Genomic DNA, 57,671 nt, shown 5'->3' on the forward strand with positions numbered 1-57,671 from the left:
GCTCCAGCGTCAACGGGGTTTCCACCAAATAAGTAGCCGTTACCCGATTCGTTTCCAATTCCCAACACCTCGCCGTAGCATATCGATTAACTCAAAGATTCCAATGCCCGCTTCACGGCCATGACGCCCGAACGCGGACTCGACAATACCGGCTTGCCGGTTTTCTCCCGGAGCGCGGCTTCCATCCTTGCCATCGAGCCTTGCGCGAGCACGATCGCGTCCACCGAGCCGGCAAGGCCGGCCGCCGCGTTCGCGATCAGCGCGTCATGCTCTTCCGGCTTGCCGGCAACCAGGGCATCATATGCTCCCGCCGCCAGTCCGTCCGCCAATGCGACTTTTTGGCCGATCGCCTCCGCTTGGGAGAGCAGCAAGGCCTTGGTCGGCTGCAGCGTCGTCGGCAAAGTCGCGATGACGCCGATGCGGGCATAGCGGCTTACCGCTTCCAGAGCCATTTCCTGATCGATCTTCACGATGGGCACGGATACGAACGGTCTCGCCCGGTCGACCGCTTCGCCGACCGAGGAGCAGGTATTCAGAATGACGTCGGCTCCAAGCTCCTCTGCGTTCCGATAGTAAGTCAGCAGCCGCTTCGACACTAGCGGCGTAATCTCTCCCGCGCGAACGACGTCATGGATCAAACCGTCGTCGATCAGATTGACGAGCCGGCAGTCCGGCAGCAGCTCATCGAATATTTTCTTCAGCGGATCCGCGAGCCCTTGGCCCGTATATACCGCGGCAACCGTCCATTTCATGGATTCCCCTCCGTCTTTCATCATTGCGCTTCATGGCGCTACCAGACGAAATCGCGATCCGGTCTGCGATAATCGCCCTCCCGCATAGGCGCGCGGTCGTAGACGGCGCGTCCGCTGTACAGCGGCTTTTGCCGTCCCTTCGGACTGATCTCGACGACGTCATCGCCTCGCCACTGCGCCGCGAACGATTGGCCGACCGCATTCTCCTGCGTGGTTCGGTAGCTTAACGGAAACGTGATCGTGATCGTCTCGCCCTCGCGGGCCGCCCCGAGCAGCAGGAAGCATTTATTGATCCAACTGCTCGGAGCTTTTCCGTTGCTTTCCGCCGTCTCGCCGCCGAGCTCGCGGAGCACGTTTATTTTGGTAAAGCCCGCCCATTCCGGAATGCGAACGGCCAGCCGCCGCAAATCCCGGCGAACGTGAAGCACGACTTTGCCTTCATGCGGCAAATAACTGTCGACGTCCAGCCATTTCGAGCCTCGGTTCAGCAGGAAGTTGACGCTGATCATGCCGTCCCGCTCGGTAATGGCGTTGCTCCAGCCCATGAACAACCCCCGGGTTCCGGAGCCTAAGCAGCAAAGCTGCAAATCGTTCGTATGGCCGCGACCCTCGTTCACGTCGCAGCAGAAATCGTTGGGAGCGGAATAGCCGGCGAAAGCGCCGCGCGAACGGTCCGCGACCTTGTAATAGGAGCGGTCCGCGCGAATGTCGCGGGACTTGTCGTCCAACTGCTCGACCCAATTCAAGTCCAGCAATTGCGATTCCGCAAGATGGTTCCGGATGAACCGCTCCACGGTTCCCCAATACTCCACGTAGCCGTTCCTGGCGAGCGTGATCCCGGTCGCGATCAAGTCCACGAGCGAACAGGTTTCGTGCTCGTAAGCCTGCTCGTGCAGATCGCCTGGGGTCCAGCCGAACGACGTGCACTTCGTCAGCGCCCAATCGTAGCTCTTCTTCACCCAGGCAATCAATGCGGCGTTGCCCGTGAATTCGCCGAAACGGGCGATCGCGTCGAGCGTGCCGAGGCGGGTATGGAAATGTCCGCTCCGGTAGGCAGGCGCGTCGTTGAAGCTTCCGTCCTCCAGGAAGACACGGCTTCGTTCCGTAATAAGCGCCGTGAAATATTGGCAGAGCTCGAGGGCGTCCGGATTTCCCGTTAATTCGTGGTACTTCAGGAGCGGCATGATCAGCCTGCCGCAGAAGGAAGCCGGATCCGGGGCAAGCCGGAGCTGCACGGCGTTCGCGGATGGCCAGCCGGATTCCTTGTATTCGGATGCCGGGTAATACCAAATGTCGCGCTCCTTGACCGCGATCCGCTTCAACGCGGCCACGTGACGATCTGCCGCTTCCTTCGCCTTCTCGTCCCCCGTTTCCATGTACCATGTCGTCAGCGACAAGATGACCGCGCGCTGATCGATCAGATTGGCGTTCGTCTCCCAGCGGTATACCGGATTCAATTGGCGATAGCTCATGCCGTCTTCCTTGAAGAAGGAGAGCAAGTTGGCCCGGTAGCGCTCCTCCACCTCGCGTCCGAACGTGGCGCCGGACATATGGCGGGCAAGGATCATGCCGTCGATCATGCGTCCGTGTGAGGAGCCGTAATCCCAATCCCCATGCGTCACGAACGCGGGCTTTGCCATTAAATTAGCCGCGAAAAACGGGATATGGCCAAAATCCTCGTCCGCCATGCCCACCATGGCGTTCAATGCATGGGCCGCCCGTTCTTCCAGCATCAACGTGTCCGGAATTTGACGCGTTGCCATGCGAATTCCCCCTCTCGTTATTCGGATCGCCGTCCGCCGGGCGTCAGCTCGATCGCTTGGCGGATCGCTTCCTTCATGCTTTGCTCGTCGGCAATGCCTTTGCCAGCGATATCGAACGCCGTTCCGTGGTCGACGCTCGTCCGGATAATCGGCAGACCGACGGTAATGTTGACTCCGGCTTCCAGTCAGATGCCTGCATACGGCCTTCGCCGTGTCTCCCCCGGTCAGAATGACGCCTTGCAGCTCCGTCGTATCCATGCATTCGGAAGCCGCTAAACCGAGCAGCGACGCGATCCGGTTCGACACTTCCGCCGCCGCCTGCAATCCTCTCGCGGCGCCCGCCACTTGGGCCGACCGGACTTGTCCGGGCGAGCAGCCGGCGTACAAGGAAACGTCAAAGCCTGCCGCAAGCGCCGTCCGGACGGCCGAGCTGCACCGCTCGAGCTCCCGGTCGCAGCCTTCGTCGGAAGTCATGGCCGCGATGGCGTCGAGCCCCACGGCCTTTGTTCGCGGGCATTGATTGAACGCGGCAACCTGGCTCCGGGTAATCTTGGAGATGCTGCCCGCAACCAATAGCACGGGTTTCCCCCTTTCGGGGACGACGCGCGACAGGTGCTCGTGTGCTCTGCGGCCTCTCGCCAACGCGAGCGAATCCGGCAGGCATTCCGCGAGACCGGACGAGCCTGCCCATAGCATTCGTCCCACGCCTGCCGCCGCGACGTCGGCGATTCGCCGCAAGTCCTCGTCCGAGACGGCGTCGCATACGATGATTTCGTTGCCGCTCCGAAGCAGCTCCCCGATTCGCATGCTAGCGGCTTCCGCGCCCGCTCGCAGTGCTTCAAGCGGCAGCAGTCCCGCTTGCCGTTGCGATTGGGAGGCCAGCAGCTTGACGAGATCGGCTTCGGCGACGGGAGATTTGGGATCCTTAGCGGTTTCCGTCCGATCGATCCGTACATCGTTCACATAATGAATGCCGTTTCGGGTCGTCCTTCCGATCTTCGGATAGGCGGGTGCAACGATGATGCAATCCACGGGAATGGCATCCGCGACGGCGTCGATTTCCGCGCCGAGATTGCCCCTCAGCGTGGAATCCAGCTTTTTGTACACGTGCTTGAAGCCCATCCGCGCGACTTGGAGCGCGGCGAGCCTGGTCCGCTCGTAGGCCTCGCCTGCGGCAACCGCCCTGCTGTCCGTATCCAGCAGATAATTTCGGAATTCCTTTCGATCGCCGAAACCTCTTCCGCATGCAAGACGACCCGCGTATCGAAGCCTCTCCGCGCGAACTGCACGCCCGAGTCGGTGGCTCCCGTCAAGTCGTCCGCGATAATCGCAAGCTCGTTCATGGCAGACGCATCTCACCGCGGCTCATGGTCTCGTCCCGCAAGAGCTTCCGCAGATGCGCCAGCCCGTTCTCGCGGAGCAACTCATCCACGCGGACCGGCCTGCCGCCTTCCCGCATGGTTCGCTCCATCGCCGCCATCAAGGCGAGCGTCACCACCGCTTCCTCCGCGTCCGGCAGCGGCTTCGCGCCATTGTCCAGACATTCCGCGAAATAGTCGATGTAGTTCTGATATTCCCCCGCGTGATGGCTGTTGCCCTCGAATCGGAAGTAATAATCGCGCTTATTCTCGAAGGAATACGTCTTGCGGCCTTCGCCCTCGAATCGCGTATGATACAGCAGATTGGAGTACTCCGCCCGCGAGGAGCCCTTCGTCCCCCGAATGACGCAGCCGATTCCCGGCTCGACCTCCGAGCCTAACGCCGGCAAAGTATAGCTGCCCGATATTTGGCCGATCCTGCCTTCTTCGTCCCGAACGAGGAGCCGCATGGAATCCCACGTCTCGAGGCCGTATTGGCGGCTGTTCCCGCTGACGTTGCCGTATCCGGTCACCTCCAAGGCGCCCGGCAAATACCAGCGGACCAGATCGACGGCGTGTATCATGAAATTGTACATCCAGCTGAAGCCCTTCTGCCGGCTCCACGGCTTGTTCAAGAACCAGCGGCTGTCCGTGATATAATGAGCTTCAACCGTCTGGATGCTTCCGTGGCGACCCCGCTCGTAATCTGCGCGCTGGCTGATCATCGGTTCGAAGAAACGGGAGCTTTGCCCGACGAATACATGCTTGCCGGATCTCCCCGCCAGCTCCAGCAGCTCGTTCGCCCCCTCAAGCGAGGTCAACATCGGTTTCGTGCAGATGACGTGCTTGCCTGCCTGCAGCGCCTGAATCATGTGGGGGAGGTGCAGCGGGTCGGGCGAATAAATGGCGATGACGTCGATGGCCGGATTGCTTAACAGCTCCCCGTAATCCGTCGTCCACTGATCGAAGCCGAACTCCTCGGCCCGAAGCTTGCATACCGACGGATTAATATCGCATACTTGGACAAGCTCCCATCTCGTGCTGCTTAACGCCGCGGACATAATGCTCCGGCCTTCCCCCAGTCCAACGACGCCAAGCTTGTAGGTGTTCATGTATCGGCTTCCTCCTCACCTTTTCCTAATTTCGAAATCCAGCATGAACCCGCGCTCGTCCGCCTTGTACATCCTTACCTCCGCGTCCGCGAACCGCTGCATCCAACAGTCGGAACCTCCGAGATGCGGCCCGGCTTCTTCCTTCACCCGATCATCCGACAGGAAATCGCCGGTTACCAGCCATTTGCCTTCGCCCGTTCGGCCGCTGGCCTTCCACGGCTCGGGGACGAGCCAGTCCGCGATTATGACCGTCGCTCCCGCTTCCGCTCTTCGACGGACCGCCTTCAGTGTCTCCGCGGAAAGGCGAGTGCCGGCAACCAGAATCATTTTCGGATTTCCGAGCTGCTCTTCACGCACCGTTTCGTCGAAGACGAGAACGTTGTTCGTCGGATAATAGAGCGGATGAACCCGCTCCTCTATGTCATGAGGCCTGCCCTGCAGCAATGGAAATTCGTCCCTCGGAACCTCCGCTTTCAAGCGATGACGCGGAAAGTCGAAGCCGGGAATATGCATGCAGCTGCCATGCGCGGGAATGGTGCCGTGGCTGAGCAGATGCCACGCGCGGAACACGCTTTGCGCAGCGTCGGGGACGGCAAGCCCCCGGTTGCCGAACAACCTTGCGTTCTGCCCGTAATTGCTGTCGTCCGAATGGATGAACGCGATGTCGGGGTCGGCTTCCGCGTGCGACCAGGTCAAGGGTTGCGCCGGAATAAAGGCCCGCACGAACTCCTCCCACACCTCTCCGAACTCCGTACGGCGGAAGCTGCCGTTCCCGTACTGCAGCAAAGCGTCGATATTTTCCGTGAACAGATGGGTCGGTCCCATAAAGTAGCCCATCTTGAGCGCCGAAGCGTACTCCTCCGGCGAGTGCCCGGGGAATCCCGGTGTCCGGATGAACCAGGGCCCGACGTCCGGTCCCCACAAATCCGCGCAAATCCACAGCCCTCGGCCGTATTGCTTCGCCGCACCGAGCGCCGTGGAAAGCTGAAGCGACTGGAACGACTCTTTCATGATTTTGGGACAAACGATCATTCCGCCCCTAGCTTTCGTGTGGAAGAGGGTGGGGAACACAAACTCGCCTACCAAGGGCACGCCCTCCGGATCGATTCCGGCATTCGCCAAGACGCCGCGCACGTGCGCCGTCCTCTCCGCCACCGCGCGAACAACCGAATCTTGCGATTGCCGCAGCGTGTTTTCTTCCGTGGTCCCCCAATGCGGAAGGAAGGCATCCTTGCGATATTGCGAGGCGTTGATTTGGAGATGCTCGGGCTCGTCGTACAGCAGGCCGATCAGCTTGCCGCTTGCAGCGGCTTCCAGCAGCGCCTCGTCGGGCACGTCGTACCGGTTCGTCCCTTCCGCGTAAGGTCCGTTAATATTTCCGTATTCGTTGCCCAAGCACAGGTCCATGCCGTGCTCGGCCATATCGCGCACCATAGCCGATTGCCCGGCCCCGTTCGGGAACATGTGGTGCACGTAGAAATCGCAGCCAAGCTCCTTCAGCGCCTGAAGGAACAAATCGGGAGCCGGGAGCGCCTCCTGGGAAGGATAGACGCTACCCGTGCCCGTTCGCATGATTTCGTCGGACGCTGCCCCCGCCCATGAATCCTGCCAGGCGATAACGGGCCCCTGCATGCCCAGCTTTGGTCTGGCCATTTTTTCGTTCCCCTTTCCGAATCTCTCGTTCTCTCATTCTGTGACTATAATTATAGGTGCAGAATAACCAGAGTTCTCTATCTGATATTGCTCGAAAGTTTAAGGATCTTGCTCTTCGGGGGACTAAATGGCAAGGGTCAGCGATGATTCCTTTCATGATGATTCTGGGCTTCATTTCCACTCATGCTGCCTCTTGGACGTCCCGGCAAGCAATGAAGCAACAGCCGTTTGCCAGCCTGACAAGCGTCTGTTCCGTTCAGACGACTCCATCAACGGTTCATATCGTGATCCTTCATGCGTGCAATTTGGCAGGCTATCCGGCGAGTTCCAAAGGCCAATGGCAAGACCACCCATATAGACGGAGCCCATCGCTGATCGTTCGGCTATGCCTGTGCGAGTGACCGGCTTCCGCAGCAGGTCCGCCTGGAATTGCATCAAGATCGCATTAACCGTGGCCCCTCCGTCGGCGCGCAGCTCCTCTAGAATGACGCAGGATTCGCTTTGCAGAAGCTCCACTGCGTCATGCACCTGATAGGCGATACTTTCGATCGCGGCACGGACAATATGCGATTTGTCTGTCGCGCGGTTCATTCCCGTAATAGCCGCTCTTGCGTCCGGCTGCCAGTAGGGCGCGCCTAGACCGACAAAAGCAGGTACGAGGTAGACGCCTCCATGATCCGGTGCACGCTCAAGCAATTGCTCCATTTCCTGATAGGTCGCGAACAGTCCCAAGTTGTCGCGTAGCCAATTCAGGCTGTCTCCGCTAGAGCGAATGACAGCTTCAAGCGCATACGTTACCCTTCCGCCGCAGCCCCAGGCGACGGTCGAAACGAGTCCTCCGCCGGCATGGGGAGCAGCGGCTCCGACGTTCATCAGCACCGAAGATCCTGTGCCGTAGGTCGCCTTTGCCATTCCTTCCTTCAGGCACAGGTTTCCGAACAGCGCCGCCTGCGAATCGCCGATTATGCCGGTCACCGGGACGGAAGCCCCGAGCCAGCCTTCGCTTTCCGTATAGCCGAATACTTCGTCGGAATTCCTTACTTCCGGCAGAATGCCGCGCGGAATACCGAACAATTCGCACAGCTCCTCATCCCAAGCAAGCGTATAGATATTAAACAGAGAGGTGCGGCTCGCATTCGTGTAGTCGGTTGCATGCGTCTTGCCGCCCGTCAGCTTCCAGACCAGCCAACTGTCGATCGTTCCCGCAAGCAGTCTTCCCTCATCGAGCTTCTCGCGCGCGCCCTCCACATTGTCCAGAATCCAGCGCCACTTCGTTGCCGAGAAGTACGGGTCTAGCGTCAAGCCAGTCTTCGCGGTGACCGTCCCCTCATGTCCCTGCTCCTTCAATCCCGCGCATGCTTCCGCCGTACGCTGGCATTGCCACACGACTGCGCGGCCAACCGGCTCACCCGTCATCCGGTCCCATAGGACGGCCGTTTCCCGCTGATTCGTAATCGTAACCGCCACAAGCTGCGCGGGAGATACATGCGCCTCACGCATGGCATTGAGCGCCGCAAGCTTGACATTGTCATAAATTTCTTGCGCGTCGTGCTCCACCCAGCCGGAGTTTGGGTAATACTGGCGATGATCGCGGCTGCTTCGGCTCCTCACCGTCCCGCTGGCGTTCACGATAAGCGCTTTCGTACCTGAGGTGCTTTGATCAATAGCCAATATAAATTTATCACTTGCCGACATAACAGACCTCCCTATTGCCCTAACAGTTCCTGCGCGAGACTACTGATATGTTCGACGCTGATGCCATAATGCCGGAACACTTCCGCCGTCTTGCCCGCGATAGCAGGTTCATCCGGAATGCCAACAATCCGCATAGGCACGGGATGATGCTGCACCACGACCTCGGCAACGGCCGCGCCCAAACCGCCGTGTATGCTGTGCTCTTCAATCGTAATGATTCGTCCGGTTTCGAGCGCCGCCTTCAGAATGGCTTCCTCGTCCAGCGGTTTGATCGTATGCATATTGATGACGCGCGCGGAAATGCCGGCTTCCGCAAGGGCGGCTGCCGCGTCAGCCGCAACCTTCACGGTCTCTCCTGCCGCAATGAGAGTAAGATCTCCTCCGTCTCTTAGCGTGACGGCCTTGCCGATCTGGAATTCGTAATCATCCGATTCGTAGACGTCCTCAACTGGATTCCGCCCGATTCGAATATAGGCTCCGCCTTCATATGCAACCAAAGCTTCCGTCATCTTTTTCGTCTCATGCCGGTCGGCCGGCAAAAGTACGGCAATGCCCGGGATCGCGCGCATGACCGCCAAATCCTGTACGGAATGATGAGACATGCCAAGCGCTCCGTAGCTGACGCCGCCGCTTATGCCGACCAGCTTCACATTTGTTGCGGAATAGGCCACGTCGACTTTAATCTGCTCGATGCTGCGCATGCTCAGGAAGCAAGCCGGCGATGTGACGAACGGTTTTTTGCCGCTGTGCGCGAGACCGGCGGATATGCCGACAATGTTTTGCTCCGCGATGCCTACTTCCACGAACTGGTCTGGATACGCGCTCGCGAAAGGCGCCATCGCCGCCGAACCGCGCGAATCGCTCGCAAGGACCATAATGCTGCCATCCTCTTGAGCCAGCTCCAGCAGCGTGTCGCAAATCACTTGTCTGTTGGCTATTTTGTTCGCCATTCCTTACACGGCCCCTTCCCGTTGATACGTATCCAATACAGCTTCCAGCTCCGCGATCGCCCGCTTTAGTTCGTCGTCGCTCGGAACGTGATGATGCCAATGAGGAATGTTTTCCGCAAAAGACACTCCTTTTCCCTTCACTGTATTGGCCATCACCAGGGTAGGTTTGCCAGGTTGTGCCGGGGCTGCCTCGAATGCTTCCACAAGGGAGTCCATGTCGTTGCCGTCAACGGTTACGACATGCCAACCGAATGCCCGCCACTTATCCTCCAGCGGCTCCAGCCCCATGACTTCCTCCGTCGATCCGCTAATTTGCAGCCGGTTGCGATCGATAATGCCAATGAGATTGTCGAGCTTGTAATGCGGGCCAGCCATCGCCGCTTCCCAGACGGAGCCTTCCGCCTGCTCGCCGTCGCCCATCAGGCAGAACACGCGATAATCGCCGCCGTCCCGCTTCGCGGCAAGCGCCATGCCGACCGAGATGGCAAGACCGTGGCCGAGCGCCCCCGTATTCATCTCGATGCCGGCCACCTTGTTGTTTGGATGGCCGATCAGCCTTGTTCCGAAAGCGCTGAACGTCTTCAGCTCCTCCTTCGGGAAGAAGCCAAGATCGGCGAGAATGCACCATAATGATTCCACCGAATGGCCTTTGCTGGCAATAAAGCGGTCCCGTTGCTCCCATTTCGGCTGTTTGGGATCTACTCTCATGACACGATAATAAAGTGCGGTAAGGATGTCCGTATTACTTAATGATCCACCTGTATGTCCGGTCTTGGCAGCGTGAATCATGCTCAGCAGATCGATTCGAATTTGCGCTGCTTTCGCTTTCAATTCCCGTACTTCCATTTGCCCGTCCTCCTCCGTCTGCTTCTATAAGCCGCTGCCGCGAAGCCATGCTTGAATTTCGCGTTCTGTCGGATCGACCGGGTCCGGCGTCAATCCCGGAATATAGCTGCAAGCCTCATATAACGCCGGGATAACATTGGCATGAATGCCGACGGAATGATGCACATAAGGCCCCTTAACGAGCTTCTCTTCCCATAGCGGCCAGTCGTTGACCTCCACCCACACATAAGAACCGCGGGTATATGGGCCTTTGATACCGCGCGCTTTGCCAAGGAACAGCTGGTAATCGCCATGATCGCCGTCGAAGCGCGCCAAAGTCATATCGCCGCCTTTCACTTCGCCTTCATGCGTGCCCGGCGAATGATCGTCGAACAGAAAGTGCTTACGGAGCCTCGGCTTATCCTCCACCGACATGGATACCGGGAAGTTGCCGCAATGGAATAGCAGCTCGCCGTTCGCGTTCTCGGGATGTCGGACCGTCAGATCGGCGAAGAAGGTCGGATGCTGGTTCATCGTTGCCGCCTGAACCATGATGGATGTAATTGCACCGTGAATATCCGTTTCGCAGGTAACCGGAATTTGCTCATCGGTCAATATCGCGTTCGCCAGACAAGGCATGATGCCCATCGCATCCTGCAGTGAAGACCAGCATTGAATCGCGATCGCGGAGCTTCCCGTCCGGACGGCGAACGATTTCATGGCCGCCTTCAGAGCCGCGATGCGGATGACGTCCGCTTCGGCCACCTCCGACCAGTCCAGCTTGCGTTTAATATAATCGACGGCTTCGGCTAGCTCCGGGCTTCCGTTTTTCTCGATGCGCTTTGTTTCCCTTTGAATATCGACAAGCGTAATGGGATGGATCTCAATGCCGAACCTCTCCAGCAATTCGCCTTCGTTGCACATCATCGTCCAGAACGACGAAGGACGCGGCCCGATTTGCAAAATGCGTAAGGTGCGGAAGCTTCTGACCACATTGGCTGCCGCGACGAAATTGGTAAAACCCCGCTCAAACACCGGATCGTCAATACGGCTATTGGTCACATAAGTGAAAGGAACATTAAAACGTCTCAGCACCTTGCCTGTCGCGAACAGGCCGCATTGCGTATCGCGCAGCCGCATGCCGTCCTCCAGCGGAGATTCGTCGCGAGGCCCCCATAGCAGCACCGGCTTGCCAAGCGCCTTGCCCACACGCGCCACCGTATCCTCCGTCCCGAAATTGCAATGAGGGAAGAAGACGGCATCCACTCCCTCCTTCTTGAATCGATCCACTAATGAATCCGCATTGATATTGTCGTCATAGAGCAGCCCTTCTTCGTTAATGCCTTCCAAATCGACGATGTCGATATCCATACCGAAGCTTTCGATTTTCTCCTTGATCAGCACCTTGTACTTGAATGCGTCCTCCGCGCTGAAAACAAACCGTCTTGTTGGTGCATATCCCAATTTAAATTTTTTCAAGCATGCGCTCCTCCTTGTTTTAACTAAACAAACTTAACTAAACAATCGTATTTTCAAATAAACAGTTCACAAAAACCAAGTCAATTAAACTTATGACACCTTTAAATTAACACCGTATTTTTGTTTAGTCAATAAGTTTATATAAACAAAAGCAAATAGTTTAGTTAATAGACATAAACGTTAATATAAACTCACAGCGTGATGTTGCTTATTATTCATGGGGATAGTAAACTAAACGTACTAAACTTCGATATTTGGAAGAAATGAAATGAGGCTGAAGTGGATTGAAAATGGAGGATATCGCGAAGCTGGCGGGCGTGTCCAAAGCCGCCGTCTCGCTTGCATTAAACGGAAAGCAAGGAATCAGCGTTGAAACGCGCGAAAAAATTATTCAAATTGCGGAGAAAAACGGCTATACCCACAAATCGAGATCGTCATCGGACGAGCCGTCTATCAAATCGCTGACGTTTCTCGCGATCGCCAATTCCGGCATTGTTCTGGAGCAATACTACCAGCAGCCGTTCTTTCGCGAACTGATCCATCATATCGAGGAGAGATGCCGTTTCTACGGCTATTCGCTTATGTTCACTTCGGTATCGCCAGATCAGTTTGCGGAGCAGCTTAAGCTGATTTCGGAGGAAAAGAGAAGCGATGGCGTCATTTTGTTAGGTACCAACCTTGGCCGCGAGCAAATTTCCGACATCGCGGGAGCGATTACGATGCCTCTTGTCGTATTGGACAACTGCTTTGAAACGCTCCCCGTTCATTTTGTATCCATCAATAATGTGCTGGGAGCCTATCAGGCAGGGATACACATTTGCGACAGCGGGCATTCATCCATCGGATATCTGGCATCTAATGTAAGAATTAAAAACTTCGACGATCGCCGGATAGGCTTCGAGTCAGCGCTTCGGGAGCGAGGGCTCGATCCAGGCGATGTGTGCGTCTTCTCGGTCGCGCCGACGATCCTTTCCTCTCAGGAAAACCTGTCGCGGCAGCTTACGGATTATTTGGCTGACAAGAAGCCGATGCCTACGGCTTTTTTCTGCGAGTGCGATTATATCGCGATCAGCGCTGTCAGAACGCTGCAAGAGCTTGGTCTTCGCGTGCCGGAGGATATATCTGTCGTCGGCTTTGACGATATTTCGGAAGCTAGAATCGTCACTCCCGAACTGACCACGGTTCAAGTAGCCAAGGAACGAATGGCCCATCTGGCTGTTGATCTGGTCATACAGTCGGCGACATCAGGCGAGACCGCCGCTTCCAAAGTCATGATCGATACGACGCTCGTACAAAGGAAGTCATCGGCATCTTCCCTAATTGCAAACGGCGAGAGCTGAAGCCAGCAACTCACATAGCCGCGGAAATCGAGTAGGCCTATGCGCATGCGCATAGGCCTCTCACAGATCCGGACGTGCGGGTCAACGCATCAGGCTCCTCCATGCATGCTGTCATACGCATCTGTGGCATTTCTTCGCATTTCCCGGTGGAGCTTTCTCACTTTTCGCCAGCTCCGCAATTGTATCGAACGGAGTCGCCTTCGGATCCAAGCATCCAAGTCTTGAAATCGTTTCAGAACATCACCTGATCTTCTGAAGCGCCTTATGTGTAGCTTGAATGGTCATAGACTCCTCCCGGGCTTTGAGCGCATCAACTTGATTTGACCCATAATGCCATAGGGAAACGTGATATAATCCGGCGTATGCTCCTTGCCTTCGGTCCGAAACGAGCCCCAGCTCGTCACTCGCGATTTGCCTCTCGCCACGTGAAAGGGTCCGAACACATTGCGCGGACTGCCCATCACTTCGATCTCCAGCCGATTGTCGCCTTCCGCCAAAAAGCCGGTTATATCGAGACCGTCCGCCGCCCTCCACGGGATGTAGCCGGCCGTTACGCCGTTCACCCTCACTTCCGCAACGACCGCCGATACCTCGCCGAGCTTCAGAATCGCACGATAATCGGGTTCATGACAATGCTTATAATCCAAATGATAGATTATGCTGCCGCAATAATGATAATAACCTTGCAGGCACCAATCGCCCGCGTGCAGCAGGGTCGGCTCAGCAATGATGCTGCGTTGCGGGCTAATCCCGAAATTGCCGATCACATAGATGTCTTCCATTTCCATATCGTTCGTGTATTCGCAGTCGAGAATCAGCTCATTGATTCCCTTGCGTAAGCCGCTTAGTTTCACGCATGAGATCGAACGATCCATATACCAGCCTTCCGCCGTTGAAGCAAGCTCTTCGCCGTTGCAGCGAATGCGGAATCGTTCCGCCCCCTCGAGCGCGAGGGAAATTTCGCTCTCTGGCACCTCATCGATATGTAACTCGAACCGGAATAGAACCTCCGTCCCATCGTTCGGATGCTTTTCCCCGATCCATTTGTACCGCTGCGTGATGCCATTGTAAAATACTTGCCTCATCCCGAGCGTATCGCGAATATGGCGCTGCGCTTGCCACACCTCCATCCGCTCGGACCAGCTTCCGCCCTGCATCTGGTAACGGCATTGATCGAGAGTCAGCACGTTGGGCATCGACCGGGTGAACCGGAACCTCGGCCCGAACGCCGCATACAAGTCGTTGTCGTTAAACGCTACCGGCACCGGGGCCGGTGCTTGTGCGGCAGGAGCCGCTGTTTCATTAATCATGTACAGCTTCGAGCCGGCCGGTTCGAATGACGCCCGAAACCGCAGCTTGCCTTCGCAGAGCCACGACTCAACTTGATGAACCTCGCCAGTCAGCGCATCCCATTCCTCTACGGTACCGATAACGGCCGTTTCGATCCGCGCGTCATGGCCGCGATTGCGGTCATTGTTAACGATGAACAGCGAGCTGCAGCCTTCAGACTTCCTAAGCATATACAACAAGCCGTCTTCTTCGGTCCCTTGCTGCCCGCGAATGGATACTTGGCGCGATAGGCCCGAGCCATGATCGAGCCAATCCATAACCCCAGCCGTATCCGCAACCGCCGTGAAGTGCGGATGATTCGTCAGCTTCGCTAGATCTTCCGACGTTCGGCCTTCCAACATCATTGGCAATGGCTGCATGGCAACGACGCGGCCGCCCGCCTCCAGAAAAAGCAGCAGCAGCTCATAGGTGGTGCGCAGCATGGTGGAGATGCTTGGCATGACCACCGCCTTGTAGGCCGCCTGTCCGATGATCAGCTTGCCGGGCTTCACTTCGCCGATCTCGCTCATAATCGTCTCGTCTCCAAGGTCGCAATCGTGATGCGCGCCGAGCAGCGCCCTGAGCAAACGATTGAACTCGTCTCCGTACCGATTAATGTCGGGGATATCGCGATCCCTGCCCCGGTTCGGCATGCCGTATGGATTGGAGCCAAGCAGCGACCAAGCCGTCGAAGCCGGATGCAGCACGAGGATGTCCCTAACCGCGCGCCCTTCGGTCAACACCGCGCCGAGCCGTGCAAAATAATCCTCGACAACGTGATTGTATTTCCACCAGCTTGTATTGTAATTAAACACCGGCGGATAATCCCGCTTACGGCAGCCTTTAATGGAATATAGCGCCAAATGTTGCGAACGGAAGTTGACCCCGAGCGCATATTGCCAGTCGCCGATCCACTTCTGACCCTCGAACGTAAACTCCCATCCAGCGCAGCCATACGTTTCCGTCATCACGCGCTTACGGCCGTATTGATTTGCTACGCTCGTGCACTGCTTCACCGTCATATGCTCATCGGTCGATTCCGTCAACATGTCGATGCCGGGTATATGTTGATACCGATAATGCGGCATGATGGCGCCGCCGACCCGGGTGCCCAGACCGAGCTTATCCTCCTGCAAATAATGCCCTGTAAACGACAGGCCGTTATTGTCGCACCAATCGTAAATCTGCTTCGAGAACGCGTCGGTGAATTTCTCCGATACGGTGCGCCAATAATCATGGCGAGCCCAGGAAGAGTGGTCGCTGTCAAAGAACAGATGAGGGACTTCCTCCAACAGATCGTAACCGCGCCGGCTCTTGAAGTAATCGGGGAATGAATACGTCCACGGCACCCAGCCGCGTCCTTCCGTAAACCTGCAATGCCGGTCATTGACGCTTGGTTCGTCGGTGAACACGCCTTTGATCGTTTGGCCGAACCGGTCGCCGACCTTAGCCTTGTATACCTCGTACGTCTCGTCGATGAACCGGCGAACGGCCTCTGGATTCATGCTGTCCGGCGGCGCCTGGTCATTAAACCATTCGGAAGGTGCTGACACCTCGACCCGAAACACGAGAAGCCCCTCGGCCGCTTCAAGCGTCTTAACCGGCTCCGCAAGCGGCAGGCGCTCACAGCGGTACAACTTCATCTGGTCGATACGCGCCTTGAAGAGCGCCACTGTCCGATCATCGGCTAGGTATGGAGCAGAGGCCGTTCCGCATCTGCCGTCTTGAAGCACCTCTACCGTCAGTCCCTTGGAGCGATACTCGTCGCCGATCGCCGGCACTTTGCCGCCCGCCGTGCCGGAAGGCCAACGATCCTCGTCGTACAGCCATGCCTCCATGCCGAGCTGCTCTGCCTTCATCACCGAAGCTTCGACCGCCTCCATCCATTCCTCTCCCAGATACTCGGTTTCCAGTCCGTCCCTCGCATGCATAAAGAAGCCGCCGATTCCTTGCTCCTTCATCCCTTCGATTTGCCGCATCAATTCATCAACATCCAGCTTGTCGTTCCATGCCCAGAAGGGCGCGGACCTCGCTTCTACAGGCGGTTCCGCAAACTGCTTGCGCAGCATAGCCAAGTCGCTCATCTTGCCAACTCCTCCCCATCAAGCAACGTAGGATTACTTCGAAGCAGCTCGGGAACGGCCTCCGCATTCCCCCCGACACAGGCTGTAAGCATGCGCCATACGTCGTTGCCCGCGCCGCCGCTGAACGGGACTTCCCTATCTGTTTTCAGTGTGTCCGGTTGTACAAGCTTCCTCATCGATTCATCCGCCTCCTTAATCAGCTTAATAGGTTCAACACTTCGAGCAGTCTTGTTGATTTGTGCGCGTGAACAAAAATCAGCAGCCAGCCTTGCGGCCTAGCTGCTGTGTTTGTTGCAAGGTGAGTAGGACCCTGAATTAATTAGGCTTCAATAGCGCTTGTTCCTGAACCGCCTCCATCAGCGCGACAGCGCTCCCTTCTTGTTGGCGCCGTCATATAGCCAATCCAGCGTTCGGGAGCTTTCGCTGAACGGCGATACGTCCCGCTCCTTCAGCTCCTGATCGGCGGCGATGACGCCGAGCACCGCGTAGGCTCCTATGCCCAGGTTCAGCATATGGCTTCCGGCCTCGTACAGAAAAGCGTGAACGTTAACGCTCGGGTAGAAGGAGGTCTTGATTCCTTTGCGCAATACGGGAGATAAGCCTCCCCGTTCATCCGCATGCGTATTCTCGTCCAGGGTCGGAACCTGAAGCCATTGCGGGTCGGAGGAATTGAAATAGCCGACTAGCACGCGAACCGGCGCGTCCGTCTCGAACTCGACGGCCATTCCGCCCTTCGCCGCTTCCGCGCGGCTGAACCGGACGCCGGTCAAGCCTTCGAGCTCCTCGGCGCAGTTCTGCACGTATACCTCGCCGTCGGTGAAGAGCAAGCTGTCCTTCGACAGCGTATACGTCTCCATGCCGGTGGATTTCAGCCTGAAGGCGGCTTCCCGGTACGGCTCGATCTTCACTTCTCCGCTTACCCGCGATGGCAGCTTTCCGGCCTTCAAGTCATTCACGCTGGCTCTAAAGCCTGCGAGCTCTTCCTCGTAAATCGGGAGGCAGTCCGTCCAATGCTTAAATTTCCGGCCGTCGGGCACCGGAATTTTACGGTGCGCCGTCAGCATGCTGTTCGCGTACAGGTACGTGTTCTTAGTCAGCTCCGTCAGCTTGCGGTACCAATCCACGCTCTCCTGCAAATAAGGAACGGCTTCCTCCAACAGATTTGTATGTTCCAGGTAGTTGCCGTTCACCGTGTGTTTGTACGTCAGCACTTGGACGGCGGCCCGCACCTTGGCGCCGTAGAAGCGCACCATGTACAGAATCGCTTCCACGTCGCTCGCGATTCGGTCAAATTCTTCCCTATTGTCTGTAACATGAGAGCTTGCGCGCTGTATCGCCGTCCAGGCTTGCTCCGCAAACAGCTCGGCCGATTCGATAACGTCGATCGGCGTCTCCCCGATGTGCGGTTCATCCGCCAGCTCTCGCTGGACATACAATTCGAGCCGCTCGCCTTGCGGCGCGTGATCCTCCCACAGCGCTCGATATGGGGAATAACGGTCCGGATTGGTCAATTGGCTCATCGTCATCCCAAGCGACAGCGTCTGCCGGTTGCCCTCCGTAATGCCGAAGCGGCGAAGAAGCCGCGGCGCACACTCGCCAAAAGCGTCATAGGCTTCCAACAGCGCAGCGCCCGCTTCCCTTGACCCGAACAGCGAAGCCAACTCCTCTATCCAATAGTGGCGTTCCGTCTCCGGATCGCGGTCAGGGTTCCATGCATAACGCGCCCATGCGGCATACCACATCCAATCCCGCTCCGCCTGCTTCAGCCTTGGCGTCGTCTTGTCGCCGCTGTATGGCCAATCCCAGAAGAAAAGTGGGTAAAGGTGCAGCCCGTTCGCCTTCTGCCGATCCTTTGCCGCTTGCATGCTTTTCTGAATGAAGGCGGGCGAGCCGTAGCGGAATGGCTCCAGATTCGCGAGCACGTGGACGTTGACGATATGAACCGACTGCATCCCGCTCAGATTGTTATGGGTATGCTTCCAGCCGCCTCGCGGCGTCCAGGTCGTGAGCGACTCGCCGTTATACTTGGCTTCGGTGAATAAATTCGGGTAATGCGAAATCGCCTTCTCGATAATCGGCTCCGCCTTAACCGCGTGCGCGCGGAGGATGATCGGCGGACGTTCCTTCACCTGCAGATCCCGGAGGCCTTCGTTAACGCCTGCCAGAATCGTGTCCGTGAACCATTCGGCGCCGTACACGTCTCCCTGCATCGCCTCGCCCAGGCACAGCATGAGCCCGACGCTCGGGTAGGACCTGACGAATTCCGCGATCGATTTGCGGGTGTAATCGGCGGTGATCGGAAGCGGTTTCGGCTGATGAAGCTCCAAGCCGTGTTTTTCCGCGAACGGCAGCGGGATATGAATGTTGTAGAAATTCAGCACGACCCAGATGCCTCGTTTGTCCGCTTCTACCGTCAGCCAGCCGAACGTCTCGACGTTGAGGTTGTACTCCTCTTCCGTCACTTCCAGCGCCTCCGGATAATCCTTAAGCTTCAACAAGGAGGAGAACGGATGGGCCGACCAGATGTATACGATATTGCTCCGCTGCGCGCAGAGCATGTCCAGGTATTCCGTCCACAACGCCTTGTCGTAGAACCAAGGGAAGCGATCCGGCGTAATCGGGTACTCGTATGTGCGGCGCGGAGGCTCGATTTCCGTCTTTTGCAGGCCGAGCACCGGGCCGCGGATCACAAACTTCGGCGTTTCGCCATGCGCAAGCAAATCAGGAACCCGTCCCTCGCGACGAATCCGTCCGGCCAGCTCCTGAGCTCCGTACAAGGCGCCGGTATCGTTGCCGCCCGAAACCACGATCAGATTCCCCGGCAGCGTGGCGATGTAGAAGCCTTCCTTGCCCGGCTCCTCCGAATGATAAAGAAGGACCTCCTGATTCTCAAGCGTTCGGATAAATTCCGATTCTTCCCGGTTGCCGACGTAAATTTTGAGCTCCGGCGATTTCCGGTAGGTCAAGGAGCTCCACTCCCCGTCCGCAGTCTCCGTCTCGAAGCCGCATGCTTCCAAAGCACCCTTAAGCAGCTTCAAGCCGTAAACCATCCGAGGCGATGCTTGGTCCTGAATCCCTAATCTGATTTTATTCATGTCGATCCTCCGCTTTCCATTTATTCTCTAACGATTGCCAAGTCGATTGTAGCCAATGATAGATATTCCGTCCGCTAACCTCGTGGACGCCGGGGAAAATATCGGATTGCAGCCTATGCTCCGCCCCTTCGTCTCGGTAGATGTTCCGCAGAATCTCGACGGCTTCGCGAACGGAGCCGGCAGGGAAGATCGGGTCGTTCTCGCCTGATTCGACGAACAGCGGACGCGGCGCAATGAGCCCGATCCAATCTGGCAGCTCGGCATAATCAAGCACGCCAGAAATGTAATTGTCGATGCAGTGATTAATCGACAAAATGCTTCCTTTATAAGTGCTGGTGAATCCACAAAGGACAGCGGCGTTGATCCGCTCGTCGATTGCGGCCGCGTAAGCCGCGAGCAAGCCTCCACCCGAGAAACCCATGCAGCCGATTGCCCGAGGATCGGCCTCCGCCCGCATCGCAAGGTAATCGAGCGTCCTGATTGCTTCATAGACGCGCAAGCCAGCAAGGGACATGCCGTGCATGAGCAATTGTCCCGTTAAGGAATTGCAAGAGCTGCGTTCTTTGCCGGGAACGGTATCGCGGAGCAGCCTGCGGTCGCCAAAGCCGATCATTTCCGGCGCAGCGACGATATGGCCCTGCCGTGCAAGCTCCAAGGCGAATCGGTTATGTCCGCCTTTCTTCACGCTCATCGTCCCGTCAGGCGCAAACCCCGCAACCTCCCGGCTTCCGTATCCGTGTCCATGCAGCGCCAGCATGCCGGGAAGCTTGCCGGAAGAATTCCCGGGCAGCTCCCAAGTCCGACTGCTTTCTTTAGGAATGAGAACGTAGACAGGCATGCGAAGACCGGTCACCGTTCCGATCTCGACGCGCTCCCGGACATAATCGTCATACTCCGTTCGTTCCAGGAGAATCGGATCGAGCGGCGCGCGCATTTCCTCGAACGGAACAAGTGCTGCTCGCAGATGTTCCTTCTGAAGCGCTTTCCGCTCTTCGCGGCCAAGTTCGGATTGCTTCTTTCTTGCCGCTGCGGACCGTTCATATAAAGTTTCCATAAATTTGTCAGGATTCCACATGTCGTAAACTCCTTTCCCAAATAGGCGCTATCGCAGGACGTACGAACGTAATGCCCTATTGAATCGAGTCAAGCACCGTCATACGCTTGTAACGTAACAGCTTCACCCATGGGGTAAGTTCAAAGCAGCTGTTAAATAGATCTGGAGGTGTCTTTTTTTATGACGTATTCTGTAGAAGCAAAAGAGTTTATTTTTGAAGAAGATCGCCCCTTCGCGAGCTGTCATGCGTCCACGCTGGTCGTCCTGCCGGACGGCGACGTGCTGGCCGCATGGTTCGGGGGCTCACGCGAGGGCGCTCCCGACGTGGCGATCTGGACGGCGCGCAGAACGGACGGCGGGTGGTCCGCTCCGGTCAAAGTCGCGGACGAGGAAGGCCTTCCGCATTGGAATCCCGTTCTATATCTCAGACCTGACGGCAAGCTGCTGCTCTTCTACAAGGTTGGCCCCCGCGTTGCCGAATGGCACACCCGCATTATCCATTCCGACGATAACGGCTTTTCCTGGTCCGAGCCCAAGGAGCTCGTGCCCGGCGACATCGGCGGACGGGGACCTGTCAAGAACAAGCCGATCATGCTCCGGAACGGCACGCTGCTCGCGCCGAATTCGCTTGAGCCCGCATGGGACGCTTTTATCGATATTTCCTCCGATCATGGCGATACGTGGACGCAAATGGCGATCGTTCCGCTCGATCACGGAAAGCTGAAGCTCAAAGGCATCATCCAACCGACGCTGTGGGAGTCGGAGGACGGCTCCGTCCACCTGCTGGCACGGAGCACCGAAGGCGCTATGTACCGCAGCGATTCACAGGACGGCGGCTTCACTTGGTGCGAAGCTTATCCGACCGATATGCCGAACAACAACAGCGGCTTCGATCTTGCGCGGTTATCGGACGGAACGCTTGCCATGGCGTACAACCCGACTGTGCCGCGCGAGGACGATCCGAAGGGAAAAGGTCCCCGCACTCCGCTCGTGCTTCGGTTATCCCGCGACGATGCGCGACTTGGGGCGAAGAGCTTCCGCTCGATTCGGGCATCAGTCAATATTCGTACCCCGCGGTCGTCGCCCATGGCAACAACATTTATATTAGCTACACATGGAGAAGGGAGCGAATCGCTTTCTACCATATCGTCTTGAAACAATAGTCAGCGATTGCTCCCGAAATCAACCCTTTATATAACGGCCGCGCGCACCTCTTCGGGATTCCAGCCGTCGCGGCCTTCCAGTACGCTTCGTACCGTCAATGCCGACGCCTCTTCTTCTGTCAAATATCTGGCCCACTCTACCCGGGCCGCAGACTCCGCTCCCGGTCCCACGCTTCCGTATTCCGCATACCTCGCCGTTTTTTCCTTCGCTGGATCGCGCCAGTTGTCCCAGCCTTCCGGACGGATATGGCTTCCCATCCACGTATGAACGAAAATCACGCTTCCGTGCGGCCTCCAAGGCCTGCCGAGACTGACGGTCGCGGGAGGCGCGGCTCCGGTTAGTCTGCAGTTCATAAAGACGTAGCCGTAAGGCTGCGATTCTTCCGTGGAAGCCGCCGTCACAAAGCCGTTATGACGATCGAGACTATGAAGCTCGCAATCCTTGAACACGGCTGTCGCAGATCCGAATATGAAGTCGACGTGTCCCTCGATATAGCAGCGATCGTACAATTGTCTGCCGTTGCCCGGCGTATACAGCGTATCCTGATGGCCGAGTATCGCTACGTTCCGGAAGATTGCGCGATCTCCCTCCACATGCAGCGCAAGCGCTTGTCCCCGCTTCTCCAGCCTGCTGGCCGAATTAGCGAAGGTCATATTTTCAGCATAAAAATCTTTTGCCAATATCGTGAAGGATGGCGTGTCGTACGTCGTCATTTTCTCGCCGTTCGGCTTCAGGGTTGACACTGAATCGTCATAGAAGATGACGGCTCCGTCCCGGCTTTCACCCATCATGCACAAATTGGTTTTACTTGCGGGAACCGTTACCTTCTCCTTGTAATGCCCGTTTTTCACGACGATCAGCGTGCGTTCGACGGCATGATCCGGCGCTGCCGCGATCGCTTCCGCAACCGTTCGGAAATCGCCGTTTCCGGATTGATCAACGACCAATGTTCGCATGCGAGTTCCCCTCCTTCAGCAGGCCAGCCGCGCGCAGCGTGGCCGCAATGGTATTTCGCGCATCTGCGCCGACGGGCTGCACCGGCAGACGCGGCGAGCCGACTTCGATTCCCAGCTGGCTCAGAATCTCCTTGAGCCCTGACGGCACCGTTCCGAACTGCATCAGCTTGCGGACGACCGCGATGTCGGCTTGCGATTTCGCGGCTTCCTCCAGCCGCCCTTCCTGCCAGTGTTTATAAATCGAGACGACCGTTTCAGGAGCGACGTTGGCGGAGGCCGCAATCGCTCCGGCGCCACCTGCAAGCAAGGTCGACAAAATGAACGAATCCGTGCCGGCCAAAACTGCAAAGTCGGGACCCGATTGTTGAATCAGCTGAAGCACATGCTCGTAATTGCCGCTTGAATCCTTTACGCCGACGATATTGGCAATGCCGGACAACGATGCCACGGTTGCCGCTTCCAGCATAATGCCCGTGCGCGCAGGTATGTTATAGAGAACGATCGGCAAATTCGTCGAGCCTGCCGCCGCTTCGAAGTGGCTGCGAAGCTCCGATTGGTTCAATGGAACGAAGTGAGGCGTAATAACGGATAAAATATCGGCGCCCGCTTCCTCCAATTTGCGCGACAATCGAAGCGTCTCTGCTGTCGTAATCGCGCCGGATCCCGCATAGAGCGGAACGGCTCCGCCGATCTCGTCGGCCGCGATTCGGACAAGCTCAATCTTCTCGTCTTCCGTTAGTGCAAAAAATTCGCCGTTCGTCCCGAGCACGAATATGCCGTGCGCCCCCGCTTGAAGCAGACGCCGAATCATCGAGCGGACGACGGGCTCGTTAAGGCGCCCCTCCTGGTCGAATGGCGTCACCATTGCGGGTATAATTCCGTGCGGTCTAATCATATACGATGAACTCCTTTGCCCTGTTTTTGGTTTTCGCCACTAGTGGCCGCTTCGCGGAAGCGAAGCGCATGATGCAGTACTTCCGAAATAACCCAAGAGGGATTCCAGGTATTGGATCTGCCTCTTCCTTGGAAGTTGGACTGGAAGAACCCTTCCGCTTGTTCCCCGACGACGGTGAAGCCCCACTCGCCCGGCTTGGTGCAAATGCCTTGGCCGAGTGCGCCAAAGATCGTGCGCGCCAAGCGCACGTACGTCTCGTTGTCGGTCATGAGGCCGAACTGCCACAGCTCGAAGGTAGGGAAAAAGACGTCGAGATGATGGTTCTGCACGCTCACCCCGGGCCAGCCGACAGCCTGGAAGCCGCTTTCCCTGAACGCCGTGCCGCGATCGTAAGCCGGGTTCCACATATACACGTAGGTAAGCTGCCAATCCGCGGCGATCTCCGCCCAATTGCGGAAATGAGGTTCCCCGGTCAGACGGAAGAGCTCGAAGGCCGCGATGAAGAAAAACATGCCCGCTTCCTTGTCCTCGCATCTTGCGTCAAGCGTAGATCTGGCGAACGGCCGTTCAAAGGTTTCGGCATGCAGCGCGTAATAGCGCTCCATGCTGGCGCTGGCGGCGTCAAGATACGTCCGCGCGCCCGTCACCTGCCAGGCTTTGATTAACGCGATCAGGCATGGAATGCCGGCGGCCGTAATCTCCGTGTCCGCGGCGCTGCCGTCCGGCTTAAAGGCGGAAGGGAATATGCCTGCAGGCAATATGGCCCCAAGTATAAAATCCGCGGATTGCTCGAGCGCGGCCGTCCAAGCGGAAGGAACCCGCTCCCCCCGGCTGCGGAACAGCATGATGATATCGGCGAGGTCGCTGACGGTTTCGCCGAAGGCGCGGCTCGAGATGACGGGCTCCTGCTGCCAGCGGAAATTTTCCCACCGGCCATCCGACAAATGATACGCGCCGTTCCTGAGTCCGGGCACCGAAGTGCCGCTCTCGCGGAGATAAAAGTCGACGGCTTTCCTGCATCGCTCGATACGCTCGGGCGATTGACCGTCGAAGCCCAAAGACGCGTCGCACCAAGCCAGCTTCAAACATTGTCCGGTCCAGCCGTACATGTAGTGAAGCCCGTGCTTCTTCGACACGAGCCCGAACGAATTCCGGTCGTTGAACTTCACGTAGCCGGCTGACCGGTCCGTCTCCCGCCACCGGTCATCCATGGCCGCCGTCTTGAGCCGAATCAGTTCATCCAGCGATAGCGGATCGGCGCCCTGCGGATCGTACAGCCGAACGGCGCGGTGAACGGCCTTCGAGAAAGCCTGGCCGGGCTTCTCCTGCGGACCCCATTCCAAAGCATAGCTCTTCTCGAGCGCAAAGCCCGGGGCAAAATCGGTATAGCCGCAGGAGTACGGCTCGATTTGGCTCTTGCTCACGTATACGATGTCCTTCTCGCCATTGAACATCAGAACGCCGCTCATCGCCGCAACGGCTATGCTTCCATCACGCTGATAAGCGCCAAGCGAGCCATAATGGACGAGGCCGTCCGAATCCTCGGTATAGGACGGAAGCGAGAACATCGAAAAATATCGCTCGCCGGAGTTTTCCTCGTTCCACTCGACGTTCACGCATGGGATCGGGAGCCGATGCTCCTCGCAAATAAAGCCCTTGCCCTCGCCGATGCCGAGATGCGGCACAAGCCTGGAGGGATCCGCCGACGGGTTGTTGTTGTAGATCATATGGGGGATCGTCACGTTTTCCTTGCCGCGGGAGGCGAGCTCCCATTCGAGCCCGACCGCGGCGTCGCATAACGTGCGATCGGAACGATTCTCCCATATGGCGCAAACCCGTAGCAGCCCTTCCGCATCGAACTTCAGTTCCAATGCGAGGAACAGCTCGCCGCCGTCCGCCTCGATCCGCAGCGTGCCGCCACGCTGCTCGATTCGCGCGGCATGTAGCCGAAGCCGCTCTTCACGCCATGGACGTCCCTCCGAGTAAACCGCCATAAGTCCTAGCTTATTGCTGAAATAAGGCTCGGAGTCGCCTTCGCGGGACAATTGGATATAAACATCGTTGTCCGACTGCCATACATCCACGCTTCGGCGCTCGGCCGGACTCGTTATACGATAAGCGTTCATTTCCAGCGCTCTCCTTCCGATTTCCGTTCTGCCGCCCGGTTGGACGGTGAAGTCTTCGCCTTCTACGCCGACGCTTGCTCCTTCTCCGGTTCGTCCTGCTCCGCGCCTTCGCCGATTTTGCGCAAACGGAGCGCGTAGTAGAGCTCTCCGGGCAGCTTGATCTGGAACCGTTGCTGATACGTTTGGTCCAGCCGTTCGATCGTCATATTCCATGTATCGATAATATCCACCGCGAATTCGCCTGTCTGCATCCCGAAGTCGCGCGACGAGAACCGGTGCGGTCCGAAATATTGCAAATAATATTCGCCCCGCTTCTCGAGGGTCGAGGCATCGTGTCGCTGCCTGCTGTATGTCAGATAGCCTGGCGCATCCTCTAGCAGACCGCGCAGGAAGGCGATCCGCTCCACGCTCTCGCCGAGCAGCTCGCCGCCGTGAACCGACCAGCTTGTTCCGTCCGGCCTGCGAAGCGATTCCCCATGGGCCGCGAAGCCGCCACGGGACAAGCCTTCCCAAATTCTGTACGCCATGTCTTCCGGCGTCAACGCGTCCCAAGGCTCCGCTCCAATACCCTCGCGTCCGCAATCGTCAATGACGATCGGCTTCTCGTATTGCAGCGTGAAGTCGGAGGCAAGCATCACGTCCTCCTGACGGAGGCTGACATGCGTCAGCCAGGGAACGCCCCAATCGAAAGCGGAAGGCGTGCCATGGATCGAGCACAGATGATGTCCGTAATCGCATTCGCGAAGCGTCTGTAAATAAGCGCGCCAATCGACTTCCCGCCTCCGCGTTCCGTCGCCCAGGTCTGCCATCGTCCACCATACGTTGCGATAAGCGGCCAACCGGGAAACCGCATAACGGATATAACGCTCTTCCTGCTCCGGGGTCAACCGAATGGAGCCTTCAAGGTCCATGGAGGCCGGGAATAGGATCAGCTCCGCTTCCACGCCAATGCGGGACAAACTCTCCACGCAGGCCTCCAGCTTCGCGAAATAAGCCGGCTCGAAGCAATCACCGTCCGGCTGGCCGTCCTGGCGAATGGCAAACGGAGATATAACCGTCTCGCCGTTCCCCGCATGACCCGCCTGCGGGACAACGCTCATCCGAGCTTTGTTGAAGGGCGATGCCGTCAGCGTCCGGATCGTCCGGTCGCGGCTCGATTCGTCCTGCACATGCCAGGCCTCAAGCAGCGTTCCGAACGGCGTATACGGCTTGCCGTCCGCATAAGCGAACAGCGTCGCGTTCGATACGCTCACCGGTCCGTGATTATCGGCCCCCGCCGGCAGGCAATGGAATTGTCCGGCGTATCCTCCGGCTGGGGCGGACGCGCCTTCGATGCGAAACGACCATTCCCCCTCCTCGTCCGGCATGAACCGGATCAATAGTCTGCCTTCGCCGTCGTAGAAACCTTCTGCCACGAAATGACGATCCTCTTTGCTGAATTCAGCCCACAGACCGGAGTCCGCGAACAGCCCGTCGTCCTCGCGCCCCTTCTGTTGCAGCTCGAATATGCCAAATCGCTCTACTTCTTTTTTATATTGAATCACGCCGTTCCCTCCTCTCAAACTGCTTGCGCGCGCAAGGCGGTATAAGGTCTAGCCGGCAATGCCAAGTCGCTCTGCCCCGTGAAAGTGCCGTCAAGCGGCGTTATCGTCATCTTCCAAATATCGATGAGCTCGATCCGGTATTCCCGATCTTGGGACAGCGGGAGCTTATAGGACGAAAGCCGGTATTTGCCCAAGTACAGAAGCGCATAGCCGCCTTCCTCGCGAGCCTGCATCCAATCCTCCGGACCTTCCTCCATCACTTGGCGCAGGAATCGGATCCGCTCCGGACTTTCACCGTACATTTTGCCGCCGCTCGATATCCAGGCTCTTGTCGGCTTGTTCTCGAAGCATTCGCCATGGGCGACGAAGCCGCCTTTGGTCAGCCCCTCCCAATAGCGGTGGATCAACTCGAGCCCCGTAATGTTCCCCCATCGCTTGGCGACGTTGCCCTCGTAGGAAATTTCGTCGACGACGATCGGCTTGCGAACGGCTTCCCGCCATTCGGTGGTCGGACTAGTATCCCAATGCTGGATGCTCTGGTGCGTGAGCCACGACTTGGAGAAATCGTACAGGGACGATTGTTCGTACATTTTGGTGCCGTTATGAATCGACCGGAGCCGCTGGTACGGATCCTTCCGCTGCACGTATTGCAGCAGCCGGTCCCAATCCTCGATCGTCTTCATCTTGTTGAAATCGTATTCGTTCGACAGCGACCACCAGACATTGCGGTACGCACCAAGACGGGCGATGACGTATCGCAGATAGTAGAAATCCTGTTCGCGCGACATGCTGTTGAAGCCCCAGCCGCCTTGCTTGTCGTAGGGATGGAACAGAATCAGGTCGGCTTCCACTCCGAGCTTCATCAAGTCGCCGATCCGCTCCTCCAGATGGGCGAAGAACGCCGGATTGAACCGGGTCGTATCCGCATCCTCCGGGCATGTTCCCGCGAAGGCGACCATCTCCGGACGCATATCCCGCGTAGGGAGCAGGCACATCCTGACTTTATTAAACGGGGACTGCCCGAGCTCTTCCAGCGTTTGCAGCTCATGCTCTTTGCTCCCCGTATGCGTCCAGTGATAACAGGTCGTGCCGAACGGCATATATGGCGTGCCGTCCTCGAATGCAAACAAATAACCGTCCTTGACTCTTACCGGCCCGTGATTTCCTTTCGACGGCGATGTGCAGAGGAAGCTTCCCGTCGCGCCGTCCAGCTCAGACGTGCCGCTCTTCGTGACGTATCGCCACGTTCCTTCCCGATCCGGCATGAACCGGACCCGATAGATCCCGTCCCCGTCATAGAATCCTTCCACCTCGACCCGATCGTTGCGGTATTCGAAGGTCGCCGACACGGCGACCTCCTCGAACGGATTGCCTGCCGAAGGACCGGATAAAGCAACCTCGAATATTCCCCAGCGTTCCACTTCCTGCATTCCCATTAGCGCACTGGCACTCCCTTCCATTCGTTGTTATTCCACAAGGCCGGTCCGCTCGACGCCTTCGGTGAACCAGCGCTGCGTAAAGAGGTACAGCAATAGCGGCGGCATGACCGCGAGAAACGACTTCGCCATGTCGAGCGACTGGGCGAACAACTGCCCTTCCTCCGTCGAGATGTCTCCCGTCGCCTTCACCAGCGCGATGGAGAGCGGAACGTCCTGCATCTTGAACAGGAACATCATTGGAAAATAACTGTCGTTCCAGCTCCAGACGAAAGAGAACAGGAATACGACGACAATCGCCGGCGTTGCGATCGGAAGCATAACCTTGAAGAAGACTCTGTACAGGCTTGCGCCGTCGATCTTCGCCGCTTCCTCCAGCTCCTTCGGCAGAATGGAGAAAAATTGGCGGTAAATGATGACGTATAGCGCGCCCTTCAGGCCGTGCCCGAACAAGGCCGGGATCAGCATCGGGAAGTACGTATCGATCCAGCCGACTTCCCGGTACATAATAATCAGCGGCAGCACCGTGACCTGCGGCGGGATGACGAAGGCGAAGATCAAGCACACGAACCAGAAGCGCTTGAACGGAAACTTTACCCTGGCGAACGCGTATCCGGCCATCGCGCAGGCGACGAGCTGAAAGAGCGTCGCCCCGATCGACAGTCCAAAGCTGATGCCAAACGAAGTCGGGTAGTTCAGCAGCCTCCACGCCTCTTTCAGATGCCCCCAAAAAATCTCCTTCGGTATCCAGTTCACGGTTGGATCGAGCAAATCGCCGAGGCCTTTCACCATGGTGGATACCATATATAAAATAGGATTGAGATACAGATAAGCCGTTTCAATCAGCACGATGTAAATAAATACGCGAAACAGCAATCCCTTATCGGCTTCCCGCCCGAGCAGCAGCAATCGAAGACGCTCGAGCAATCCAACCTGGCTGAACCGCTGCTGCCGCTGCCTTAGGACATTCCAAACTTTCTCCATCCTTCTCTCCTCCTACCTCGTTTGCGTCGTGTTGCGGACCGCTCTTCCGAGCAGCAGCACCACCAGTCCCAAGAACAACAGGATGATGATGAAATAGACCCAGATCAATGCGCTGGTCGGACCGTATTGCGTCGGATTGACGCTCGCAATGACGGGATTGCCGGGGAAAGTAAACAAATCCACAACGGTATAAATCGTATTCAGCAGGACGAACGGCATCATACCCGGCAGGGTGATTTTCCAGAACATCTCCCACGGATTCGCACCGTCGATGCGCGCCGCCTCGTAAACGGACGCCGAAATCGTCTGGCGGCCCGCAAGGAACAGTAGAATCTGCACACCGGAATACCACAAGATAAGGACGAACGAGTTCAAGACGCTTACGATCGGCGTCGCCCAGGAGCCCGGCAAATATTGCGTGAGCGTCGTCGAAATGGAGAACTGCTCCAGGAATCCGAGCTGCCCTCTCCCTTGACTCAAGAAGCGTTCAATGATATTGCCGGAGGAGAAAATAACCGGCAGGAAGAACACCGCCCTGAACAAGCCCCTTCCCAGAAACTTCTGGTTCAGCATGATAGAAATCATAAAGGAGAAGATGACGATGATCGGAATCATGAACAGAATCTGCCTTAGAAACGGCAGCAGCTGGTCGTAGAAGACGCCGCCGTCCTCGAACAAAAGATTATAGTAATATTTGATGCCCACATATTCATGCAGGATGCCCGTCCCGGTAATGCGAACGTTATGAAAGCTCATATAGAGCGAATAGAAGAGAGGGAACGATACGAACAAGAGAAACCCGATAATCCAGGGCAAAATAAGGAAGATGCCTTCGTATCGTTGCGACAATCGGTTTTTTAATCGTAACAATCCGTTCACTTCGCCTCTCCCCCTTTCACCACGACAAAGTCTTGCGCTGGAATCTTTATTCCCAAGACGGTTACCTCGGTATCGTTGTAGTTCACGATAATTTTCTTCCCGCCGGAGTAAACGGACTCCTTCACCTTAGGAGCGAGCGTGCGGTTGTACGTCATGAATTGGCCCTGAACATCTCCGAGCGCTTCGTTAAAGCGCTTGTACTCCTCGATGATCGCGGCTTCCCAATCGTCGTAATTCAAGCTGTAATACCAGATCGTGTACGCCCTCTTCATCTTCTCCGTCTCTGCTTTCATGACGCCGAATGTCGGCGCCGCTCCGTATTCGATGCTCCGCAGGAAATCCTTGCGGTATTCGTCCCTCGCATTGCCCCAGTTCATCGTATACGGCACTAGGCCGTGCAGCGACATTTGGGCGAAAGGAACCGCTTCGTCGAAGAACAGGTCGTACGAATAATCGCCAGCCAGCTGCCTAACGGCATCCGTGCTCTGCAGCGAGTAAGCATTGCCGCCCGCGACCGTTACCGAAGGAAGCTTCGATTGCACGGCGTTCAGCAGCTCGCTTTGCAGCGATGCAGCCTCTTCCCGGCTGGTGAGGGATCTGCGATTGTAATCGCTGTACAGCATGTAGCCGGTTCCCGTGAGATGAAGTCCGTCTATGCCCAGCGACGCGAATCTCTTCAAGGCGTCTTCCATTTTGTCTAACGTTACCTTCGGACTCACGATCGCAACCTCGTCGTTCGATTGCAGGCGAGGGAACTTCATGATGGAACCCGCTTGGTCCTGCGTCGCTTGCCTCTTCGGATCAAAGTCGTCGCCGTCGGTGTTCAGCGTGAAATCCGTCTCCAGAATAACCGTATCGCCCTTTGACTTCGCGTATTCGGCGAAGCTTCGCATGCCGTCGTTGCCGCCAAGCCGCTTGTCGACCTTCACGCCGAAGCCGAGTCGGCTCGCGCCTCCGGTTTGCCAGCCTTGATAAGTGACGACCAGCCGTGGAACGCCCCCCGCATGCAGCCGATCGACGATCGACTTCGCTTCGTCCGTCGTCGTGCCGGGAATGAACCGGTTGCTAAGAAACCCCCTCTCCGAATCTCCGCCGATAAGATCAAGGTAAAGCGGCAGCTCGGACTCGCTTGCTTCCAACTGCTTCAGACCGTTTTCCTTCATCAAATGCTCGCGGTATTTCGCGGCCATGCCGGAATAGTCGCTTTTCGATTCGGGAAGGACGTAGTAACGGATTTTGCGGTCTCCGCCGAATTTGACTTTGCTGAACGTAAAGAAGCCTGCTGTCTTGTCGTACGTCGTTGGCTGGAAGTATTGAAGCCGGTAATTATGTTCTACGGTAGCCCAGGCATACTGGCTGTACACCCCTGCGGGCGCCGCGAACATATATCCGTATTCCTCGCCTTCGTCCGCAACGGCCAGAAAGCCGCCGCTTCCCGATTTAATGCCATAGATCGGCATCGTAATCGGCCTCCGGTTCGTGTAGACCGAGTTGAACGCGTAGTCCGTGCCGTAGATCGGTTCGCGGTATACGCTGCGGTCGTTCGAAATATTTTCCTTGATCCGGTAGATGGCGCCCGAGCCGTCCGGCAGGAGCATATACTCCTCTTCTTGCCCGCCGGGCTGCTTGGCGCCCAGAAACGGATATACCTTCAAATTGATCAACGCATCTTTGCCTTCGACGATCTCCGAGTCGATGACCTTTGTTTCCACATAATCGTTCTTAATACGGACCTCGACCGGAATCGCCATCTGAATGGATGGCATCGCATAGGTGACGGCGAAGCCGTCCTCTAGCTGCTTCCAGCTCATGATGCCGCCGTTTAGCGACAGAAGACTGCTCACCTTCACTTCCGTCTTGCGCACGCTCGTGGCCGTCTCCAGCATGATCGGCGACAAGAGATGGCTCCGCCAAGTACCGGAAATCGTCTCCCGTGGCCAGTCCTCCGGATTCGGATAAGAGCGCAGCTCGTGCCCGTCCCGTTTGTCGCGAACTTTGAAATGACCGGTGTTCTTATCCGCCAATAACACAAGCGTCTCGCTTTCGGCTACTTGCACGAAATCGGCTTCGTTCGGCAGCTCCCCATTCGTGCTGACGGCTGGCTTGATGCCTTCGGGAATGACCGCCTCCTGAACCTGCTCCGTCCGTACCACGTCCGAGCTTGCGGAATGGGCCCACAAGTATATGCCGACCGACGCTACCACCGCCGCAAACGCCGCCGCAGGAAGCAGCTTGCGCAGCTTGATGTAGGATTTGCTTGCTTCCGTCAACGCGCCGACACCTCCTGTATGATCGAATAAATAAAGCTGCGCAGCTCGGTGCTTAGACCGAACAGAATAAAGCACAGCACGCCGATAATAATCATCGTTACGGCCGTATACAGTAAATTGACCACGGTCTCGCCTACCGTGTAATTTTGAAGCGATTGCACCTTCCACACGAGCAGAAGGAAAATCCATACCATCATGCCTGTGTGAAGAAAATTGTAAATCGATTCTTCGCTAAGCGACATGCCGTTCGAGATCAGCGTAAGCGGCAAGCCGACTACGATAAACGGCGTAAGCGCATAGGCGCTGCCGACGAACACGTCCTTGAAACGTCCCTCGCCCCGCATGATGCTGCTGACCAAATAATTGGATACGACCCAGCCGATCCATACCAGGAAAAATTGGAGGAATACAGTAAGTCCGCTGAGCGGCATGATCGCTTCCATATTAAAGGTGAAGCTTGTATGCGTTCGAGACACCGCATAGGAGATATACGCCAGCGCCAGGATAACGAACGCGCTAACATAGCTTCCCTTATTCTCGTAGCGGAGCGCGGAGAAGCCGTCGATCGGATGCCTCAGCACGTAAAGCGAATGCTTCATCTGCCCCAGGAAGCGCGAGCGCGGCCGGAACCGGATCGGCGAATTCAGCAGAACGGGATAACGTTTCGCCGCCATTCTATAAACGACGTACAAGGCGACCGCAACCATGATCAAGTTCATGAACAAACCGAATTTGTCCTGGAACCACTGCAAGCGGATTTGCCAGAACGCGTTCGAGTAACCCTCTTGAACGCCGGCGTCGCGGAACAGCTTTTGCGATTCCGCGTAATCCCCGCGGGCGTAGGCGGACTGAGCCAGCCCGATCATCGCGGGCGTATAGTACGCGTTAAGATGGAGCACCTCGCGCCAAAGCGGCTCGGCTTCCTTGTACCTGCCGTCGACGGTTAGGTTGTTCGCCTTGTAGACGAGCGCTCCGAACTCGGTTTGGCGGTACGTCTGGATCAAATTCGCATTGTCGTCCAGGATGAACAGTTCGTTCTTCGAGTTGATGTCGATGGCCGACGGGCTCTTGACGATGCCGAGCTGCGTCGTGTCCGGACTTGCGTCCCCGGACCAGAAGAACAGCAGGTTGCCGAACGCGTCGTATTGGCTGATCATCTTCGAATCTCCGTCGACAACGGAGAAGTTGCCGCTAGCGTCGATGGCGATGTCCTTCAGATTCACCATCTGTCCGATCTGGCGAAACCGGTATTCGCCGAACTTTTTATTGCCCTCACCCAAGGTGCTGCTGGAACCGAGAAAATACTTGCCGGCATTGTTCAGCTTCTTCACTTGGTCTTCGGTCAAACTCTCTCCGAATGAAACGGTGTACGTAAACCCTCGCTCGTCGATGTTTACGTTGTTGATGGCCGGAGGCAGCTTGCTGAGCTGCTTCTCGTACATCTCTTTCGAATAGATCATTCGTTTGATCGAGTCCAGGACGGTGAAAGGCACCTTATTGGCCGCGAAGAAGCGGACAAAGCCGCCCTCGGGATCGAGCTGAAGCAGACCGTTATAGCTGCCGAGCGATACGATATATAGAAATCCGCGTTTATCGACCGCGACCTTGATCGGCTCGAAGCGGTAATCCGCCGGAATAAACCTTGATTCCGGAAGCTTATATTCCTTCAGCAGCTTCCCCTGCTGGTCGAGCATCACGATCCTGGCGTTTCCCGTATCCGCGACGTATATTTGGCCCTTCTCATCGACGTGCAGCCCCTGCGGATTGGACAACGGCGTACCTTCAAGCGCTGGCAGCACGCGGTCGAATTCGCCGTTCGGATGAAACACGACGACCCGATTGTTCCCCGAATCGGCTACATAGATCCGGTCCTGGGCGTCGATGAACAGATCTCGAGGCTGCATAAGCGGCGACTGCGCTTGTTTGGCGGGATCATTGGGATCGGGGACGAATATGTCCCTGCCAAGCACCTGCTCCGGCGCAAAAGCGGCTTGCGTCCAGACAAGCGATCCGGTGGCGGCCGATCTGTAATTCGTTGAATAAGGATAATCGGCGGATACTGCCGCCGGAAAGACGACCCATACGAGGCACACGGCCAGCAAGCCCCGCAGGAGACGGATCATTTTGGATTGTGCCGGCTTCATAATTTCTCCTCCCGCGGTTTCATTTAATGCCGGAATGGGCCATTGTCGCAATGACCTTGCTCTGGAATGCAAGAAAAATAATAAGGTTCGGAATGAACATAAACAGCGCCGCGGCTGCGGCCGCACCCTGCCTTGCCACGTTGTTCGCCATGTTCGAAGTCAGCGATGAGATAAAGAACGGGAACGTCTTCATCTGCTCGTCCTGCATGAACAAATTCGATGTCTCGACGTTGCCCCACGCGGTCTGGAACGAGATGATGCCAATGGTTGCGACCGCTGGAAGGATGACGGGAACTACGATCCGCAGGAACACCGTAAATTCTCTGGCGCCGTCCAGGCGAGCCGATTCCAGCAGCTCGTTCGGAATTTGATCGATGAACTGCTTCATTAAGAAGACGCCGACAGGTACGGCTACCATGGGCAAGATGTGGCCCCAGTACGTGTTCATGATCCCCAAGTTGCTGACGACGAGATAACGAGGGATTGTAACCGTCTCCGGCGCGAACAGCAGCGTCAGCATAATCGTTGCGAACACAAGCTTATAACCGGGAAACTTATGCTTCGAAAGCGGGTAGGCGCATAACGCGCTTACCCCCGTCACCGTGATGACGCTCAGCACCGCTACGGTCAAGCTGTTGAAAATGTAGCGCGTGACCGGAATAACGGAATCCGACGTAATATGGAACAGCTCGACGAAATTTTGCAAGGATGGGGTGCGAGCCCAAATCGTCGGCGGATAAATGAACAGTTCTTCGTACGGCTTTAACGCGTGATTGAAAATATAAACCAGCGGCAGGAGCATAAACGCGCTGAATAGGACGAGCAGAAATACGACAGCCTTCTCGAAGCGGCTCATTCGATGCAGCCTGGATTGTCTCTTGAAACGGAATCGCTTGCGCAGCAGCGGCATTGCCATCTTATTCATCTCCCTTCGAACCGAACAGACCCCAGCAAAACTTATTGGATAAATACATAAGCAGCAGCAAGAATACGGACAAAGCGGATGCATAGCCCAGCTCGAAACGAATAAATCCGTAATCGTCGATCTGGTTCATAATGAGATGGCCGGAATATTGCGGCGTAGGGTTCATCCCCGACAGCTCCGTGCCGATGCTGCCCGCCTTGAAGGTTCCGACGATGGCCATAACCGCTCCGAACAGCATCTGAGGCTTCATGGACGGAATCGTAATGTACCAGATTTCCTCCAGCCTGGATTTGATGCCGTCGAGTCTCCCCGCTTCGTACAGGTCGGGATTGACGTTCAAGATGCCCGCCATCATCGCCAGAAATCCGATCCCCATGCTGGACCACAGCGTAACGACGATCATGGACGACATCAGATGCTCCTTGCTCGTCACCCATAACACGGGGTCGCTTATGAATCCCCATTCGAGCAGAAAGCTGTTCAAGTAACCGATCCGGTCGCCGCTCAGCATCGGCAGCCAGACGATGGTCATTGCGATTCCCCCCATCAGCGACGGGGAATACATCGCGAGGGCAAACCATTTGCGCAAGCGTACGGGAAGAATCGTGATTAACCAGGCCAGCAGGAAGGCGGCAATGTAGCCGCACGGTCCTGCGATGATCGCGAATTTGAACGTATTCGGCAACGCGTATTTCAGAAACAACAGATCCTCCGAAATCATATAACGGAAATTCGCCCAGCCGACAAAGCGAGGCGGCTCGAGTGAGTTATAGGTCATAAAGCTGAGCAGAAACGCGCTTACGACCGGAATTAATATAAATAGGACAAAACAGATCATAAACGGCGCAATGAACAGGTACGACAACCGGAAGCGCCAAATTTCCCTCAGCAGCTCGGACGCCTTTCCTTTCGCGCGGAGCGATGTTCCGCCGGATGCGGAAGGTTTTTTCAAAGCCTGCGCGTTAATCTCTGACATATGGATTCACCCCTTCCCATGGCTGGTTGACCTCGGGCAAATCAAGCGGCCGAAGCACCTCGCCCACGCTGTCGATAATGCCGAATTCCTGCAGTTTTCTTCGCATTTCCCGTTCGATCTCCAAAGTCGACGTCTCGAGCGAACTCCGGTAATTGATGCCGTCGACGACGCTCCGGTTCCAGGCGTTCTGCAGCTCCCTTTCCAGGAAGTAGCTGCCCGGCACGTTCGGAATTTCCTTGAACCAGCGCCATTGCTCGAGAATGCCGTTCAAATCTTCCTGCTTCCACGGAAGGTGGACGAACGCTTCGATATTCGAGGTGTTCCAACGGAAGGATAGGCCGTTAATCGTCTCCAGATCGGAGCCGTACCTCTCCTGTACCTCGGCGGAGGTCCACCACTTGAGAAACTCCCAGCTTTGCTCGGCTTTTTTGGTCTTCTTGAAGATGACGGACGATTGCAGGTTGCCGCCCATCCACCTGGCCACTTCTCCGCCGCTCTGCTTCACGCCCGGAATCGGCGCGATGCCCCAATACCCGTTCAGCTCGGGAGCAGCTACCATCAGCTGGATGTACATGCTGAAGTCCGAGATGCCGATCGGGACGGTGCCGCTTCTGAACGACTGGTAAAAGCTGGCCAGCTGTTGATCTACGGCGTATACGTTATACAGGTCGGTCCATTCCTTGAAGGCTTTGTATCCCGCTTCCGTTCCCAGAGCCGTCTGCAGGCCGTTCTTGTTGAAATAATCGGCTCCGTTCTGGAAGAAAAACGGCATATGCTGAGTCGGCGCCATATTGAGATTGTTCTGCTGCAAGGTAGGGAGCATATCATAGACCTCTTCCCAGGTGTCGGGCACCTCGAGTCCAAGCTCCTTCAATATATCTTTGCGGTAATAGAGCATGGAGAAGCTCTGCGTCTCCGGTACCGCGTAATAGCCTTTGTCGTAGTAGAAAGGCGTCCAGGAGCCCGGCGCGAAACGCTTGTATACCGCATCGAAATCCTGGAACCGCGTCAGATCGTACAGCCCGTTGCGGATCGCGTAATCGAACGGCAGCGTCTCCGGCAAACCGAGCGCGACGTCCGGCGCGATATCGGCCGCGTTCATCAGCACGAGCAAATTCGTATCCGGAAGCAAGTTGACCTTTACCTTGATACCCGTCTTCGGCGTAAACTGCTCTTCGGCCAGCTGTTGCAGAAGATTGACGTAATCGCGTCCACGGAGCACCCATACGTTCAGCACATCGTCATCCATGCTACTCAGCTGCTCCTTCGACTGGAACGAAGAAAAGAAATTAACGAATGTCCCTTCCAGCTTTTTGAAGAAACCCGCTTCCATCTTTGGAAACTTCTCGTTCTCCGGCACGATATAAATGCGGTCAAGCCCAAGCGGCTGGGTCTTCAGCTGCTGCAGCATCTCGGCGACCTTGCCCTGCATTGTGACGAAACGGTCGGTTTTGTACGGAATCTGATTCGGATCCGCAAGCATGGAACGGATATCCTTGATCGTCGTGAACAATCCTTGCGTGACGGCATCCTTCTTGCCGTTGACCTCGATCAGCTTTTTCTGAACAGCGTCCAGCGAGTCTCCGATTGTACCGAGCTTATCCGTAAAACCGGGCAGCTCGGTATTGATTTTCCAAGTTCTGTTCGTGTCGTTGGAACCTCCGGTCAGCGCTTTCAGATCGGTCGCAAGCTCCATCAGCTCGGTTACGGTTTTCTCCAGCTCGGAGATCATCGGTTTGACGGGAGCACCGGTCGCGCGCATCGAGATCGTATTGCTTCCTTTTTCCATATAGAACAGGTATGGCTCCTCCTGCTCGTCCTCGAGCCGGACGCCCTGCCAGCCGGACTCGTACGGGAACCGGTACGCCTTCATTTCGGCGAACGGAATTTCGCCGTTGACCATAATCGTCCGGAAGGACGAACGGTTGGAGGAGTAATTTTGTTTGGTTCGCATTCCGATTTTGTAATATCCGCTTTCCGGAACGTCGAAGGTCCAGCTGATTTCGCCGTTTCCGGTTGACCAGCGCGAGCCGTCGATCGTGTTGAACGTGATTTTCCCGCGTTTATACGGCGTGCTGTTGATCTCGTTGTCATAGCGAAGCGAGATCGAGGAGACGCTTTTCCAATCGCCCTGCTCGGCTTCGATAACGATCGGCTCCCCGCTCGTTCCGGCTCCGCTTTTGCCGGCATTCTCCTGCTTTGCCGTCTCGTAGTCCGGAACCTGCTCCGGATCCGACAGCTCGATGGAGCCGAGCGCGAATGGCTCGTTGCTGGTAAAGCGGAGCGTATGCTTCCCGGGCGTCAAGTACCACTGCAGCGGTTCGACGTAAGCCCCTCCCGAATCTCGCAGCGATGTCGTAATCCAGCCGCTGATATCCTCGGCCATCGGACGGATCTGATCGCCGTTCGAGTCGACGGCAGCCGGGAAAGGATCCTTCCAGCGGCGGTCCAGCGTGATGGATCTCGCTTCAAGAAACGCATTGTTTCCGTCGAACGAGACGTTCAGCAGGATCGGCCTTCTGCGGTTGCCGTCCGTAACGGGACGGTACGTCAAATCGATCTGGTACAGCCCGGCTTGCTCGATGGATACATCGTATTCAACCCATTCCTCGTTCGTAAGGCCCCAATCGAGCGCCTCCGCCCGGCCGTCCACGGTGCCGACTCGAACGCTGGCGCCTTCCGATGTACGCGCAAAGCCGGCGCCGGACAAGCTGACCTTTCCGTCATGTTCGGAAGGCGCTCCCGCTTGCTTCCATTCCGCCAGCTTATCCAGAAAGTAGGGCTCGCCCGTTTCGTTCGCTGCTGCCGTCTGCGATTCCTCCGGCGATTCCTTCTGCGGCTCCTCCGCCGACAAGGCTGATGCTTCCTCCGCGGAATTCGCCGACTGCGTTCCCCCGGCGTTCCCCGCTGCTCCGACTGTCCAAGGCAGCAGCATAGCGAATGCCAATGCCGGCACGATGATTGCACGCCATCTCGTAAGCGCCCTTAACATTCATCTCTCCCCCTTTGCACCCATCATTCGTACATCAAGCTTTCCGATGTATCCTTATCGAAGTAAAGCGCTTTCGACATGTTCAGCGTAACGGTGATTTTATGGTCCTCCTTGTAATCAAAGCCAGAAGTCGTACGGACGGCAAAGGGCGTGTCCGTTCCGATATCCACATACAGATACATATCCGCTCCCATTAGCTCCGCCACCTTGAGCGTGCCCGTTATCTGGCTGCGCGGATGACGATCGGCCATTTCCGGCTCTGCATGCGCATACTCGCATCGAATGCCGATCACAACTCTCCGGTTCACTTTGCCGTGCTTCCGCAGCAGCTGCGCGTGCTCGTCCGGAATGGCCAGGTAGCTCCGCTGCGTCTGCAGATCCAGCTTGCCTCCGTCCGTTTCCACGACCTTCCCTTCGATGAAGTTGATCGGCGGCGTCCCGATAAAGCTCGCGACGAACATATTTCTCGGATTGCCGTAGATCAGGCGCGGACTGTCGACCTGCTGAATCACGCCGTCCTTCATGACGACGATCCGGTTGCCCATCGTCATCGCTTCCACCTGATCATGCGTTACATAAACAGTCGTCACGCCGAGTTGTTTATGAAGCCGGATAATCTCCGTACGCATCTGAACTCTTAGCTTGGCATCAAGGTTCGACAGCGGCTCGTCCATCAAGAACACGCTAGGCTTTCGGACGATCGCCCGGCCGAGCGCGACGCGCTGGCGCTGACCGCCCGACAACTGTCTCGGCTTTCGATCCAGAAACTGCTCGATCTCCAGCGTGCGCGACGTCGATTTGACCGACAGATCGATCTCGTGCTTCGGCTCCTTGCGCAGACGCAGGCCGAACGCGATATTTTCGTAAATATTCATATTCGGGTACAACGCGTAGTTCTGGAAGACCATCGCAATATCGCGATCCTTAGGCGGCAGATGATTCACCAGCTTATCCCCGATGTACAGTTCGCCGGAAGTAATATCCTCCAGCCCGGCGATCATGCGGAGCGTCGTCGATTTGCCGCAGCCAGACCCGCCGACCATGACAAGAAACTCGCCGTCCTCGATCTCTAGGTTAAAATCCTTTACGGCATATTGTTTGTCCTTGCCATATCGTTTCTCTACATGCTTTAGTACAATGCGCCCCATGGCGGCACCTCCGAACAATTGGGTATGGAATAGTCCGCTGTCTTTGTCCTGGCAATGTTCAACCTTTATTGCATGCTCCGCCGAATTCGCAGCGCCAAATACGGCCTGCCCGGCAGGCTGATCGCGCAATCGCCGGAGAAGGTCCCCTCGATCGGCTCGATCGTCATGTTCCAGGTATCGATAACTTCCGCGGTATACGCGGCGTCCTCCGAAAGCTGGACCGGACGGACGATCGGCCGGTGAATGCCGAAGTACAACAAGTAATAGTCTTCCTGTTTGCCGAGAGCCGGCACATCCTTAATCGTGTCGATGACTGTTAAATGCCGCGGCGCATCCTCCAGCACCTTCCTAAGAAATCCGATTCGATCGGGACTCGTGCCGTGCAGTTCTCCTCCGTGCGACCACCAGATGATGTTCTCGGGATGCATGTACGTCTCTCCGTGACCGACGTAAGCGCCGCGAACGGTTCCTTCCCAGAACCGGTGCGTCATCTCTTCACCTGTGATGTTGCCCCATCGGCGAGGGATATCGCCTTCGTAGCAGCACTCGTCCACGACGACCGGCTTCCCGTATGCGCGTCGGATCGAGTCTACAGCGGTAAGATCCCAGTGCTGCAGGCTGACGTGATCGACCCATGGTTTCGAGTGGTCGTAGAGATCAAGCGACGTGGGATCGTACATTTTCGTTCCGTTGTGGATTGAACGGAGATGCCCGTAAGGATCGTTTTCTTGCACGATTTGGAATAACCGGTCCCAGTCTTCTTTCCGCTTTTCCCTCATGAAATCGTACTCATTGGCCAGCGACCACCATACGTTGCGATAAGCGGCCAGGCGCGCGATGACATATCGCAAATAAAATTCATCTCGATCCGGGCTCATCCTGTCGAATCCCCAATGTCCCTTGTCGTAAGGGTGAAACAAGATGACATCCGCTTCAATCCCCAGCTCCGCCAATTGCTCGATTCGCCGTTCCAGCCCCTGGAAGAACCGCGGTTCGAACCGTTCAAGGTCGAAACCGTCTTCCTTCGAGCCCGGAAAAGCAAAGAGCGCCGGTTCGGTGACGTTGAAGGTATACCTTTTGGGAAAGACGCACATGCGTATTTTATTGAAGGGAGAATTCCGCAGCGCTTCGAGCGTCTCCGCCTGCAGCGGCTCGTTCTGGTGTACCCAAGCGTAGCAAGTCGTTCCGAACGGAATGTAGGGCGATCCGTCCGCATATTCGAATGAATCCCGCGATGCGACACGAACGGGTCCGTGATTGCCGGCTCCGGCGTCCGTGCATTCGAACTTGCCGGTTAAGGCATCCAGCGCCGGAACGTTGCTGCTTGTCAAGAATGTCCAAGGTCCGACAGCATCCGGCATAAATCTGATTTTGTAGACGCCGTCCCCGTCGTAGAACCCATTTGCCTTCACCGTCCGCTCGCCGCTCCGGAATGCAGCCTCCAGCTGGACGCCGCTGAACGGATTTTCAAGCGTTTCATCGACATTGATAGCGGTTTCAAATACAGCCCATCTTCCAACTGTTTTGTTATAAATCACGCGTTGTCTCTCCTTCCGCATGGCCAAGCCCCCAAACAGGCCCGCCGGATGCGAATTTTCCTCATTATACAATGCTAATCTCCCCCTTTTATAGGCGATTCAGGCCGTTTCTATAGGGGGATGCAATCCGGGCAAGCGGTTCTCCGGCATTCCGGAAATCGGATTGACCCATTAGCCATGCAGAAGCGCTCGAATCATGCTGCGCGGAGCTGCAGCATGGCAAAAAAAGCGCAATCCCGCTAGGGAATGCGCTTTCATTTTTACATTGAGGCCATTCTAAATTCCGGATCCGGCGTGCTTCTCCGGTACTCTCTGGGCGTAACGCCCGTCTTCTTGCGAAACAGCGAGTGGAAAAACTTCATATCCTGATAGCCAACCTGATTGGCGGCCTCCTGAATCGATATTTCGGTCGATTTCAGTAGCTCGCAGCAGCGCTGAACCCGGATATTTTGCAAAAATTGCATGAACGTGACGCCTGTCGTTTTCTTGAACAACCGTTGAAAGTGGCTTGGGCTCATGAACGACCTCTCCGCTACCTGCTGAACCGTGAGGTTCGTGGCAAAGTGATCGTTAATGTATTGGATGGCGTCATCCATGTTGTTCGTCGGCGTGGATACCATGCTCCCGTCGCACTCATATCGCTGCAGCATGGCCAGGACCTGGATGAGCTGCCCCATCATCAGAAATTCATAACGAGGTCCCTTCTTCAAATATTCTCTGAACATCCCGTGCATGATGGACAAAAACTTGTCGAACTTGTCCTGGTATTGAAGCCACTTGGCCGACGGCGACGAGCCGTACAACATACTGTGCAGCTTGGTCGATTCGCAGATGACGGACTTCAATTGCTCCAGCAGGCAAGTCCGGAAGATGCAGTTGTAGATGACAAGTTGATTGTCCTGGGAAGAAGGCCGGAACACATGCGACGTGCCGATCGGTATGACGAACAGATCGCCGCGTTTGATCGGGATCAACTGATCCTCGACATAATGATATCCGCTGCCTTCCTCCACATAGCTGATTTCTATAAAATCATGGGTATGCTGCGATAGACAAAACCCTTCGACTTCGCGATTAATGAATATGTCAAAATCAGGATTAAAAAAAATATCCCCGCTCAATTCGATGATGCGCCAATTCATACGATCACCCCGGTCGAGTGTGTTTGTGATTCTACACTTCGTAAACACTTCATTACCGTTTTATAGTAGCAAAATTTCTCAATTAAAGCGATTGCAAAAAAAGTCTATTCCGCTCTAAATTTTCATGAACGTTCGTTAAACGGGCGTCCTCCCGTTCTCCTTCACCCATTCCTCGGTAAAGCGCACATATTTGATCGCTTTCCTCAGGTACGAATAAGCGGCGTGGATGCTGCCGTCCTTTGTTCCCATAATGCTCGGATAAGAATACCCGGTTTGCTTCTCCTTATGCTCGAGATCCGACATCTGGACGTTTTTGACATGGGGCCAAGTCTTGCCGCCATCCTCCGAGATCGCGACGGTCAGCGGCGTCCGCAGCGTCTTCTTGCGCCATTCGCCATTCCTCTCGATCCAGCGGTATTGATCTCTCTCCATCGTAGAATCGTTATAGATAATCGCCAAATGCCCGTTCGCAAGCTTCGCCAATTGAATGGAGGAATTGTTGTTCGGCAAAGATGTTTTTGCCGGCTCGCTCCACGTTTTGCCGAAATCCTTGGAGACGCTGCCGTAGATGCGGTCGGCATGGCGGCTGCGGAAGACGGCGAACAACATGCCGCCGTCGAGCTCCACAACGCTCATTTGAACACGATGAAGGCTGCCTTGCACCTCGTATTCCGACCATGTCTCTCCTTGGTCGGCCGATATAAGCACCACGCTGTAATGTCCGCCGGGCTTGCAGTAATAACAAGGCAGCAGCCATTCTCCGTTGCTCATCGCGAGAATCGGCTGACGGAGGAACATGCCGGGGCCCTCATGCAGGACAAACGGCTCCCCCCATGTATATCCTCGATCATCCGAGATGCGGCCGACGATTTTGGAGGTCTGCTGGTTGTGCGGCTCATTCGATGTATGCAGAAGCCACACCTTGTTGTCCGGCGCCTGGAAGACGAGCGGATTTTGCTCCGAGCGCTCCGGATCGGCCGCTACCTCGATCGGCTCCTCCCACCGTTCGCCGCCTGCGGGAAGCCTCGACAGCAGCACGTTCGTATCCGGATTGCCCTCGCCGCTTCCGGAGAACCAGACGCAAAGCAAATCTCCGTTGTCCAGCGCCAGCAAATTCGCCGAATGGCTATCGGGCTCGTAACGGATAGGCAGCAAGGCCTCCGTCAGCTGCGGATCCTGCTCCGATTGACTTAATATCCCGTTGTACCGTTCCGTTAATTGCATGAGTTATCCCTCTTTCGTCATTTATTCTTCGGCAACGTCGCCGCCGCCAAGCTATCCGAGGCAAAGACCGGTTGTCCGTTCAAATACAGCTTGTAGCCTGCTTCGATTCCGTCCGGATACCTGCCGAGGCCCGGCTTTCCGTAAGTGATCCGAATGTCTTGTCCCGCCGCCTTCACATGGTCAAGCTCGAAATAATCGAGACCGATATCGAGCGGTTCGAGACGGAGGCCGCCATCTTCGACGGAGAGACCCGCCACATGGCTGACGATCAGATCGATATAATACGAGTGGTTGTATTCCTGTTCATCGCTTAACGGTTCTCCGGTGTCGCTGTTGTAATGCTCAACCAGTCCCGGCCTGTTCAGATCGCGGTTCTGGAAATGGAGGAACGAATATTCCTTCAGGCCGCGCGCGAACGCTTCATTATAAGCGTTGCCGCGGCGCTTGCTCTCGCGGGCGAGCGCGTCCAGCGTAATCGCGTTCGTGTACGGCCAAGTCGGCCCGTTCCACATGCAGCCGTTACGGCCTTTAAGAAAAAAGCCGAACCATCCGCCTTCCTTCGAGTAGGCGACGCTGTCGGCCGACACCGTCGGATAAGGGCAAGCGGTCGCGAATTGTTTCGGATCGAGCAAATGGGCAACCAGGCCGTCATGCCTCTCGTCGAGCATCTCCGCCCACGCCGGATAGAAGCCGACTATATTTTTGACAAGCGCCTTCTCGTCCGTCTGGTCATGCAGATCGTAGAAAAACGCCGACGCTTCGTCCCACATCTTCTCCAGCACGTCATGTTTGATCCGCTCCGCAAGCTGCAGGTATTTAACCGATTCCGGATCGCCCGCCGCTTCGCACAACCGGGCTACGCCGAGCGTGTTCAGATAATGATAGACGGTTCGATCCACCCGCTTCACATGCGTGTACGTTTCCGGATCCTTCGGATTGCGGGGATAATCGTGGAAATACCAATAGCTTGGCTGATATTCCTTCCCTGTCCGGGTATGCCGGTATTCCGTCATTAATCCGTCCCGTTCGTTGCCGTACACTTCCTGCCAGCTCGAGATTTGGTCTTTAAGTCCAGGAAGCGCCTTCAATATAGCGTTCTCATCGCGATGGACGAGAAACAAGCGGTAAGCCGCCCAACCGATATAGTTAGCGAAAGAGTGCATCCTCTCGTCCGCCATCAAGCAGCAGTACATGCCGTTTTCCGCCGGCGTTTCCTGCATGTTCCGCAGCGCTCCCAAGCTGGGCGCGGGATCGTGATGCCACCTGGCGTCCATCAAATGAAGCGGCACCGATAAATTGATCAGCTTGCTGAACTCCCATCCTCCCTTGGAGAACGGCCGCTTGCCCTTCTTATGGGAACGTCCTTCATAGAACAGCGGATGCTGCAGCAATCCGTAACGCGGATCGGCCATGTTGTGCCGGAGCAGGAACCACCTGTACGTCCACGTCTTGTCCAGTACCGGGTCGCTGCTCTTGAAGCGCGGCGCGGCGTCGAACCAGCGCTGGTACTCCTTCTGCTGCACGGATGCTGTCTCCTCAAGGCTTGCGGGCTTTTGGATGAAACGATTTGCGCGGCTCATTAAAGCTTCGATGCCGTCGAGCGACCGGATGCCGAGCGCCGCGGCTACAATAAACGTTTTTGTCTCGCCGGGCTGCAGGCTTACTCCGTCGCTAAGCAGTTTCGGCTCGCTTGCAACGAGGCAAGCGTCGATGTCAAAGCTGAAAAAAGGGATATCGAAACCGCCCTGCAAACCTGCATCGCCGCAGGCTCGAAAATCCGTCGGGGCAGTCGCTTGCAGCAACAGCTCGCCATCAGACCGGTTCGTCCAGGTCTGGCAGGAAACGGCGCAGTCCTCCCAAGTAATAAATTTCGTCTCCGCATAGCCGATCCGGTCGTCCGAATAGGCGAGACGGAGCTGGCTGGGATACCAATCGGCTGAAGCCGTTTCCATTTTGCAGGCATGGCCGTTAACCGTTATGGTGAACAGGAGCGGAATATTTACTTTGTGAATGAAGTCGAATCGGCCGATAAAGCCCGGTGCGGCTTCCACGTAATCGGCCCATAATCGCGCTCCCGTAGGACCGAGCAGCAGCCCTCCCGGGACGGTGCGCAGCGCCTTTCTCCCGGCCCTTAACTCCTCGTCGATCATGCTATTGCCCCCCTGTCGTACAGATTGAAACCGCCAAGCCGCCTAAGACGATGTAAGCCGTTTCACCTTATTTACCAGTATATCTGCTAGACTTTTTTTGTTCTGTGGGGTTATCGGCAAATTTATAGGGCAATCCAACCCGCTTGCCAAATCCCCTTCCTTTTTCCAAATCGAAATCACCTATGTTTGAGAAACCAACACGCGCAAAGCTATGTTTAACCCACAACGTTTCCACCGATATGAGAATTACCTGCTAAACCACATAGCGCGCAAAAGGGGATGGTCGCCCATCCCCCCTCTTGGCGCAGCTGCCCCCTGAGGGCGGCGTCAACCTTTCACGATTGTTACTTTTGCGACAATTGCTCCTGGATTAACTTGTTCGCATTCTCTTCCGCTCTGCGAAGCGCCGTATTGACATCGAGGTTGCCCATCGCTATTTGCCGGACGGCATCCTTGTCGAAGGCATCCTCGATGACAATTTCATCGAATTGCGTAAGGACGCGGGATGGCGCCGGCTTGCCATAGTACAGCGCGTCAATGTTCTTTTCGCTTGCGAACGGATAGTCGGAGAACGCCACATCGCGAACCGATTGCGTCGTAAGCGGCGTTATCATGCCTTTCTTGGACATGATCGTCTGATACTCTTCCGAGATCAAATATTTGAGCACTTCCATGGCGGCATCCTGGTTTTTCGAAAGAGCCGAAATGCCTGCATAAGTAGCATTTGGCTGCGTATTCACCCCGGGCATATCCTTGAAGGTCGGAACGGCCGCAATATCCCAGTCCATGGCGAGCGAGCTCTCGGCATCCTGCATCCAACCCGACGTATAGATATACATGCCAATTATGAAATCTCTGTTGAAGTCGACGTGCGCGAGCCAATCCTCGGTCGCGCGTTTTTGCACGCCCGGATCCCGGGTGAAGTCGTAGAACACGTTTTCGAAGATGAATTTCCATTGATCGTTATTGACGGTCGCCTTATTCGTCTCCGGATCGACAAAGCCTGCCGAATTTTGGGCGACGCGGAGATAGTGCTTCGGCGACATCCACAGACCGATGTACTGTTTGCCCCCTTCATTGCGGGTAATCTTTTTGGACAACTCCAGCGCTTCGTCCCAGGTCATGCCGTCCTTAGGATATTCCACTCCGAACCGGTCGAAGATGCCCTTGTTGTAATACATAACGAATTTGTTGTCGCTGAGCGGCAGCAGATTCACCTTTCCGTCGATTTTGACCGGCTCCAGATAGGCCGGCTCGATGGCGCTGATGTCAACGGCATGCTTCTCAATTAATGCGGTGAGGTCAAGAGCCAGATTGGCAGGTACGTAATCTTCCCTTAACTCGCCTGCCGACGACAGATACATATCGATTTGCGTGCCGGATGCGATAACCTGCTCCAATTTCTGCTCGTCCGTCTGGTTGATATAGGTAATGTTGATATTCGGGAATTTTTGCTTGATATGTTGGCCGTAGCGCTCTTCGAATTGTTCGGGGCTTGCCAAGCCGAACCAGGTCAGATCGGCTTTAAGATCCGCCGGATTTCCGGCGCCGGCATCGGCGCCTTCAGGCGGTGTCTCGTTCTGCGGGGACTCCGCATTGCCCTCGGAATTGCCGGAGCATGCCGCCAGGACGGTGAGAAGCATGACCAAAGTCAACATCATTGAAACCATTTTCCTTGCCATAACCATCATTTCCTCCCGTTCTCTATACGAAACGCGATGCGTCGCCATGAACGGGGGCCCCCGGTTCACCTTGCTTCATCATTATATCGGCCAGGCTATCGTTTTTCACCGGGGTTAAAGACGAATTCATAGGGCAATCCAACCCTAAAAAATAAAAAAAGGGAGATGGTCGCCCCTCTCCCTCTTCGTACGGCTGCCCCTGGAAGGCTTCGTCATCCGTGTCTGCTTGTTAATTTTGCGCCAATTGTTCCTGAATCAGCTTATTCGCTAGCTCTTCGGCATTGCGGAGCGCCGTATTGACATCGAGTTTGCCCATCGCGATTTGCCGGACGGCATCCTGGTCCAAAGCATCCTCGATAACAAGCTCGTCGAATTGCGTAAGCACGCGGGAAGGAGCCGGCTTTCCGTAGAATAGCGCTTTGATGTTCTTTTCGCTTGCGAACGGATAGTCGGCGAAAGCCGCATCGCGAACCGATTGCGTCGTAAGCGGAGTAATCATGCCTTTCTTGGATATAATCGTCTGATATTCTTCCGAGATCAAATATTTGAGCACTTGCATGGCAACATCCTGGTTTTTCGAAAGAGCCGAGATACCTACGTAAGTAGCATATGGCTGCGTGTTCACCTCAGGCATATCCTTGAAGGTCGGAACGGCTGCAATGTCCCAGTCCATGGCGAGCGAAGTATCGGCAGACGACATCCAGCCCGATGTGTAGATATACATGCCGACTAAGAATTCCTTGTTGAAATCCTTGTGCGCGAGCCACTCTTCGCTCGCTCGTTTTTGCAAGCCAGGATCCCGAGTGAAGTTGTAGAAAATATTTTCGAAAATGAATTTCCATTGGTCGTTGTTGACGGTCGCCTTATTTGTCTCCGGATCGATAAAGCCGGCCGAATTTTGAGCGACGCGGAGATAGTGCTTCGGCGACATCCACAAACCGATATACTGCTTGCCGCCTTCATTGCGGGTAATTTGTTTGGACAGCTCCAGTGCTTCATCCCAAGTCATGCCATCCCAAGGATACTTCACGCCGAACCGGTCGAAGATGCCTTTGTTGTAATACATGACGAATTTGTTGTCGGTGATCGGCAGCAAATTTACATTTCCGTCGATTTTGACCGGCTCCAGATAGGCCGGCTCGATCGTGCTGATATCGACGGCATGCTTCTCGAGCAACGGGGTGAGATTAAGCGCCATGTTGGCCGGCACGTAGTCTTCCCTTAACTCGCCGGCCGACGACAGAAACATGTCGATTTCCGTGCCGGATGCGATAACCTGCTCCAATTTCTGCTCGTCCGTCTGGTTGATATAGGTAATGTTGATATTCGGAAATTTTTGCTTGATATATTGGTTGTAACGCTCTTCGAATTGTTCGGGACCCATCAAGCCGAACCAAGTCAGATCGGCTTTCAGATCCGCCGGATTGCCGGTGCCGGCGTCGGTGCCTTCAGGCGCTGCCGACTCGGAAGGCGTGTTGCTCGCGCTCTGCGAGGGCTCCGCATTGTTTCCGGAATTGCTCGCGCAAGCCGACAGGACAGTTAGAAGCATAACCAAGGATACCATCATCGAAACCATTTTCCGCACCATAATTATCAATACCTCCCTTTATATTCAACCATTGTTTTGAATATCTTACATTGTAAGCGCTGTCTAAATTGCTATAATAACCCCCCCGTTATCCTCCTTTCAAATGAACGGCGTTATGTAATTCCTGCTGTTGACAACAATTATTATATAGACAAATCCGCTGCCAATCTTAGGGGGAAACTGCTTTTCTATAGGGGAATACGATGCATTTGAACAAGGGCTCGCCGCCATGCCGTCGCATGTCTGGCGAGCCCTAGATCCGTACTTTCTGCATCGTGCAGCCTCGAATGTAGCCTGAAATTGTACTGCATTGTGTCGGCTGGGCACGTGACGTTATTTTAAATATTTCTCGTAAATTGTCCGCGTTTCGTCGAGCCCTACCTTCTCCAGATCGCTCAAGTAGCCGTTCCATGTTTCGTCGTTGCCGATATCGATCATCCCCATAATCGCTTTCGTAGCGAACTGGTAAGCCACATCCTCGAGGGCGCTGACCGTCGTGCCCACCGTCTCTTGTTCCTCCTCGGTAAGCGGAGCGTTCTTCGGCGTCACGTTATAGTTCGGGGCAAACTCCTTCATCGCTTCCTGCTTTTTCAAATACCCGGCATCGGATTTCATGAATTCCGCGCTTTGGCTTAGCCACCAATCGAAGCCGTGCTGCTCCGCCACCTTCTGACGATCGAGCCCTTCCTTGTATTTCATCGTCCCGCCTTCGTTCACGTAGGTGACGTTGTCCAGGCCCGCCTGATGGAACAGCTGTCCTTCCGGCGTGGCGCCCCATTCGACATATTCGATTAGGCGGTCCAGCTTCTCCGGCTCGTCGGCAAGCTTGCTGCTGAAGACCGGACCGAACAACGAGAAGTTAAGCGGCTTGAATTCCAGTGCAGGTTGCTCCGAGGCGCTTGGCAGCATGCGTGCGAATTCCCACAGGCCTTCCGGAATATCCGTTAAGGCGTAATCCGGGTCGACCGTATGGCTTGCGTATTGGAAGTCCAGCAGCACCTTGCCCGTGAGGCGCTTCGCTTTCCACTGATTTTTACCGCAAGGATGCGTTCGATAAGGCCGGCATCGCTTCGTTCCCGGCCACGATGGATGAGCTGTACGAGTCGGCGAAGAAGCTGAAAGAAGTCTATCCCGATTCCGTGCCGATCGGCGTTCGCGGCTGCAAGGAAACGGCGGCGTCAAAAACTTGATGAACGGCTTCCGCCAGACGTTCCGCAATACGCAAAACAGCAACACGCGCGGATGCTTTGTCAACGCCAGGTTCCATACCACCTTGCCGACTTCGTCCGGATCGTTCCAGAAATCCACGTCATCGGGTCGCTGCTCGCCACGGTCGGCAGCATATAGAGCTTGCCGTTGCTGCTGCCGTTCCCGTTATTTGCCTGGCTGCAGCCCGTCGCCGCGACCACCCCGCAATCGCGAGCAGCGCCACTTTCCGTTTCCGGCCGAACGGGACGTCGCCGATCCACAGCGGCTGAGCGTCCAGCTTGTCGAGCCGGTTCGCGGAAATGACGGCTTCGCTTTTCTCCAGGTAGACAAACAGATCGGAGAAGAGCTGGTTCGTCGACAGCATGTTCAATTCGTTCTTCTGCAGCTGGGAGAGCTTGTACACCGCCTGTGGCGGCCATGAAGCGTCGGCGATAATCATCACATTCAGCAGCTCCGAATCGAGCGACAGCTGGGACACGATATCGCGGATTTCCGTCAACAGCCGGTTCAGCGCATCCTCGCTCTGCTCCAGCATCGCCAGGTTCAGCTCCGCCGCGTCCTCGCCCACGACCTGAACCGTCTGGTAATAGGATAGGCGCCTACCAGCAGCGGAATCAACAGGATGAGCACGTAGGACAATAAAAATTTGCCGAACAGCTTTCGCTTGCCGTTAAATTCGAACACCTGTTTCCGTTCCATCGGTCATCGCTCCTTTGAAGCCATAATCGCCCGCAAACGCAAACGGCCGACGCCGCCTAAGGCAGCGTCAGCTCGTTATGGGTTGACCCTCCGCTACTTCCACGTCAAGGGAACGTTTCCCGGTCTGTCCTGCAGCGCTTCCGCTAGATGAAGCAGCGCCAGCGGCAGCGGATCGTCGGTCAAAATCCGTTCCTCCGAAACAAACGCGCCGTTATCGGCAACTTTCGTAAGCAATTGCTCTCCCGTCTGCCGGGCATAGGATAAAAATCTGCGGTCGTCCGTCGCCTTATACAGCTCCAACAAGCCGTACAGCAGACGGTAATCGGCGTTGTCCTCCCTCTGCTCCCAAGTGCGGACTCCGCCCCCGCTTGGTTGGCCGATATCTCCCGCGCCCATCCCATCGGCGATGGATTTCGCCATCTCCCATAGAAACGGATCGCGCGAATGCCGGTAGCCTGCCGCGTACATCCAGAAAAAATCCGGACCAGCGGGGATTGCGCCAAACACCCTCCCTTTCGGCCCGAAGTAGCCGTCGCGATCCAGCGACAGCCCTTCGATCGGGTATCCGTCGGTCAGCATCGGGACAAAGCCGTTGTCGGATCGGCGGTATGCGATTTTACCCCAAGCCGCTATTTCCTCGCAAGCCCATCGGATGAAGCATTCCGCCACTTCCCCCGCTTGTTCGCCGATCGCCAGCATACAGCGCTGGACGACGGGCCGCGGCTTGAAGAGCGTTCCTTCATAGACGTCATGGCCTTCCGGAATAAGCGGCGCCAGCTGATACTGCGCCCGGTCGCCCTTTACCGCCGGGCCGTTGCACCAGGAGTTTGCGGATTGGCTGAATTGGTAGCCGCTGATCCCGATGCCGGGCTGTCTCGTTTCCACGTAACGGCGCGCCAGCCGTTTCGACCACGCCAGCGGCGCTTTCTCGCCCGACAGCTTCGCCAGCATCGCGGCAGCGTAATACAGATCGCTGCCGGCGTTTACGAACGTCAATCCGCGTCCCCAGAAGAATACGTCACCGCCCTTGTATTCATGCTCCCATAACCGTCCAGGCGGCGTTCCGTAAGGTCCGTGTCGGTTGAAATCCAGGCGCGACCAGTCCAGGATATGCGCATTCCACATCGCTTCGATATACCGTCTTGTTCCTTCCGGATCCGCCCGCCACATCAGCTCGTAATCCGGGTAATGAAATTTCAGCTCGTGCACCTTCGATTTGTCTCTGGCGTATTCGATCGATCTGTTCTCTACGTTGTAGGCGGTATGGCCTCCCCACAAGAGCAGGCCGCCGTCATCTGTCTGGCTATCCAGTAGAAAGCGGTTGACCGCGAGCGCGCGTTCTTCGTACGCCGGATCGCCCGTCAGCCAGGTAAGGCCGCATAGCAGCTTTTGCCAGCGCTGCTGGCTTGCGGGACTCGCGAGCAGCGCTTCGCGGTTCACATGATCCGGGTCGTATGCGACCGGCGATAGCGTGCGCGAATCTAACGCGTTGACAAACAAGGGGGTTTCTCCGGCTTTGTCCGATGCGTGCTTCAGCAGCAGGCCGGCGTGCTTTGCTACTATCCCGATCAGCCCGGCCGCCGCTTCCGAGTCGGTTTTCACTGGACCATCTCCACCTCCTTCATTTCGTACAGCCAATCGAGTAGCGTACGCTCTTCGTTTTGCGGATCGAATTCCCGGTCAGACAGGTTCTGATGCAGCTCAATGACGCCAAGAATCAGAAACGCCCCTTTGCCGAAACAAAGCGTATGCCGGCCGGCCTCGTAAGGCAAAGCATGGACATGGACCGAAGGATAGACGAACAGCCGTATGCCTCTGCGGATCACCGGATCCAATCCGAATGTATACTGGTCGACGGCAGCGACTCCCCCAGGCTTCATCCATTGGTCGTCTCTGGAATTGAAGCATCCTACCAGAATCAGGGAAGGCTCCTTCAGCTCCACGTCGAGCCGAATTTCTTCGTGCGCCGCCCGCAGCTGGCTGTACCTTATTCCCGTCAAGCCGTACAATTCCTCCGCGCAGCTAATAATCGGAATGTCGCCGTCGGTGAAGACGCGGGCGCCTTTCTCGATCCGGTACAGCTCGGCATCCTCGCTCAGCAGCGTAAAGCTTGCCTGACGATATCGCCGATAGGAAACGGACGGCGCCTGATTCAGGGACGCCGGCATTTTGCCAGCCCGCAGCTCTCCGATACGCTGTCGGAAAACGGCAAGCTCCCGTTCGAACAGGGGGAGACAGTCCCTCCAATGGTTGATGAATTTCCCCTCGCGGAACGGGATTTTGCGATGCGCCGTCTGCATGCCGTTTGCGAATCCGTAATGCTTCTCCGTCGTTTCCGTCAGCTTGCGGTATGCGGCTACGCTTTTGTCCAACCATTCCGCCGCCTCCTCCAGCAGCGACACCCTTTCGGCGTATTTTCCGAAGGCGGTATGCTTATACATGAACACGAGCAGCGCGGCTCTTACCTTGTACGTATACGTATTCGTCATCGCTTTGATCGCGTCAATATCGGCAGCAAGACGTTCGAACTCGGCTTTATTTTTTTTCACGGTCATCCTAGCCTGCTTTGCCGCTTTCGAAGCTTCTTCGGAAGCACGCTCTACTTCCTCCACGATATCGAGCGGCGTCTCGCCCAGATGAGGCATGCCCGCCAGTTGCTTCAACACGAACTCCTCCAGCCTCTCTCCTTGCGGAGCATGCGATTCCCACAGCTCGGACCATGGGACGTGCCGTTCCGGATTCGTCAGCTGACTCATCGTCATGCCGAGGCTCATCGTCTGGCGGTTGCCTTGCGTTATGCCAAAACGACGCAGCAGCTTGGGCGCGCAAGTCCCGATCGTTTCATAGGCGTGCAACAAATGCTCGGCCGACTGCCTGCTTCCGTACTTTTCCTCCAGTCGGGCTATCCAGTGGCTTTTCTCCGCCTTCCCGTCCCGGTCCGAATTCCATGCGTAACGGAGCCACGCTTCAAACCAGATCCAGTCGCGGTCCACCTGCTTGATCGGGTGCTCCGACCTGTCCGGCGAATAAGGCCAGCTCCAGTAGGACAGCGGGAAAATTTGCAGCGCCGAGGCTTTTAAGCGGTACCTCGCCGCCTGAACGCAGCGTTGAATAAAGGATGGAGCTCCCCAGCGGAACGGTTCCAAATTGGCATTCATATGCACGGTGACGAGGTGTTTGCCATCGCGCTCTGCCAGCCGCCGATGCAGCCCTTGCGCTCCCCCCCTTGGCGTCCAGGTGGTGAGGGATTCCCCGTTGAATTTCATTTCGCTGTGAAGATTGGGATAAAGCCCGTCAGCCTCTTTCATCACCTTCTCGATGTCGATGGCGTGCGAGCGCACGACGACGGGCGGCGGCTCCGCGGCAGCCGACTGGCCGAAGCCTTCCATGATGCCGGGCAGAATCGTTTCGCACAGCCATTCCGCCCCGTACATTTGCCCCTTCAGCTTTTCGCCCAGACAGACCATCAGGCCGACCGAAGGGAAAGCGCGTACAAACGCGGTCAGCAAGCGGCGGAAATAATCGCTAGTCTCTGGCAAAGGCTTTAACTGCTTATAAGACAAACCGTGCTTGTCGGCAAAACCTTGCGGAATATGAATGCTGTAGAAGGCCAAAAAGCACTGTATCCCGCGCCTGTCCGCCTCTTCCGTCAGCCAATGCAGCAAGCTTGCATTCTCCTCCAGTTGATCCTTCGTCACCTCCCGCGCCTCCGGCTCGCCCGGCAGATCGATCAGCGAGGCGAACGGATTCGCGTTCCATAGGTAAAGGGAGTTGCCCCGGTGCTCGAGCAGCATGTCCAGGTAGTCGAGCCACATGACTCTGTCGTAAAACCAAGGAAAGCGGTCTGGCGTCAGAGGATATTCGAAGGGCTGCCGCCCGGGTTCCACGTGCTGCTTCTGCATGCCGATGGCGGGTCCGCGCCAGTCCAGGCATGGCGTGTCCCCGAACGACAGCTCGCGCGGCAGTCCTCCTTCCTCGCGGATTCGGACCGCCAGCTCCTGGCATCCGTACAGCGCGCCGCTATCGTTCCCGCCGGAGACCACGACTAGCCGGCCCGGACATGATGCCAGATAGAAGCCTTCGCCGGTAGGCTCATCCGTATGATAGAGCAGCACATCGCGCGCCTCGAGCTCCGCGAGCAGCTCGGAGCCCGTGCGGCGCCCTACGTAAATTTTGCGGTTGCCCGTATCGCGATAACGGTTCCATGCCCAACCACCCGCCTTTTCCTCCACCATGTAATCGCAAGCCTCGAGCGCTTCTCTCAGCAGCCGCACGCCATGCAGCATACGGGGAGAAGCGTCCAAATCGTAGCCAATCGCAATCATTTCCAGCATGCGGCTTCCTCTCCTTCATCAGGTCTGTTAATCGGTTATGGTAACCGCCTCGGTATTGACCAACGTATAAGGCTCGCCGTTCTCCGGAAGCACTTTCGTCTGCCGGAACGTAATGTTCCGGGCATTCGTACAGGTCGCGCCGTTGCGGGCGGTTAGCTGCACCCGGTCGAAGACGATATTTTCAATCGGCATTTCCGGAAGCCCTTTGATGTGCAGCGCCGTATGCGCTCCGATGCACGTTGTGTCGCTGATATGGAAATCGCGGAATACCGGCGTTTCCTCCGTAACGGCCACCGGATCGTCCGTATTGTTTTTGCCTGAGTAATAAGAGCTGAATATGATGGCTTCCTTGGCGATATCCTTCATGAGGACGCCTCGGATATAGATGCGTTCGACCGTTCCGCCGCGGCCTCTCGTGCTCTTGAAACGCAGACCTGCGTCCGTTCCGATAAACACGCAATCCGTTATGGCAATATTCCGGACATCGCCGGACATTTCGCTGCCGATGACGAAGCCGCCATGGCCGTGGAATACTTGGCAGTTCCGTATCGTGACATATTCGGTTGGGACTGCCAGCGCCCTGCCGTCGGCATCTTTGCCGGACTTGATGCAGATGGCGTCATCGCCCACGTCGAATACGGAATCGTATATGTTCGCATACCGGCAGGAGTCGAGATCTAGACCGTCGCCGTTCTGCGAATGCCACTGATTCCGGATCGAGACATTGCGGATGGTCACATGCTCGCACAGCCAAGGATGCACATTCCAAGCCGGCGAATTGCGGAAGGTAGGGCCATCAAACAGCACTTTGCGGCACCGGTCCAATTGCACCAGCGTCGGCCTTAAATGGTCGCGGGCCGGCTCGAACGCGGACGGATCCTGCACGTTCTGCGCAATTAAGCTCTTCACGAGCGCCGCGCTCTTAAGCGACTGCTCCGTTGGCCACCAGACTCCGCCTTCCTCATAACCGCCGGACTGGATCAATTGCTTCCACTGCCCCTCCGTCAGCTTCATTCGTTTCACCGGCCGCCAAGCCTCTCCCGAGCCGTCGAAAATACCCGTTCCCGTTATGGCGACATTTTCCAAATCCTCTCCATAAATGGCCGGCATGCATCTAACGGTGCGTAATCCTTCGTAGCTCGTACGGATCAACGGATAATCGTCGCGGTTCGCGCTG

39 protein-coding genes and 2 pseudogenes (2 of these 41 running past the window's edge) are annotated in these 57,671 nt (G+C 56.3%); 2 read left to right on the top strand and 39 right to left on the bottom strand.

The window, feature by feature from the left end:
• The 10 genes and pseudogenes from MHH82_RS15465 to MHH82_RS15510 form a co-directional block, all read right to left on the bottom strand.
• Positions 1-58, bottom strand: partial view of a ribulose-bisphosphate carboxylase large subunit family protein gene (locus MHH82_RS15465; protein WP_340966619.1) — the beginning only. The gene continues 1,214 nt to the left of window position 1, outside the view; 58 of the gene's 1,272 nt are visible here — the first part of the coding sequence; its start codon is at positions 56-58; its stop codon lies beyond the left edge, outside the window.
• Positions 59-86: 28 nt separating this feature from the next.
• Positions 87-752 (bottom strand): aspartate/glutamate racemase family protein, encoded by a 666-nt coding sequence (locus MHH82_RS15470; protein WP_145036347.1) that lies wholly within the window; start codon positions 750-752, stop codon positions 87-89.
• 1,780 nt (positions 753-2,532) lie between these two features.
• Positions 2,533-2,700, bottom strand: a pseudogene (locus tag MHH82_RS15475) (4-hydroxythreonine-4-phosphate dehydrogenase PdxA); the annotation flags it as partial.
• A 58-nt stretch (positions 2,701-2,758) separates the two neighbouring features.
• Positions 2,759-3,858 (bottom strand): annotated as a pseudogene (locus MHH82_RS15480) (four-carbon acid sugar kinase family protein); the annotation flags it as partial.
• Positions 3,855-4,985 carry a Gfo/Idh/MocA family protein gene (locus tag MHH82_RS15485; protein ID WP_340966622.1) on the bottom strand — a complete coding sequence of 377 codons (1,131 nt, stop codon included), beginning with the start codon at positions 4,983-4,985 and terminating at the stop codon, positions 3,855-3,857. The gene MHH82_RS15485 and the pseudogene MHH82_RS15480, both read right to left, overlap by 4 nt.
• Before the next feature lie 15 nt (positions 4,986-5,000).
• Positions 5,001-6,638, bottom strand: coding sequence for a hypothetical protein (locus tag MHH82_RS15490; protein WP_340966624.1), 1,638 nt, complete (start codon positions 6,636-6,638; stop codon positions 5,001-5,003).
• Positions 6,639-6,809: 171 nt separating this feature from the next.
• Positions 6,810-8,333, bottom strand: a complete 1,524-nt coding sequence (gene glpK / locus MHH82_RS15495) for a glycerol kinase GlpK (protein ID WP_340966626.1) — start codon at positions 8,331-8,333, stop codon at positions 6,810-6,812.
• Between the two features lie 11 nt (positions 8,334-8,344).
• Positions 8,345-9,283 carry a transketolase family protein gene (locus MHH82_RS15500; protein WP_340966627.1) on the bottom strand — a complete coding sequence of 313 codons (939 nt, stop codon included), beginning with the start codon at positions 9,281-9,283 and terminating at the stop codon, positions 8,345-8,347.
• Between the two features lie 3 nt (positions 9,284-9,286).
• Complete coding sequence (locus MHH82_RS15505) at positions 9,287-10,129, bottom strand: transketolase (protein WP_015735258.1); 843 nt, start codon at positions 10,127-10,129, stop codon at positions 9,287-9,289.
• Between the two features lie 24 nt (positions 10,130-10,153).
• Positions 10,154-11,587, bottom strand: coding sequence for an L-fucose/L-arabinose isomerase family protein (locus tag MHH82_RS15510; RefSeq protein ID WP_145036353.1), 1,434 nt, complete (start codon positions 11,585-11,587; stop codon positions 10,154-10,156).
• Between the two features lie 284 nt (positions 11,588-11,871).
• Between MHH82_RS15510 and MHH82_RS15515 the strand changes: the two genes are divergently transcribed.
• Positions 11,872-12,927, top strand: a complete 1,056-nt coding sequence (locus MHH82_RS15515) for a LacI family DNA-binding transcriptional regulator (protein WP_015735260.1) — start codon at positions 11,872-11,874, stop codon at positions 12,925-12,927.
• A gap of 281 nt (positions 12,928-13,208) precedes the next feature.
• Here MHH82_RS15515 and MHH82_RS15520 read toward each other — a convergent pair whose 3' ends face one another.
• From MHH82_RS15520 to MHH82_RS15535, 4 genes are all read right to left on the bottom strand, one after another.
• Positions 13,209-16,340 carry a glycosyl hydrolase gene (locus tag MHH82_RS15520; RefSeq protein ID WP_340966631.1) on the bottom strand — a complete coding sequence of 1,044 codons (3,132 nt, stop codon included), beginning with the start codon at positions 16,338-16,340 and terminating at the stop codon, positions 13,209-13,211.
• Positions 16,337-16,516: a hypothetical protein gene (locus MHH82_RS15525; RefSeq protein WP_015735262.1), complete on the bottom strand. Its 180-nt coding sequence runs from the start codon at positions 16,514-16,516 to the stop codon at positions 16,337-16,339. The genes MHH82_RS15520 and MHH82_RS15525 overlap by 4 nt, the downstream gene beginning before the upstream one ends.
• 180 nt (positions 16,517-16,696) lie before the next feature.
• Entirely contained in the window at positions 16,697-19,435 is a 2,739-nt protein-coding gene (locus tag MHH82_RS15530; protein WP_340966632.1) for a hypothetical protein, read from the bottom strand.
• Complete coding sequence (locus MHH82_RS15535; RefSeq protein WP_145036359.1) at positions 19,428-20,510, bottom strand: dienelactone hydrolase family protein; 1,083 nt, start codon at positions 20,508-20,510, stop codon at positions 19,428-19,430. The genes MHH82_RS15530 and MHH82_RS15535 overlap by 8 nt, the downstream gene beginning before the upstream one ends.
• A gap of 159 nt (positions 20,511-20,669) precedes the next feature.
• On the opposite strand from MHH82_RS15535, the gene MHH82_RS15540 reads away from it, so the two are divergent.
• On the top strand, positions 20,670-21,644 hold the full coding sequence (locus MHH82_RS15540) for a sialidase family protein (RefSeq protein WP_340966634.1): 975 nt from the start codon (positions 20,670-20,672) through the stop codon (positions 21,642-21,644).
• A gap of 35 nt (positions 21,645-21,679) precedes the next feature.
• Here MHH82_RS15540 and MHH82_RS15545 read toward each other — a convergent pair whose 3' ends face one another.
• The 25 genes from MHH82_RS15545 to MHH82_RS15670 form a co-directional block, all read right to left on the bottom strand.
• On the bottom strand, positions 21,680-22,609 hold the full coding sequence (locus tag MHH82_RS15545; RefSeq protein ID WP_015735266.1) for a pectinesterase family protein: 930 nt from the start codon (positions 22,607-22,609) through the stop codon (positions 21,680-21,682).
• Positions 22,590-23,504, bottom strand: coding sequence for a 4-hydroxy-tetrahydrodipicolinate synthase (gene dapA, locus MHH82_RS15550; protein WP_145036363.1), 915 nt, complete (start codon positions 23,502-23,504; stop codon positions 22,590-22,592). Before dapA ends, MHH82_RS15545 begins: the two co-directional genes overlap by 20 nt.
• Complete coding sequence (locus MHH82_RS15555) at positions 23,501-25,630, bottom strand: hypothetical protein (protein ID WP_340969989.1); 2,130 nt, start codon at positions 25,628-25,630, stop codon at positions 23,501-23,503. Before MHH82_RS15555 ends, dapA begins: the two co-directional genes overlap by 4 nt.
• A gap of 62 nt (positions 25,631-25,692) precedes the next feature.
• Positions 25,693-27,174, bottom strand: coding sequence for a DUF5605 domain-containing protein (locus tag MHH82_RS15560; protein ID WP_340966635.1), 1,482 nt, complete (start codon positions 27,172-27,174; stop codon positions 25,693-25,695).
• Positions 27,175-27,188: 14 nt separating this feature from the next.
• A complete protein-coding gene (locus MHH82_RS15565; protein WP_251495698.1) occupies positions 27,189-28,610 on the bottom strand; it encodes a DUF5060 domain-containing protein in 1,422 nt (473 codons plus the stop codon).
• Between the two features lie 30 nt (positions 28,611-28,640).
• Positions 28,641-29,594 (bottom strand): carbohydrate ABC transporter permease, encoded by a 954-nt coding sequence (locus tag MHH82_RS15570; RefSeq protein ID WP_015735271.1) that lies wholly within the window; start codon positions 29,592-29,594, stop codon positions 28,641-28,643.
• A gap of 12 nt (positions 29,595-29,606) precedes the next feature.
• Entirely contained in the window at positions 29,607-30,473 is an 867-nt protein-coding gene (locus tag MHH82_RS15575) for a carbohydrate ABC transporter permease (RefSeq protein ID WP_015735272.1), read from the bottom strand.
• On the bottom strand, positions 30,470-32,743 hold the full coding sequence (locus MHH82_RS15580; RefSeq protein WP_340966639.1) for a DUF5696 domain-containing protein: 2,274 nt from the start codon (positions 32,741-32,743) through the stop codon (positions 30,470-30,472). The genes MHH82_RS15575 and MHH82_RS15580 overlap by 4 nt, the downstream gene beginning before the upstream one ends.
• On the bottom strand, positions 32,740-34,887 hold the full coding sequence (locus MHH82_RS15585) for a YIP1 family protein (RefSeq protein WP_340966641.1): 2,148 nt from the start codon (positions 34,885-34,887) through the stop codon (positions 32,740-32,742). The genes MHH82_RS15580 and MHH82_RS15585 overlap by 4 nt, the downstream gene beginning before the upstream one ends.
• 19 nt (positions 34,888-34,906) lie before the next feature.
• Positions 34,907-35,803, bottom strand: coding sequence for a carbohydrate ABC transporter permease (locus MHH82_RS15590; RefSeq protein ID WP_015735275.1), 897 nt, complete (start codon positions 35,801-35,803; stop codon positions 34,907-34,909).
• Position 35,804: 1 nt separating this feature from the next.
• The gene (locus MHH82_RS15595) at positions 35,805-36,788 is read right to left on the bottom strand and encodes a carbohydrate ABC transporter permease (protein ID WP_015735276.1); all 984 of its coding nucleotides are present in this window, start codon (positions 36,786-36,788) and stop codon (positions 35,805-35,807) included.
• Positions 36,775-39,780 (bottom strand): extracellular solute-binding protein, encoded by a 3,006-nt coding sequence (locus tag MHH82_RS15600; protein WP_251495704.1) that lies wholly within the window; start codon positions 39,778-39,780, stop codon positions 36,775-36,777. Before MHH82_RS15600 ends, MHH82_RS15595 begins: the two co-directional genes overlap by 14 nt.
• A 23-nt stretch (positions 39,781-39,803) precedes the next feature.
• Complete coding sequence (locus MHH82_RS15605) at positions 39,804-40,928, bottom strand: ABC transporter ATP-binding protein (protein ID WP_340969992.1); 1,125 nt, start codon at positions 40,926-40,928, stop codon at positions 39,804-39,806.
• 65 nt (positions 40,929-40,993) lie between these two features.
• Positions 40,994-42,538 carry a DUF5605 domain-containing protein gene (locus MHH82_RS15610; protein ID WP_235201789.1) on the bottom strand — a complete coding sequence of 515 codons (1,545 nt, stop codon included), beginning with the start codon at positions 42,536-42,538 and terminating at the stop codon, positions 40,994-40,996.
• Between the two features lie 188 nt (positions 42,539-42,726).
• Entirely contained in the window at positions 42,727-43,608 is an 882-nt protein-coding gene (locus MHH82_RS15615) for an AraC family transcriptional regulator (protein ID WP_036662981.1), read from the bottom strand.
• A 135-nt stretch (positions 43,609-43,743) separates the two neighbouring features.
• Positions 43,744-44,832: a sialidase family protein gene (locus tag MHH82_RS15620; RefSeq protein WP_036662979.1), complete on the bottom strand. Its 1,089-nt coding sequence runs from the start codon at positions 44,830-44,832 to the stop codon at positions 43,744-43,746.
• Positions 44,833-44,849: 17 nt separating this feature from the next.
• Positions 44,850-46,982 carry an MGH1-like glycoside hydrolase domain-containing protein gene (locus MHH82_RS15625; protein WP_051425354.1) on the bottom strand — a complete coding sequence of 711 codons (2,133 nt, stop codon included), beginning with the start codon at positions 46,980-46,982 and terminating at the stop codon, positions 44,850-44,852.
• A gap of 344 nt (positions 46,983-47,326) precedes the next feature.
• A complete protein-coding gene (locus MHH82_RS15630) occupies positions 47,327-48,664 on the bottom strand; it encodes an extracellular solute-binding protein (RefSeq protein ID WP_144374242.1) in 1,338 nt (445 codons plus the stop codon).
• A 229-nt stretch (positions 48,665-48,893) separates the two neighbouring features.
• The gene (locus MHH82_RS15635; RefSeq protein WP_015735284.1) at positions 48,894-50,252 is read right to left on the bottom strand and encodes an extracellular solute-binding protein; all 1,359 of its coding nucleotides are present in this window, start codon (positions 50,250-50,252) and stop codon (positions 48,894-48,896) included.
• Between the two features lie 333 nt (positions 50,253-50,585).
• Entirely contained in the window at positions 50,586-51,560 is a 975-nt protein-coding gene (locus MHH82_RS15640; RefSeq protein ID WP_036662976.1) for a hypothetical protein, read from the bottom strand.
• Position 51,561: 1 nt separating this feature from the next.
• Positions 51,562-52,029, bottom strand: a complete 468-nt coding sequence (locus tag MHH82_RS15650; RefSeq protein WP_036662973.1) for a hypothetical protein — start codon at positions 52,027-52,029, stop codon at positions 51,562-51,564.
• A complete protein-coding gene (locus tag MHH82_RS15655; RefSeq protein ID WP_155989882.1) occupies positions 52,005-52,160 on the bottom strand; it encodes a hypothetical protein in 156 nt (51 codons plus the stop codon). Before MHH82_RS15655 ends, MHH82_RS15650 begins: the two co-directional genes overlap by 25 nt.
• A gap of 93 nt (positions 52,161-52,253) precedes the next feature.
• On the bottom strand, positions 52,254-53,762 hold the full coding sequence (locus MHH82_RS15660) for a hypothetical protein (RefSeq protein WP_340966647.1): 1,509 nt from the start codon (positions 53,760-53,762) through the stop codon (positions 52,254-52,256).
• Positions 53,759-56,494, bottom strand: coding sequence for a hypothetical protein (locus tag MHH82_RS15665; RefSeq protein ID WP_145036373.1), 2,736 nt, complete (start codon positions 56,492-56,494; stop codon positions 53,759-53,761). Before MHH82_RS15665 ends, MHH82_RS15660 begins: the two co-directional genes overlap by 4 nt.
• A 27-nt stretch (positions 56,495-56,521) precedes the next feature.
• A protein-coding gene (locus tag MHH82_RS15670; protein WP_036663590.1) for a glycoside hydrolase family 28 protein crosses the window boundary here: on the bottom strand, positions 56,522-57,671 show its 3' portion. Its footprint extends 272 nt past the window's final position; only the last 1,150 of its 1,422 coding nucleotides appear in the window; the start codon falls outside the window, past its right edge — the gene reads right to left on this strand; it ends in the stop codon at positions 56,522-56,524.

It is taken from the genome of Bacillus sp. FSL K6-6540, assembly GCF_038007545.1.

What these genes read in the sequence shown, in the direction of transcription:
- MHH82_RS15540 (WP_340966634.1), top strand. Translation starts at nt 20,670, where the DNA reads ATGACGTATTCTGTAGAAGCAAAAGAGTTTATTTTTGAAGAAGATCGC.
- MHH82_RS15565 (WP_251495698.1), bottom strand. Translation starts at nt 28,610, where the DNA reads ATGGGAATGCAGGAAGTGGAACGCTGGGGAATATTCGAGGTTGCTTTA.
- glpK (WP_340966626.1), bottom strand. Translation starts at nt 8,333, where the DNA reads ATGTCGGCAAGTGATAAATTTATATTGGCTATTGATCAAAGCACCTCA.
- MHH82_RS15470 (WP_145036347.1), bottom strand. Translation starts at nt 752, where the DNA reads ATGAAATGGACGGTTGCCGCGGTATATACGGGCCAAGGGCTCGCGGAT.
- MHH82_RS15490 (WP_340966624.1), bottom strand. Translation starts at nt 6,638, where the DNA reads ATGGCCAGACCAAAGCTGGGCATGCAGGGGCCCGTTATCGCCTGGCAG.
- MHH82_RS15500 (WP_340966627.1), bottom strand. Translation starts at nt 9,283, where the DNA reads ATGGCGAACAAAATAGCCAACAGACAAGTGATTTGCGACACGCTGCTG.
- MHH82_RS15620 (WP_036662979.1), bottom strand. Translation starts at nt 44,832, where the DNA reads ATGCAATTAACGGAACGGTACAACGGGATATTAAGTCAATCGGAGCAG.
- MHH82_RS15530 (WP_340966632.1), bottom strand. Translation starts at nt 19,435, where the DNA reads ATGAATAAAATCAGATTAGGGATTCAGGACCAAGCATCGCCTCGGATG.
- MHH82_RS15545 (WP_015735266.1), bottom strand. Translation starts at nt 22,609, where the DNA reads ATGCGAACATTGGTCGTTGATCAATCCGGAAACGGCGATTTCCGAACG.
- dapA (WP_145036363.1), bottom strand. Translation starts at nt 23,504, where the DNA reads ATGATTAGACCGCACGGAATTATACCCGCAATGGTGACGCCATTCGAC.
- MHH82_RS15555 (WP_340969989.1), bottom strand. Translation starts at nt 25,630, where the DNA reads ATGAACGCTTATCGTATAACGAGTCCGGCCGAGCGCCGAAGCGTGGAT.
- MHH82_RS15570 (WP_015735271.1), bottom strand. Translation starts at nt 29,594, where the DNA reads ATGGAGAAAGTTTGGAATGTCCTAAGGCAGCGGCAGCAGCGGTTCAGC.
- MHH82_RS15600 (WP_251495704.1), bottom strand. Translation starts at nt 39,780, where the DNA reads ATGTTAAGGGCGCTTACGAGATGGCGTGCAATCATCGTGCCGGCATTG.
- MHH82_RS15655 (WP_155989882.1), bottom strand. Translation starts at nt 52,160, where the DNA reads ATGGAACGGAAACAGGTGTTCGAATTTAACGGCAAGCGAAAGCTGTTC.
- MHH82_RS15535 (WP_145036359.1), bottom strand. Translation starts at nt 20,510, where the DNA reads ATGTGGAATCCTGACAAATTTATGGAAACTTTATATGAACGGTCCGCA.
- MHH82_RS15520 (WP_340966631.1), bottom strand. Translation starts at nt 16,340, where the DNA reads ATGAGCGACTTGGCTATGCTGCGCAAGCAGTTTGCGGAACCGCCTGTA.
- MHH82_RS15605 (WP_340969992.1), bottom strand. Translation starts at nt 40,928, where the DNA reads ATGGGGCGCATTGTACTAAAGCATGTAGAGAAACGATATGGCAAGGAC.
- MHH82_RS15590 (WP_015735275.1), bottom strand. Translation starts at nt 35,803, where the DNA reads ATGGCAATGCCGCTGCTGCGCAAGCGATTCCGTTTCAAGAGACAATCC.
- MHH82_RS15525 (WP_015735262.1), bottom strand. Translation starts at nt 16,516, where the DNA reads ATGAGGAAGCTTGTACAACCGGACACACTGAAAACAGATAGGGAAGTC.
- MHH82_RS15665 (WP_145036373.1), bottom strand. Translation starts at nt 56,494, where the DNA reads ATGCTGGAAATGATTGCGATTGGCTACGATTTGGACGCTTCTCCCCGT.
- MHH82_RS15630 (WP_144374242.1), bottom strand. Translation starts at nt 48,664, where the DNA reads ATGGCAAGGAAAATGGTTTCAATGATGTTGACTTTGGTCATGCTTCTC.
- MHH82_RS15635 (WP_015735284.1), bottom strand. Translation starts at nt 50,252, where the DNA reads ATGGTGCGGAAAATGGTTTCGATGATGGTATCCTTGGTTATGCTTCTA.
- MHH82_RS15595 (WP_015735276.1), bottom strand. Translation starts at nt 36,788, where the DNA reads ATGTCAGAGATTAACGCGCAGGCTTTGAAAAAACCTTCCGCATCCGGC.
- MHH82_RS15585 (WP_340966641.1), bottom strand. Translation starts at nt 34,887, where the DNA reads ATGAAGCCGGCACAATCCAAAATGATCCGTCTCCTGCGGGGCTTGCTG.
- MHH82_RS15625 (WP_051425354.1), bottom strand. Translation starts at nt 46,982, where the DNA reads ATGATCGACGAGGAGTTAAGGGCCGGGAGAAAGGCGCTGCGCACCGTC.
- MHH82_RS15615 (WP_036662981.1), bottom strand. Translation starts at nt 43,608, where the DNA reads ATGAATTGGCGCATCATCGAATTGAGCGGGGATATTTTTTTTAATCCT.
- MHH82_RS15485 (WP_340966622.1), bottom strand. Translation starts at nt 4,985, where the DNA reads ATGAACACCTACAAGCTTGGCGTCGTTGGACTGGGGGAAGGCCGGAGC.
- MHH82_RS15505 (WP_015735258.1), bottom strand. Translation starts at nt 10,129, where the DNA reads ATGGAAGTACGGGAATTGAAAGCGAAAGCAGCGCAAATTCGAATCGAT.